Genomic DNA, 55146 nt, shown 5'->3' with positions numbered 1-55146 from the left:
CTTCTTCACCTGCCTGCTGCTGCTGGCCTTCTGCCTGACCGTCTACCTGTTCGGCGCCACCGTGCCTGGCTGGACCTCGCTCTTCGTCGGCCTGCTGTTCATCGGCGGGGTGCAGCTGATCTGCGTCGGCCTGCTCGGCGAGTACGTGGCCCGGATCTACACCGCGGTGCAGCGCCGGCCCGCCTACTTCGTCGCCGAGGACACCGCGGGCCCGGCCGCCCCCGCCGCCCGGGCCGCCGCCGGCCGCGACCCCGCCGGGCGCCCCGGGGCCTGAGGACACCCGCCGGGGCGGGACGGGCGGGCGCCGGGGATACTCGTCGCATGGCCGATCACCCCGCGCGCGCCGCCTACACCGTCGAATCGCTGCTCGCCGTCACCGTGCGGGTCTTCAACGAACGCGGCTACGACGGCACTTCGATGGAGGACCTGTCCAGGGCCGCCGGGATCTCCAAGTCCTCGATCTACCACCACGTGCGCGGCAAGGAGGAACTGCTGCGCCTCGCCGTCGGCCGGGCCCTGGACGCGCTGTTCACGATCCTCGAGGAGCCGGACGCCACCGCGGGCCGCCCGGTGGACCGGCTGGAGCACGTGGTGCGCCGCACCGCCGAGGTGCTGCTGGCCGAACTGCCGTACGTGACGCTGCTGCTGCGGGTGCGCGGCAACACCGCCACCGAGCAGTGGGCGCTGGAGCGGCGGCGCGACTTCGACCACCGGGTCGCCGAACTGGTCCAGGACGCCGTCACCGCCGGGCAGTTGCGCGCCGACGTCGAACCCCGGCTGGCCACCCGGCTGCTGTTCGGCACGGTCAACTCGCTGGTCGAGTGGTACCGGCCCGGCCAGCGCGGCGCCGAGCACCTGCCCGACGCGGTCGCCCGGTTCGCCTTCGAGGGGCTGCGCGCCCGGTGAGCGGGCCCGGGGAACCGGAGGAGCTGCGCCGGAGGCTGGCCTGGTGGGCCCGGGAGAACGGCCGGGTGGCCGTGCTCGGCGCGGACCGCGGACTCGACCACGGGCGGCTGTGCTGGGACGCGCTGGAGCCGACCGGACTGCTGCACCCGCACTGCGGGCACTGCCGCGACCACGGCGGCCCGCGCACCGACCGGGAGCTGCACGAGCGGCTGGAGGTGCGCGTCCCGGCGGCGCGGGCGGCGGACTGGGTGGCCGCCACGCTCTGGCAGGACCTGGTGTTCCGCTCCGACGCCGGGCCGGACCCGAGGGCGGTGGCGGACGCCGGGGCGCTGGCCGCGCTGCTCGGCCCGGACGCCGACTGGCGGGCCAACGGCCACGCCGCGCACCCCGCGCCCGGCGGGGCCCACCGCGGCTGGCGGTCCGTCACCGAGTGCACCTTCGACGCGGCGCTGGTCGGCATCGGCGGCGGGTACGCCGTGGTGGTGGTCGCGGTCGGCGAGGACTGAGCGGCCGGATCCGGAAGGGCGGCCCTACAGCCCCTCGGCCGGGATCTGGTCGGTCTCCTCGAACACCAGCATGGTGCGGGTGCCCAGCACCTCCGGGATGGACTGGATGCTGCCCAGCACCAGCTCGCGCAGCGCCCGGTTGTCGTCGGTGTGGACCAGCATCAGCACGTCGTAGTCGCCGCCGACCAGCGCGATGTGCGCCACCCCGGGCAGCCGCAGCAGCTGCTCGCGCACGGTGCGCCAGGAGTTCTGCACGATCCGCAGCGTGACGTACGCGGACGCGGCCTGGCCGGCCTTCTCGTGGTCGACCCGGGCGGTGAAGCCGCGGATCACCCCGTCCTCGACCATCCTGGAGATCCGGGCGTACGCGTTCGCCCGGGACACGTGCACCCGCTCGGCCACCGAGCGGATCGAGGCGCGGCCGTCCTGCCGCAGCAGCCGCAGGATCGACCGGTCGACGCGGTCGAGTCTGGACACCTGTTCAGCCGACATGGCCCCCCATCCCTCGTGATTGGACGTGCTGGCCCCAGCAGACCTCCCTTTCGGCCGACTGTCCACCGTCTTGACGGGGATATGGTCAAGATGAACAGGCGACCGAACAATCGGTAGGGAGCCCCCACCACCCCGGAGGTGCCCGAGATGACCGTCCTGGACCACAGGAACCAGCCCGCCGAGGCCGACACCGTCCCCGGCTGGCGCCCCGGCGCCACCGCGCCCCGCACCGACCCCGCCCCGCTGCTGCCCGACGCCGAGCCGCACCGGGTCCTGGGCACCCCCGCCGCCGACGCGGCCGACCCCGAGCTGCTGCGCGAGCTGTACCGGCGGCTGGTCGCCGGACGCCGCTACAACCAGCAGGCCACCACCCTCACCAAGCAGGGCCGGCTCGCCGTCTACCCGGCGTCCACCGGCCAGGAGGGCTGCCAGGTGGCCGCCGCGCTCGCGCTGCGCCCCCAGGACTGGCTGTTCCCGTCCTACCGGGACACCCTCGCCGTGGTCGCCCGTGGCGTCGACCCGCTGCAGGCGCTCACCCTGCTGCGCGGCGACGCGCACACCGGCTACGACCCGCGCGCCACCCGCACCGCCCCGCTGTGCACCCCGCTGGCCACCCAGGTCCCGCACGCCGTCGGCCTGGCGCACGCCGCCCGGCTGGCCGGCGACGACACGGTCGCGCTGGCCCTGCTCGGCGACGGCGGCACCAGCGAGGGCGACTTCCACGAGGGCCTGAACTTCGCCGCCGTGCTGCACGCCCCCGTGGTGTTCCTGGTGCAGAACAACGGCTACGCGATCTCCGTCCCGCTGACCCGGCAGTCCGCCGCGCCGACCCTGGCCCACAAGGCGGTCGGCTACGGCATGCCCGGCCGACTGGTCGACGGCAACGACGCGCTCGCCGTGCACCAGGTGCTCACCGAGGCCGTCGAGCGGGCCCGCTCCGGCGGCGGCCCCACCCTGGTCGAGGCGCTCACCTACCGGATCGAGGCGCACACCAACGCCGACGACGCCACCCGCTACCGGCAGGCCGAGGAGGTCGAGGCCTGGCAGCAGCACGACCCGGTCCGGCTGCTGGAGGACGCCCTGCGCGGGCGCGGCCTGCTGGACGAGCAGCTGGTCGCCGGTGCCGCCGAACAGGCCGAGCAACTGGCCGCCCGGATGCGCGCCGAGTTCCACGCCGACCCCGAACCGGACCCGATGTCGCTGTTCGCGCACGTCTACGCCGAACCCACCCAGCAGCTGCGCGAGCAGGCCGACCGGCTCGCCGCCGAACTCGCCGCGGAGGCCGAGGTGCAGGGCCGATGAGCACCGTCGTCCGCGAACAGCACGGCCTGCGCACCGGCACCATGGCGCAGGCCCTGAACCTCGCGCTGCGGGACGCCATGCACGCCGACAAGACCGTGCACGTGCTCGGCGAGGACGTCGGCGCGCTCGGCGGCGTCTTCCGGATCACCGACGGCCTGACCGCCGAGTTCGGCTCGGACCGCTGCCTGGACACCCCGCTGGCCGAGGCCGGCATCCTCGGCACCGCCGTCGGCATGGCCATGTACGGGCTGCGCCCGGTGGTCGAGATGCAGTTCGACGCCTTCGCCTACCCGGCCATGGAGCAGCTGTTCTCGCACGTCGCCAAGATGCGCAACCGCACCGCCGGGAAGCTCCCGCTGCCGATCACCGTCCGGATCCCGTACGGCGGCGGCATCGGCGGCGTCGAGCACCACAGCGACGCCTCCGAGGCGTACTACGCGCACACCCCCGGCCTGCACGTGGTCACCCCCGGCACCGTCGCCGACGCGTACGGGCTGCTGCGGGAGGCGATCGCCTCGGACGACCCGGTGGTGTTCCTGGAGCCCAAGCGGCTCTACTGGGGCAAGGCCGAGTGGGACCCGGCGGCGGCCGTCGCGCCGATCGGGAAGGCCGTGCTGCGCCGCCCCGGGACCTCGGCGGTGCTGGTCACCTACGGGCCCTCGCTGCCGGTCTGCCTGGAGGCCGCCGAGGCCGCGAAGGCCGAGGGCTGGGACCTGGCGGTGCTCGACCTGCGCTCGCTGGTGCCGTTCGACGAGGCCACCGCCTGCGAGGTGGTCCGCTCGCTGGGCCGGGCCGTGGTGGTGCACGAGGCGGCCGGCTTCGGCGGGGCCGGGGCGGAGATCGCCGCCCGGCTGACCGAGAAGTGCTTCCACCACCTGGCCGCGCCGGTGCTGCGGGTCACCGGCTTCGACATCCCGTACCCGCCGCCGATGCTGGAGCACCACCACCTGCCCGGGGTGGACCGGATCCTGGACGCGGTCGCGCGGCTGCAGTGGGAGGAGTGATGGCGGTGGCGGTGGTCCGCGAGTTCACGCTGCCCGACCTCGGTGAGGGACTCACCGGGGCGGAAGTGGTGCGCTGGATGGTCGAGGTCGGCGAGGTGATCGCCGTCGACCAGCCGGTGGTGGAGGTGGAGACCGCCAAGGCGGTGGTCGAGGTGCCCTGCCCGTACGGCGGGGTGGTGACCGCGCGGTACGGCGAGGTCGGGCAGGAGGTGCCGGTCGGCGCCCCGCTGGTGACCGTCGCGGTGGCGCCCGGGCCCGGGGACTCCGGGGGCGGCGGCGAGCCCGCGGTGGAGCGGCCGCTGGTCGGGTACGGCGTCGCCGAGGCCCGGCGGGCCGGACGGCGGCGGGTGCTGCCCGGGGGCGCTCCGGCGGCCCCGGCCGTCCCCGCCGCGGCCCCGGCTCCGGCTCCGGCCGCCCCGGTGGCTCCGGCTCCGGCCGTGGTGGCGGTGATCTCGCCGCTGGTGCGCCGGATCGCCCGGGAGCACGGGCTGGACCTGGCCGCGGTGGCCGGCAGCGGCCCGGACGGGCTGGTCACCCGACGGGACGTGGAGCGGGCGATCGAGGCAACCGCGGCCCCCGAGGCGGTCGTTGTTCCACGTGGAACCGGACCGGACGAGGAACTGGTGCCGCTGCGCGGGCTGCGCCGGGCGGTGGCCGAGAAGCTCACCCGCAGCCACCGGGAGATCCCGGCCGCGACCTGCTGGGTGGACGCGGACGCCACCGAACTGATGGCGCTGCGCGCCCAGTTGAACCAGGTGCCGGGCCCGAAGGTGAGCGTGCTGGCGCTGCTGGCCCGGATCTGCCTGGCCGGGCTGGAGCGCTTCCCCGAGCTGAACGCGAGCGTCGAGGGCGAGGCGGTGCGCCGGCACCGCGCCGTGCACCTGGGCTTCGCGGCGCAGGGCCCGCGCGGCCTGCTGGTGCCGGTGGTCCGGGACGCCCGGCAGTTCGGCACCGAGCGGCTCTCGGCGGAGCTGGCCCGGCTGACCGAGGGGGCCCGGTCGGGCAGCCTGGGCCCGGCGGAGCTGACGGGCGGGACGTTCACGCTGAACAACTACGGCGTGTTCGGGGTGGACGGCTCGACGCCGCTGCTCAACCACCCGGAGGCGGCGATGCTCGGGGTGGGCCGGATCACCCCCAAACCCTGGGTGCACGAGGGGGAGTTGGCGGTCCGCCAGGTCACCCAGCTGTCCTTCACCTTCGACCACCGGGTCTGCGACGGCGGCACGGCGGGCGGATTCCTGCGGTTCGTCGCGGACTGCGTGGAGCGCCCGGGGACGCTGCTGCGGGCGCTGTAGGAGCGCTGTGGGAGCGCGGTAGGACGCGGTGGGGGGCCGGGCGGCGCCGGGAGGTGCCGCCCGGCGGGCGAGGGTAGCGGGTGGACGGCCCGGGTGTCCGGGGTTCGACGGATTCTTCGGACGATCTGTCCGGTCGGTGTCACTGTGCTGGTGCGTCAGTACACAGGCCGATCGGAAGCGAAACGATTCTCTTGAGCACTCGTCAGCTCGTCCTGGGGAGCCGGCCGTCGAAGGACGGGGTCGGCCGGGGCACCGCGGCCGGCCCCGTGCTGCCCGGTGCCGGGTCCGCTGCCGCCACCCCGTCGTCCGCCCCGGACGCCCCGGACGCCCAGGACGCCCCGGCGGACGGACCCTCGACCGCCCCGGAGCAGCCGGAGCCGGCCCCGGGGCCCGGGCCCGTCCCGGCCGCGGCGGCGTTCCCGGCCGTCTCGCCGTCCGCGCTCCCGTTCCCGGTGGGGCCGGTGGCACCGGTGGTGCCGGTGGGCGCGGCGGGGCTGGTGCCGGTGCCGGCCGTCCCGGCGAAGCCGACCTGGGCGCCGACGGTGCCCGCGACGGCTGCTCCGGTGCCGTCCGCGCCGCCGCCCCGGCAGGCCCCGGCGCTGAACCGGGTCGGCCCGGACGACCGGTGGAGCCGGGCCTGGGGGGTGCCGGCGGCCGTCGAGCCGCCGCCCGCGCTGGAGCCGGCCGGGGCGGCCGGGCCGGTGCCGGAGCCGCCGGGGGCCGAGGACCTGGTGCTGGTGCGGGCCGCCCTGGCCGCGGTGGCGGCGGACGCGGACCGGGCGATGGCGCACTTCCACGCGCTGGTGTTCCTGCGCCACCCGGAACTGCGAGCGATGTTCCCGGCGGCGATGGACGAGCAGCGCACCCGGCTGTTCCGGGCGCTGCGGCTGTGCGCGTCCCGGGCGGGCGACCCGGTGGCGCTGCGGGAGTACCTGGGCCCGCTGGGGCGGCGGCACCGCAAGTACGGGGCGCTGCCCCGGCACTACGCCTCGGTGGCGGACTGCCTGGTGGCGGCGCTGGCCCGGTACGGCGGCAGCGGCTGGGACGGGCGGACCGAGGCGGCCTGGCGGCGGCTGCTGGCGCTGGTGGTCCGGCTGATGGCGGAGGGCGCGGACGAGGAGGCCCGTTCGACCCCGCCGTGGTGGCAGGCCGAGGTGGTGGAGCACCGCCAGGCCACCCGGGACGTCGCGGTGCTGACGCTCCGTCCGGACCAGGCGTACCCGTTCCGGGCCGGGCAGTGGGCGGCGGTGGAGACGCCGTGGTGGCCGCGGGTGTGGCGGCCGTACTCGTTCGGTTCGGCGCCGCGGGCGGACGGGCTGCTGACGCTGCACGTGAAGGCGGTGCAGGCGGGCTGGGTGAGCAACGCGCTGGTGCACCGGGCGCGGCCGGGCGACGTGCTGCGGCTGGGGGCGGCGGAGGGCGCGATGACGGTGGACCACGCGGCGGGGGAGGACCTGCTCTGCCTGGGCGGCGGCACCGGGATCGGGCCGGTCGCGGCGCTGGTCGAGGAGGTCGCCGAGCGGGGGGCGGCCGGGCGGCGGGTGGAGGTGTTCTACGGGGTGCGGCGGGCCGCGGAGCTGTACCGGCTGGAGGAGCTGCGCGAACTGGCGTCCCGGCACTCCTGGTTGACGGTGCGTCCGGTGGTGTCGGAGTCGGCGGGCGCACCGGCCGGGGCGCTGGTCGGGGACCTGCCGGAGGCGGTGGCCCGGTACGCGCCCTGGCACGGCTTCGCGGCGTACCTGAGCGGCCCGGCGGCGATGGTGCGGGCCGGGGCGGCGGTGCTGCGGCGCTGCGGGGTGCCGGAGGGGAGCGTCCGGCACGACCTGGCGGCGCGGGCGGACTGAGGGCGGTCAGCCCAGGTCGGGGGCGAGCAGGGCGCGGACGCCCTCGATGTTGGCGGCGAGGTAGGCGCGCAGGCTGGGAGGGACGACGTTGACCGAGGTGACGCCCTCGCGGGTGAAGGGGACCCGGACGATCGCGTACTCGCCGTTGGGCTGCTCGACCTCGGGGCCGTGCCGGCGGGACTCGTCCAGCGCGGCGAGCCGGCAGACGAAGAAGTGCTGCACCTTGACGCCGTGCGGGTGCGCGGGGGTGCCGTCCTCGTGGTGGGAGTGCGCGACGGTGTCGACGAAGGCGGGCACCACGTCGGTGACCTTGCCGCCCAACTCCTCGTCCACCTCGCGGTGCAGGGCGGCGACCACCGTCGGGTCGGTGGGCTCGACGCCGCCGCCGGGGGTGATCCAGTACGGGTGCGGGGAGCCGGGGCGGACCCGGCGGATCAGCACCAGCGAGGCGGGCGCGTGCGGGTCGTCCGGGTCGACCTCCAGCAGGATCGCGCGGGCGGTGCGTTTGACGACAGGACGGACCGGGCCCGACATGGCTGCCACCTCCGGGGCGCGAGCGTTGTGCGGGAGTCTCCCGCGCGGCGGCGGGCGCGAAACTCGCACACGGGGACGAATCGGAGGTACCTGTTCCGCCGGACGGGTGGAACGGCGGGCCCGGGAGTGTCAGGAGGTGGCGGGGGGTGCGGCCGCTGTGGATCTTCGATTCGACCGGTCGGGCGGGCTGACGCCTCGCAAGGCACCGATTCGGTCGATCGTTCACCTTCGAATAGAAGGCGAATTGCCCGATGTGTGGGGCATTGTCATTGCAGCGGTGCCCGCCCTGTGCTCAAATGTCCGCCTGCCGGGCGGACTCGGAGCACCCTCCTCCGAGCGCCATTCGACGCCCGGGGGACGGGGATGAGCATGCACCGGACCGGGCGACCGGCAGGGCGGACCACGGCCCCCGCGGCCGACGGCGCGATACGCGCGCCGCGGGCGCCCACCCTGATCACCTCGGTGCAGCGCGCCCTGCGCCTGTTGGAGGAGGTCGGCTCGCACGTCCACGGCGCCACCGCCAAGCAGCTCGCCCGCTCCGCCGGACTGCCCCTCGGCACCACCTACCACCTGCTGCGCACCCTCGCCCACGAGGGCTACCTGCGGCGCGAGGACGGCCGGTTCTACTACGGCGACTCGGTCGGCGGGATCAGCCGCGCCGACACCCGGCAGTCCGAACGCGTCCGCCTGCACGGGCGGATGGAGGAGCTGCGCGACGAACTCGGCGCCGCCGTCTACTACGCGGTCTACCAGGACGGCGAGGTGCGGCTGGTCGACGTGGTCTCCGGCACCGGGCAGCCGCAGGTCGAGGAGTGGGCGGACTTCCGCGCCACCGCGCACGCGCACGCCATCGGGCTCTGCCTGCTCTCCCAACTCGGCGCCGAGGAACGGCTCGACCACCTCTCCCGGTACCGCCCCGCCGCCCTCACCCCCTCCACCTCCGGCGACGTCCGCACCGTGCTGCGCCGGCTGGAGCGGGTCCGGCCGACCATGCCGGTGCTGGAGCGCCAGGAGTACGCGCTCGGCACGGTCTGCGCGGCCGTGCCGATCACCGTCGGCTCGGTGGTCGCCACCATGGCCATCTCGCTCCCGCTGGAGCAGGGCGACCGGCTCGGCCCCGCCGCGGCCCGGCTGCGCTGCCTGGTCGGCGCGATGTTCCCGGCGTTCGTCCGGGGCGGCGGGGGCGGGGCGGTGGGGTGATTCCGTGTGCGGTTCGTTCACCATTTGAAAAAGCGGACCTTGTCCGCATCGGCCGCAAACGTGGACGATGGGCGTCGAACAGGGAATCAGGGGACAAAGAACCACAGACGCAGCCACCCGTCCGCAGGTACCCGCACGACCCTCGGCGCACCGTGCGGGCAGAACGAGAGGTACTGGCGCATGCACAACACGGTCCGAGCCCGGATGGCGATGCACCTCGTGGTGTCGAGCGAGCTCTCCTTCCGCATCGCGGTCGACCTGGACTACGACGGCGACGACCCGTTCGCCGTCCGCCTCACCTTCCACCTGCCCGGCGACGAGCCGGTCGGCTGGGTCTTCGCCCGGGAGCTGCTGGTGGACGGGACCGGCCGGCCCACCGGGGAGGGCGACGTGCACGTCCACCCGGCGGACGAGGACCTCGGCGAGACCTGCGTCGTGCTGCGCTCCCCCGCCGGCGACGCCCTGCTGCGGGCGGCCACCGCGCCGCTGCTGGCCTTCCTGGCCCGCACCGACCGGCTGGTGCCGATGGGCCAGGAGCTGTCCGGCGGGGAGCTGGACGAGGAACTGGCCTCGATCCTCTCCACCACCGGGCACGAGAACGCGGGCTGACCCCGGGTGCGTTCCGCGGGCGGCCCGGCGGTGGGCCGCCCGCGGGCGGTCAGTCCTCGTTGAGGGCCAGGTTGAGGCCCCAGGACACCAGGCTGATGATCAGCGCGCCGAGCAGCGCCGACCAGAAGCCCTCGACGTGGAAGTCCAGGCTCAGCTTGTCCGAGGCCCAGGAGGTCAGCCAGAGCATCAGGGCGTTGATCACGAAGGTGATCAGACCCAGTGTGAGGAAGAACAGCGGCAGCGAGAACAGCTTCACCAGCGGCTTGATCAGGAAGTTGATCACCCCGAAGACCAGGGCGACCCCGATCACGGTGAGCGCCTTGTGCTGCCAGTCGTCCCCCGAGAGCGTGATCCCGGTGACGATCCAGGCGGCGACCCAGATGGCCGCCGCGTTGACGAGCGTTTTGATCACGAAATTCTTCATGCTGCGGATGGTGGCAGGCCCGGACGGCCGCGCGGAAGCTCCCCGGGACGGTGTTGTTGAATGGGGCCGACCCGGGAGAGGAGCCGAGCCCCGATGAAACTGTTCCGGCTGGACGAACTCGACGCCGAGCGCGCCGGGAGCGACGGCGCGTACCTGCGCTTCCTGAAGCAGCCGACGATGTCCGCCGGCCTGTACGCGCTCTCCCCCGGCGACACCGACCCGCAGACCCCGCACGCCCAGGACGAGATCTACCTGGTGGTCAGCGGCCGGGCCGAGCTCACCGTCGGACGGGAGACCGCCACGGTCGGGCGCGGCAGCGTGGTGTTCGTCCCCGCCGGGACGGAGCACCGCTTCCACCACATCACCGAGGAACTGCGGGTGCTGGTGGTCTTCTCCCCGCCGGAGGACTGACCCGTGCCGAGGCCGCACCCGCGCAGGAGGACGAACCCGTGAAGCTCACCGACGAACTGTGGGCGGCCGCCGAGCCGACCTACCGCCGGATCCTCGACCACCCCTTCCTGCTCGGCCTCGCCGACGGCACCCTCCCGCGCGCCGCGTTCCGGCACTTCGTCGTCCAGGACTCCCACTACCTGCGCGACTACGCCCGGGCGCTGGCCGTCTGCGCCGCCAAGGCGCCCGGCGAGGACGAGGTACTGGCCTTCTGCAACGACGCGGTCGGCGCGATCGCCGCCGAGCAGGAGATGCACGGCGAGTTCACGGCCGCGCTCGGCGGCCCGGCCGACGGCGACGAGGCGGTGCTGCCCACCACCCGGGCCTACACCTCCTACCTGCTGGCCACCGCGTACGGCGGCTCCTTCGCCGAGGCGCTCGGCGCCGTCCTGCCCTGCTACTGGATCTACGCCCGGGTCGGCGAGGAGCTGGCCCGCCGCTCCTCCCCCGAGCCGCTCTACGCCAAGTGGATCGCCGCCTACGGCGACGAGGGCTTCCAGAGCGTGGTGCGCCGCGTCCTGGACCTCACCGACCGGATCGGCGCGGAGCTGTCCGCGGCCGAACGGCGGCGCGTGGTCGAGCACTTCACCACCACCTCGCGCTACGAGTGGATGTTCTGGGACGCCGCCTGGCGCGGCGAGACCTGGCCGGTCTGAGGGTTCTCCCGGGGCCGCGCCCGGCCGGGACTCAGGGAAGGATCTCCGGGTTCTCTCCGGGCCGCTCCCCCTCGATTTCGGCTCCCGGCGCCGCCTACGATCGAAGTGTCGAGATCGAGGGAGCGGGAACGCAGCCGGAACCACCGGCACCGACCCCGAGGGGAGAAGGTACGGACATGGCCGAGCTCTGGAAGTCGCTGCCCTCGTGGGTGCGCAACATCGTGGTCCCGATCCTGCTGCTGGTGATCGCCTGGAAGATCTTCTGGACCATCGTCGGCGTGGTCGCCGGCATCGTGGGCTTCGCCATCAACGTGCTGGTCCTGGTCGGCATCGCCGCGGCCGTGGTGATCCTGATCAAGAAGGCCGCCAAGAACTAGGCACCACGGCTGCCGAGGGCAGCGAGGTAGTCGTCGAGGTCCCGGCCCGGGGTGAAGCCCCGGGACCGGGACTTCCGCGTGTCCAGCACCACCCGGTGCGCGAGCTGGTCCAGCGCGTACCGGGTCAGCTGCGGGCGCCGGCCGACCGCGAGCGCCGCCAGCCCGGGCGGCACGTGCAGCAGCCGGGCCCGGCGGCCGTGCGCCGCCAGCACCCGGCGCAGCGCCGCGTCCCGCCGGTACGGGGCCCGGTCGGCGACGTTGTACGCGCCCGGCGGCCAGCCCACCGCCGCCAGGCACGCCTCGGCCAGGTTCTCCACCGCGGTCAGGCTCAGCTCGACGTCCCCGCCCGGCAGCGCCAGCACCCCGTACCGGACCGACGCCAGCAGCCGCGGCACCAGGTGCGGGTCCCCCGGTCCGTACACCGCGCGCGGGCGCAGCACGACGGCGCCGGCGGCGAGCGCGAGGGCGTCCGCGCGGGCCTTCGTCCGGCCGTAGGCGTTCAAGTGCCCTGCGGCGGTGGGGTGCTGCTCGCCGACCAGGGACCGGTCCGGGCGGGGGTCGTAGACGCTGGCGCTGCTCACGAACACGAAGGGCGTGCCGGCGGCGGCCGCCAGCAGGCGTTCGGTGGCCCGTACGTTGACGGTGTGCTGGTGCCGTTCGGCGGGGGAGCCCGGCGGGTGGTCGCCGACGGCCGCGGCGCAGTGCACCACGAGGTCCGCCGCGCGCAGTTCGGGCGGGGCGGGGGCGTCGGCGGCGGCGTCCCACGGCACGTGCACGCCGTGCCGGGCGGGGCGGCGGCCGAGCGCGAGCACCCGGTGGCCGCGGGCGGTGGCGAGGGCGGCGAGGTGTCCGCCGCAGAAGCCGGTGGCGCCGGTCAGGGCGAGGGTCAGCGGGGGCACGGGGGCTCCTCCGGGCGGCCGGGTTCCGGGCGGACGGGGGCTCGGGTCTCCGCCGCGGGCGCCGCGAGGACGCAGCTGCGGTAGGAGGGGAGGGCGCTGCCGGGGTGCGGGGCGGTGCGCAGGACCCGGGGGGCGTACGGGGCCAGGGTGCCGAGCAGCAGGGCGAGTTGGGCGCGGGCCAGGCCGGCGCCCGGGCAGGTGTGCGGGCCGAAGCCGAACGGGGCCCGGACGGCGTGGGGGTGGGCGGGGGCGTCGCGGTGGGCCTCGGCGGCGTGCCGGGCGACCAGCAGGAGGCGGTCGCCGCGGCGGATCCGGTGGCCGAGGACGGTGGCGTCGGCGGCCGCGGCCCGGGGCAGGACCGGGGAGGCGGCGGTGCGGCGGAGCAGCTCGGCGGCCAGCGCCGGGGCGTCCTCGCGGGCGCGGTCCCAGAGCTGCTCGCGGGCGCACCAGGCGGCGGCCCGGGGCAGCGCGGCGAGGGTGGTGTTGACGGCGGCGACGGCGAGCATCGCGTCGCGCGGGTCGGGCAGCAGCAGCCGGAGCCGCTCGGCGGCCGCCCGGGCCCGGCGGGCGCCGCCCGGACGGGGCAGCAGGGCGGGCAGGTGCGCGCGGGCGGTGGCGGCCGCGGCGCGTTCGGCGGCGCGGGCGAGGCGGACCGGGTCGGCGTCGCTGCCGGTGAGCGCGGCGGCCGTCGCCCCGGCCAGTTCGCGGACGGCGGGGACCAGGTCGACCGGCGCGGTGAGGCCGGCCAGGTGCCGGTCCAGGATCCGCTGCCAGCCCGGTTCCAGCGCGGCCGCCCCCGCCGGGCCCAGCAGGGCGGCCAACTCCCTCCGGGCGGCTCGGTGTTCGGCTCCCTGCTGGTCGAAGAGCAGGCTGCCGCCGGTGAGCCGGGCGGCGGTGCCGCCGGTGGTGTGCTCGGCCGTCCGGTCGAGCGGCACCCGGGTGAGCACCTCGCGGTAGGCGTCCGGGTGGTGCACCAGCACGGTGCGGCCGAGCCGGAGCACCGGCCGGTGCCGGGTCGCGGCGAGCAGGGCGAACAGCAGCGGGTGGCTGCGCAGGTACACCGCGCGGTCGGCGCGGCGGGCTGGGGTCAACGGGCGTTCCGGGGAAGGGACTTGGTGGGTTGGCACGGGGCGGGGGTCAACGGGCGGTCCGGGCGGGGGACTTGATGGGGGTGGCACGGGGCGGGTGCGGAGGCGCGGCGGGCGGGGGTCAACGGGTGCTCCGGGCGGGGGACTTGGCGAGGTGGGCGGCGCAGTAGTGGGCGGCGGCGGGGCGGTCGGGTTTGCGGGAGCGGCCGGTCAGCGGGACGGGGCCGAGCAGCAGGGCGTCGGGGCGGGCGGTGCCCATCCGGTCGAGCGGGGCGCGCAGGGCGGCGCGCAGCCGGTGGCGGTCGGCGCCGGGGCGGGGCTGGACCAGGGCGACCAGCTGTTCGTCGCCGTCCGGGCCGGGGACGCCGACCAGGACGGCGAGTTCGACGTCCGGCAGGTGCAGGGACGGCTCGTACAGGCCCGGGTAGATGTTCTCGGCGCGGCGCAGCACCATGTCCTTGAGCCGGCCCGCCAGCACGATCCGCCCGTCCGGGTCGAGGCGGGCCCGGTCGCCGGTGCGCACCCACGGGTCCGGGTCCTCGCCGAGGTAGCGGTCGCGGGCGGACGGGGCGGCGAGCAGGAGTTCGCCGTCCGCGCCGAGCCGGGTGCGGACGCCCGGCAGCGGGTGGCCGAGCAGGTCGCCCGGGCCGTCGTGGGCGCTCTTGTCGCGCTCCTCGACGGCCGCGGCCGGGAACAGTTCGGTCAGCGCGTACACCCCCCACGCCTCGCTCGCCCCCGCCTGCTTCGCCCGGCGCAGCAGCGCGGCGTCGGCGGGCGCGGAGCCGGTCCAGACCCGGCCGGTGAGCCGGCGCAGCGGCCGGAGCCGGGGCGGCGTCAGGTAGGTCTCGTCCGGGGCGAGCCGGTCGAGTTGGCGCTGCAGGACGGCGGTGCGCCGGGCCGGCAGGGCGGCGATGGCGCCCGCGGCCAGCGCCGGGACCAGGACGAACGTCGTCCCGCCCAGCACCGTCCGCCCGGGGCGGGGGCGCACCAGTGCGTCGACGGCCCGCATCCCGGCGGCCAGCGAGGCCCGCGAGTGCACCACCGCGCGCGGCGCGGAGGTGGTGCCGGAGGTGAACACGATCACCGCGTCACCGTCCCCCTCGTACGGGGCCGGGGCGGGCGCCGGGTGCGCGGCCAGCGACCGGGCGCACCACGGGTGCCGGGGGCCGACGGTCGCCACCGGTGCCAGCGCCTCCAGCGGCGGCAGCTCCAGGTGGGCCCGGCGGGCCAGCGGACGGGCCCACCCCGCGACGGCCTGTGCGGCGGCGTCGGCCAGGACCAGCGCGGGCGGGGCCAGCGCGAGCCGGGCCCGCAGCACCTCCGGGCCGGCGCCCGGGTCGAGCACCGCGCTGCGCAGGCCCAGCCGGTGCGCGGCCAGCAGCACCGCGAGGGCCCGCGGGCCGGGACGCACCGCCACGCCCAGGGTGTCGCCCGGACGCAGGCCGTGGACGTGGTGCAGGGCGGCGGCGTACTGCTCGGCGAGGGCGGAGAGTTCGCCGCAGCGGGCGAGGACGCGGGGGCTGCCGCCGCGGGTGGTGCCGAGCAGGGCCGGACGCGAGGCGCCTTCGCGCAGGGTGCGGGCGAGCTGGTCGAGCACGGCGGGGTCCTTCCGGCGGGTGGGTGCTTCGAGGGGCGTTGTTCCGGGGTGCTGTTCCGACCGGCCCTCTGCAGCGTGGGCTCTTCGGTGGGATCCGGCCTCCGGCGGCATCGACCCGCCTCTCCCCGGGCCCCTGACGGGGCTCTGCGACGGGGTTCTCCGGCGGGGCCTCCGGTCATCTGACGTCGGCGCTGCGGTGGCCGGGGCCGCGTTCGAGGTACCAGCGGGCGGTGCCGCGCAGGCCGTAGGCGCGGATGCGGCGGGTGGAGTTCTGGACGACCATGTCGGGGCGGTGGACGATCGCGGTGGTGTGGCGGCGGATCCGGTTGATGAAGGCGCGGTCGGTGGGGGAGGGGCGGCGGGGCATGCCGTCGGTGGCGAGGTAGAGGTCGGCGGTGATGGCCATGTTGTTGCCGGCGTGCATGCGGTAGGGGGTGAGGTAGCCGTGGCGGCGGCGGTGGGCGGGGCGGATCCGGCCGAAGAGGGCGCCGAGGGCGACCAGGGCGCGGAAGACGGCCCGGCCGAGCGGGCCGTGCTCGTCCCGGCGGGCGGTGACGCGGCCGCAGACCAGCCCGCCGGAGGCCAGCATCCCGGCGCGGGCGGCGCCGGCCCAGCCGGGTTCGGGGAGGCAGTCGGCGTCGGTGCGGGCGAGCAGGGTGGCGCCGTGGTCGATGGCGTGGCGGAAGCCGGTGTCGACGGCGCAGCCGACGCCCTTCTCGGGTTCGACCAGCAGGTGGACCGGGAAGGGGGCGGTGCGTGCGAAGGCGAGCACCTGGTCGGGGGTGGTGTCGGTGGAGCCGTTGTCGACGACCAGCAGGGTGAAGTCGCGGTCGTGCTGGGCGGCGAGGGCGCGCAGGGTGGCGTCGATCCGGGCGGCCTCCTGGTAGGCGGGGACGATCACCCACAGCTCGGTCACGACTTCTCCCAGACCATCGTCATCAGGCTGACGCCGCCGCCGAGGCCGACCATCAGGACGCGGTCGCCGGTCTCCAACTCCGGCATGATGCGGTCGAGTTGGACGCCGATGGTGGCGGAGGCCAGGTTGCCGAGTTCGGGGACGGTGACGACCAGCCTGTCGGCGGGGACGCCGGTGAGCTCCACGAAGCGCTCCAGGTAGGGCAGCGTGACCTGGTGGACCAGGACCCGGGCGTAGGCGTCCCAGCCGAGGCCGGTGCGGGCGGCGACCCGGGTGAGGATGTCGGCGCCGATCTGCTCGAAGACGCCGCGCAGTTCCTTGCCGCCGCCGCGGAAGTAGCTCCACTCGTCGCCGCGCGGGTGGCGGGAGCCGCCGCCGGGGATGCCGCCGACCTCCCAGTGCTCGGAGGCGGTCTGGGTCTCGACGTCGAGGATGCCGCCGCGGTCGACCCGTTCGACCAGGACGGCGGCGGCGCCGTCGCCGAAGGTGTAGCCGGCGAAGCCCGCGCGGAACTCGGCGAGCCCGGACGGGTCGCGGCGCATGGCCCGGCTGGGGGTCTCGCCGGTGACCACCAGGGCGCGGGTGGCGCGGCCGGCCAGGATCATCGCGCGGGCGGTGTCGATGCCGTTGAGGAAGCTGTTGCAGGCGTTGGATATGTCCAACGCGTGGGCGCGGGAGCCGAGTTCGGCCTGGACGAGGTGGGCGGTGGCGGGTTCGCAGACGTCCCGGGAGGCGGAGGCGAACAGCAGCAGGTCGAGGTCGGCGGGTTCCAGTCCGCGGGCGGCCAGGGCCCGGCGGGCGGCGCCGAGGGCGAGCGTGGAGGGGTGCTCGTCGGGCCCGGCGAAGCGGCGGGTGCGGATGCCGGTGGCCTTCTCGAACATGCCGTCGGGCAGCGGCAGGCGGGCGCCGGCCGCCACCTCATCCTGCAACTGCCGTGAGGTGACGGCCCGTTGCGGGAGGTGGGAGCCGACGGCGGTGATTCCGACACGGGGCAGCAGGTCCATGCTCCGATGCTGGCGCGGGGGCGGTGGAGGGGGCGTGAGTACGGGTACTCAGCTGCTGCCCGGGATTGCGGAGACGATGCGTCGGTACGCGGAAGCGCCGGGCGGGAACGGCGCGGCCCGTACGGCGGTGGTGCTGCCGTACGGGCCGGGTGCTGCCGGTGTCCCGGCGGTGCGTCAGTTGCCGCTGTCGGCCTGCACCGGGATGACCTGGGTGGCCGGGGCGGGCTCCGCCGGGGCCTCGGCGGGGGCGCCGGTGTTCATCGAGGTGAGCAGCTGGCGGGCCAGGCCGAGGCCGGTGCCGCCCATGGTGAGCGCCTTGGCGAACATCTCGGACATGCCCTCGGCGCCGTTCAGCAGCACCATGTGCTCGACGTTGCCGAAGGCGTCCGCGCCGGCCCGGACGATGGCGGGCCAGTTCTCGGCCAACTGCTGGGCGACGACGGCCTCCTGGTTCTCGGCGAGGGCCGCGGCGCGGGCCTTGATGCCCTCGGCCTCGGCCAGGCCCTGGGCCCGGGTGGCCTCGGCCTCGGCGAGGCCCTTGGCGCGGGCGGCCTCCGCCTCGGCCAGGCCCTTGGCGGCCTCGGCGGCGGCCTGGGCCTCACCGGTGGCGCGGGTGGCCTCGGCGGCGGCCAGGCCGCGGGCCCGGGTGGCCTCGGCCTCGGCGGCCGCGGCGACCTTGACCCGGTTGGCCTCGGCGGCGGTCTTCAGGTCGGTCTCCCGGGAGAGCGCCTCGGCGGCGGAGATCCGGGCGTCGCGGTCGGCCTCGGCCTTGGTGCGGGTCTCGTACGCGCGGGCGTCGGCGGGCTTGCGGACGTCGGCCTGGAGCTGCTGCTCCTTGCGGTGCGCCTCCAGCTCGGCGACCTTGGTCTCCTGGACCACGACCTCCTGCCGGGCGGCGGCCTGGGCGAGCGGGCCGGCCTGCAGCGCGCGGGCCGCGGCGGTGTCCATCTCGGCCTGGTAACCGGCCTGCTGGATGCCGGAGTTGCGCGTCGCCTCGGCCTTGCGGGCGAACGCCTCCTGCTCGGCCTCGGTGGCCCGGCGGTCGGCCTCGGCGGCCGCGATCCGGGCGTCGCGCTGGACGGCGGCGGCGTGCGGGGCGGCCAGGTTGGTGATGTAGCCGGTCGGGTCCAGGATCTCCTGGATCTGCAGCGAGTCGATGATCAGGCCGAGCTTCTCCATCTCGATCCCCGAGGCGGAGCGGGTCTCCCCGGTGAGCCGCTCGCGGTCGCGGATCATGTCCTCGACGGTCAGCCCGCCGACGATGGAGCGCAGGTGGCCGGCGAACACGTTGTGCACCCGCTGGCCCATCATCTTCTGCTGGTCCAGGAAGCGGCGGGCGGCGTTGGCGATGGACGACGGGTCGTCGCCGACCTTGAAGATGACCACGCCCTTGACGTGGACCGGAATGCCCTGCGAGGTCACGCACTCGACGTCCAGCGCGGCCTCGTTGAGGTCCAGCGACAGCCGCCGGACCACCTGGACGCCGGGCACCACGAGGGTGCCCCGTCCGGTGATGATGCGGAAGCCGAGGCCCTCGCCGTGCTTGGAACCCGAGATGACCAGTGCCTCGTTCGGTTCCGCCACCCGCCACATCAACTTGAACAGCAGGACCAGCAGAACGATGCCGGCGACGACTCCCCCGGCGATGCCGATGAGCATCGGGAACTCCCCCTTCGTGGCACACCGGTCCGTGGCTGCGCAGGGTGGTGCAGTTGTGGGCGCGGAATCCGGTGGCAGCGGCATTCTCCGCCGCCCGGCGGCGGGGTGGAAGGCCCCGCACCCGTGGGAACTGTCACTGTCTCGAAACAGTGGTAAAGGGTTTGCAAAGCCCTGCTGAGGTGTAGTCAGAAGGGCTCGACGTACACCGTGCGCGGTGGCTGGTAATCGACCACGACCACCATGGAGCCCGGCTCCAGCGGCTCACCCGGAACGGCCCGGTACGCCAGGAACGCCTCGCTGCCCGGGCGTTCGGGAACGCTCACCATCACCTCGCCGACCAGGCCCGCGCCGATCCGCCCCGTCACCCGCCCCACCAGTCCGATCACCCCGGCGATTCTTCCACCCCGCACGCCGCCCGCACAGGCCGGGCGCACGCCCCGCACCGGGGGTGCGCCCTGGACCGTCCGCGCCCGGTGCCCTACGGTGAGCGGCGGACACAGGCGCAAACGCCTGTGCGGAACGGGAGCTCGGAGCACCGGGCTGAGAGGGCGCTGACGGTACGCGGGCCCGCGTACCACCTGCTGCGCCGACCGCAGGAACCTGACCGGGTAATGCCGGCGTAGGGAGTTGAAGGTCGCATGACCACGTTCGCCGAAGACACGTCCGCCCAGCAGCCGACCGCCACCGGGTACCCGACCCCGGCCTGGCGCAAGGCCCACCGCCAGGGCAGCCGCCCCGACCTGCGGGTCCCCTACCGCGAGGTCCACCTCACCGACGGGAAGACCGTCCCGCTGTACGACACCTCCGGTCCGTACACCGACCCCGCCCAGCCCACCGACGTCCGGCGCGGCCTGGCCCCGCTGCGCGACCCCTGGATCCGCCAGCGCGGCGACGTCGAGGAGTACGAGGGCCGCGCGGCCCGGCCCGAGGACGACGGCATCCGGCACACCGCCCCGCGCGGCGGCGACCTGCGCACCCTGGACGCCGTCTTCCCGGGCCGCCCGCGCCGCCCGCTGCGCGCCCGCGACGGCGTCGCCGTCACCCAACTCGCTTACGCCAAGCGCGGGTTGATCACCCCCGAGATGGAGTTCGTCGCGCTCCGGGAGGGCCTGGAGCCGGAGTTCGTCCGCGAGCAGGTGGCCCGCGGACGGGCCGTCATCCCGGTCAACGTGAACCACCCCGAGAGCGAACCGTCCATCATCGGCACCGACTTCCTGGTGAAGATCAACGCCAACATCGGCAACTCCGCCGTCACCTCCTCGATCGAGGAGGAGGTGGAGAAGATGACCTGGGCCACCCGCTGGGGCGCCGACACCGTCATGGACCTCTCCACCGGCCGCAACATCCACACCACCCGCGAGTGGATCCTGCGCAACTCCCCCGTCCCGATCGGCACCGTCCCGCTCTACCAGGCGCTGGAGAAGGTCGACGGCCGGGCCGAGGAACTCAGCTGGGAGGTCTACCGCGACACCGTGCTCGAACAGTGCGAGCAGGGCGTCGACTACATGACCGTGCACGCCGGCGTCCTGCTGCGGTACGTCCCGCTGACCGCCCGCCGCAAGACCGGCATCGTCTCGCGCGGCGGCTCGATCATGGCCGCCTGGTGCCTGGCGCACCACCAGGAGAACTTCCTCTACACGCACTTCGAGGAACTCTGCGACCTGCTGCGCGCCTACGACGTCACCTTCTCGCTCGGCGACGGCCTGCGCCCCGGCTCGATCGCCGACGCCAACGACGAGGCCCAGTTCGCCGAACTCACCACCCTCGGCGAACTCGGCCGGATCGCCCGCGCCAAGGACGTCCAGGTGATGATCGAAGGCCCCGGGCACGTCCCGATGCACAAGATCCGCGAGAACATGGACCTGCAGAAGGAGATCTGCGACGAGGCCCCGTTCTACACCCTCGGCCCGCTGACCACCGACGTCGCACCCGGCTACGACCACATCACCTCCGGCATCGGCGCCGCGATGATCGCCTGGTGGGGCACCGCGATGCTCTGCTACGTCACCCCCAAGGAACACCTCGGCCTGCCCGACCGCGACGACGTCAAGACCGGCGTCATCACCTACAAGATCGCCGCCCACGCCGCCGACCTCGCCAAGGGCCACCCCGGCGCCCAGGCCTGGGACGACGCCCTCTCCGACGCCCGCTTCGAGTTCCGTTGGGAGGACCAGTTCAACCTGGCCCTCGACCCGGAGACCGCCCGCGCCTTCCACGACGAGACCCTCCCCGCCGAACCGGCCAAGACCGCGCACTTCTGCTCCATGTGCGGACCCAAGTTCTGTTCGATGAAGATCAGCCACCAGATCCGCGACGAGCACGGCGGCGAGGCCGAACAGGCCGCGATCGCCGGAATGGCCGAGAAGTCCGCCGAGTTCGCCGCCCAGGGCAACCGGGTCTACCTGCCGCTGGCCGACTGACCGGGCCCGTCGGCCGCCAGGCCCGGGAGCACCGTCCTGCTCCCGGGCCCTGCCGGCGGTGGCCGCCCCGGGAGGCGGGAGGGGACTTCCCGGGGCGGCACGGGCCCACTGGTATGCATTCCGCCATGACTCAGCAGAACCAGGCCGCCCCGGACGTCGCCGGATGGACGACTGACTGCCGCACCATCACCCACGACGTGCTGGCGGCCCTCGGTCTGCCCCGGGACCTCGTGCGGACCGATCCGGGCAGGGCGATCCGCCTCGTCGGGGAACAACTCGACGAGCGGGCGGCCGATCCCGCTCTTCAGACCGAGCAGGACCGGATGTTCAACTCCCAGGTGATCATGGGGTTCACCGCCGAGTTCCTGATCAGCGTGCACGGGGCCCGGTGGGACTGGGTGATCGACGCATCGTCCCCCTTGGGCGGCCGCTGGGTCATCACGGACTTCGTTCACCCGATGGGCCAGGAGACGGCTCCGGTGGATGTTCCCGGACTCGCGTACGAGGCTGCGGCCGGCGGGGACCCGGGCCTTGTGGACGTGATCAATCGGGCAGAACGGCTCTCCATGATCCGGGTGTTCCGTTGATCGGCACCTGACCTTGGACGACAAGTGGGTGACGCGCCCTGCCGGAGGGACTTGTCGTCCTGCTTTCGGGCTGAAGCGGTCGCCGACGAAGACCGGCCGCCAGCTCCGCGACGAGCACGGCGGTGAGGCCGAACGGGCCGCGATCGCCGACATGGCCGAGAAGTCCGCGGCCGCCCTCCCACCGCGGCAGCGGTCCACGTGGACGCGCGTGTCGACCTCGCCCACCGTCGGCTCGTCGCCGCCGCGCGCGAGGCGATCATCGAGGAGGGTCCGGCAGCCGGGCAGCTCTGCGGGCTGGCCGCGCTGCGCCCCCGGCCCGCCCGCGCCCTGCGCCGGGCGCCATGAGCCGGGCGGTCGGGCGGCGGACCCGGGGCGGGGGACGCCGCTGCCCCGGCCGGGGGGACCGGTCGGGGCAGCGGACGGGGTGCGGCGGGGCGGGTCAGCCGGCCGGGGTGCCGTCGAGGTCGAGGTAGTACTTCACGGAGTTCTCGACCGGGCCGCGGTCGGTGGTGGAGGTGAGGCTGAGCCGGTCGCTGAAGTAGGAGCTGCTGCTGCGGTCGAAGTCGACGAGGGAGAGGCGCAGCCGGTACTGGTGGCTCGCGCCACTGGCCAGGCCGCCGGGGACCGGGGGGAGGCGCCAGGTGTTGTCGGTGCCGGGGACGGTGACCCAGGCGCCGTCGCCCCAGACCTCCAGCGCGAGGGTGGCGGGGCTCTGCCGGGTGCCGTCGCCGAAGCGGAGGGTCGGGTGGACGGTGCTGGTGCTCGCGCCGTTGTTGAGCAGGTTGAGGGTGGTCTCCATCGGCTGCTGGAAGCGGACGGTGCCGGAGAAGCCGTCGAAGGTCTGGTAGAAGGCGCCGGTGGGGGCGGTGACCGGCAGGTTCAGCGGGTCGCTGACGGTGCTGTCGCCGAGGTCGTTGCGCAGCGCGACGTTCACGGCGGTGTCGTCCGCCGGGAGCGCGGCGGTGAGCTTGAACGAGACCTTCCAGCTGTAGGTGGTGTGGGCCGGCACCGTGAAGGGCGTGCTGGCCATGGAGTTCAGGGGGAGGACGGCGCCGGCGAACTCGTTGGTGCCGCTCCAGGTCCGCAGGCCGTAGGTGTCCGGGGCGGAGACCGCGGTGGCGCTGAAGTCGATCCACTGCCAGTTGGCCGGGGCGGAGCCGACCGGGGTGACGGCCACCGACGGGTGGAACGGCTGCGCCTGGTCGGAGTTGTTGGTGACGGTCATGGTCAGGTCGGCGCCGTCGCCGCTGCGGGTCAGCGGGCCCTGGTCGGGGGCCTGGGCCAGGGTGGCGACCAGGGGCTTGGCGGCGGGGTCGCCGGACGGGGCGTCGGCGGCGGAGGCGGCGGTGGGCGCGAGGGCGGCGGCGGTCGCGGCCACCGCGACGGCGGTGGCGAGCAGGCGGGAACGGCGGACGGACGGACGTGCGGACATGAGTGGTCTCCCCCCGGAGAACTGCTGGACGCGGCGGTCGTGCGCTGTGGATCGGTCCGGGTTCCTTCGCGGACCCAGCGGCTGCGTCGGACAGATCTTCGCAGGCGGACCGTTCGTGCGCGGTCCTGGAACCGTCACCTTCGTGTAACAGGCCGTCAGGAGAGCTGCTCGGGGCCGCTCCGTACCGCGTACGAGTCGGCGGCGGCCGGGTGCAGGGCTGCCTGGTTCAGGGTGCCGGGGTGACGGGGTGGAGGTCGGCGGGCAGGGTGGGGGTGGCGAGTTGGGCTGCGAGCTGCTTGGCCTCGTCGGCGTCGAAGGAGCCGGTGATGACGGCCGAGCCGCCGGTGATGGCCTGCTGGACGGCGGGGTGGGAGACGACCGCGCCGTCCAGGACGACGGCGAGCTGGTTGGCGGGGGAGTCGAGGACGGCGATCCGGCCGGTGAGGTCGGCGAAGGCGGTCGTCCCGGCGGGGGTGAAGTTCAGCCGCACCTGCCAGCCGGAGCCGTTCGGGTCGAGCGCGGCGCTGCTGTCGGTGATGTCGGGGCCCCGGAGCGCGACCGGGCCCAGGACGAACTTCGAACGGCCTTGCGGCTGCGGGGTGCTGTCGCAGGCCAGGACCTGCTCGCCGGGGTCGGCGGCGGCGGGGGCCGTGGCGCAGTCCAGGGCGGCGAAGCGGTCCTGCAACGGCGCCGGGACGCCCGCCGCCGGTGCGGCGGGGGTGGCGCCGTCCGCCGCGGCGGCGAGCACCGGGCGGAACTCCAGGGCGGGCCGGTGGGTGAGGGCGGTGAGCCGGTCGCCGATCGGGCCGGCCACCGAGAGCGAGAGGACGCCGCCGTCGGTGGTCACCTTCGGATCCGCCAGGCCCAGCAACTCGGCGCGCCGGCGCAGCTGTTCGGCCGCCCGGCCGAGCGCGTCGGCGTTCAGCGGCTGGTCGGTGGTGAAGGCGGCCACCGTCCGGGGCCGGGTGTCGGCCGGGGCGCCGGAGGCGCAGGCGGCGGCGCCGAGGGCGCAGGCGAGCAGCAGGGCGGCGGTGGCGCCGCCGGTGGTTCGACGCGGGTGCCTCATGCCGTCCATGGTGGCAGCCGGAGGTCCGGGCGCGGGCCGAATCCGCTTGATGCGCAAGGGAGTTCGAGGCGGGGCGGGAAGCGCCGGGACCGCTTAGCCTGGGAGGCATGGCCACCCATGCCCGTGCCCGTCTGCTCGACACCGCCGAGGCGCTGTTCTACGCCGAGGGCATCCGCGCGGTCGGGGTCGAGCGGATCCTCGCCGCTTCCGGTGTCGGCCGGGCCTCCTTCTACCGGCACTTCGCCGGGAAGGACGCGCTGGCCGTCGCCGTGCTCACCCGCCACGACCGGGACTGGCGGGACTGGCTGGCCGCCCGGGTGGCCGAGCTCGGCGGCCACCCGCTCGCGGTGTTCGACGCGCTCGCCGAACGCTTCGCCCGGGAGGGCTTCCGCGGCTGCGCCTTCCTCAACACCATGCTGGAGACCGCCGACCGGGACAGCCCCGCGCACCGGGTCGCCGCCGCCCACAAGCGGCGGGTCGCCGGCTACCTGGCCGGGCTGCTGGCCGCCGCCGGGCACCCGCCCGCCCTGGCCCGGCAGCTGCTCCTGCTGATGGACGGCGCGACCGTCACCGCGCTGCGCGAGGGCGCCCCCGCGCCCGCCGCCGAGGCCCGGGCGATCGCCGCCGCCCTGCTGGCCGCCGCGCCGCCCGGGCCGCCGCCGGAAGATTCGTGCGCGTCACCCGTCCGTCCCGCCTGATCCGTGCACCGGGGCCGGGCCGGGCCGCCGCGGGGTGAGGATGCCGGGGAACCGTCCGCTCCCCGTCCACCCAGGAGGCGCACCCATGTCGGCCGACGTTCACCCCCCGCTCGACGAACTCCGCCGCGCCGCCGCCGCGCTGCAGCCCGGCCTCGTCGACCTGCGGCGCGCCCTGCACCGCGACCCCGAGCTCGGGCTCCACCTGCCCCGCACCAGGGACCGGATCCTCGCCGCCCTGGACGGCCTCCCGCTGGAGGTCACCCTCGGCGAGCGGCTCTCCTCGGTCACCGCCGTGCTGCGCGGCGCCCGCCCCGGCCCGGCCGTGCTGCTCCGCGCCGACCTCGACGGCCTGCCCGTGCAGGAGGACACCGGTCTGCCGTACGCCTCCGAGAACCCCGGCACGATGCACGCCTGCGGCCACGACCTGCACACCGCGGCGCTGGTCGGCGCGGCCCGGCTGCTCGCCGCCCGCCGCGAACGGCTGGCGGGCAGCGTGGTGTTCATGTTCCAGCCCGGCGAGGAGGGCGGCGGCGGCGCGGCCCTGATGGTCGAGGACGGCGTCCTGGACGCGGCCGGCGAGCGGGTCCGGGCCGCGTACGCCCTGCACGTCGGCGCCGCCCTGCTGCCGGCCGGCTACGTGGCCGGCCGGCCCGGGCCGATCATGGCGGCCTCCGACACCCTGCGGGTGGTGGTCCGCGGCCGCGGCGGCCACGGTTCCAGCCCGCACCTGGCCACCGACCCGGTGCCCGCCGCCTGCGAGGCCGTCCTGGCCCTGCAGACCATGGTCACCCGGCGCTTCGACGCCTTCGACCCGGTGGTGCTGACCGTCGGCACCCTCCACGCGGGCACCGCGGCGAACGTCATCCCCGACGAGGCGGTCTTCGAGGCGACCGTCCGCTCCTTCTCCCCCGCCGCCCGGGAACGGGTGCTCGCCGAGGCGGTCCGGGTGGTCCGCGGCGTCGGCGAGGCGCACGGCTGCCGGGTCGACGCGGTGGTCGAGCACGGCTACCCGGTGACGGTCAACGACCCCGCCGAGGCCGCCCACGCGGAGCGGACGGTGCGTCAACTGCTGGGCGAGGACCGTTACATCGAGATGCCGCGCCCGCTGGCCGGCTCCGAGGACTTCGGCGTGCTGGCCGAGCACGTCCCCGCCGCGTACGTCATGGTCGGCGCCTGCCCGCCGGACACCGACCCGTTCACCGCCCCGTACAACCACTCCGCCGGGGCCCGCTTCGACGACGGCGTCCTCGGCGACGCGGCGGCCCTGCTGGCGGCGCTGGCGCTCGGCCGGCTGGGCTGAGGCCCCGGCGGGGCGCGGTCAGGGCTCGATCGGGACGTAGTCGGTCCGGCGGCCGTCCGGGGTGAGCAGGTGGCCGACCAGTTTGAGGGTGCGCAGCGTGACGTGGCGGTCGTGCACCCGGATCGCCGGGTGGTGCTGGGCGAGGTCCTGCTCGATCCGGCGCAGGTCGGGCAGTTGCGGGGCGACCAGGTAGAGGGCGAGGTTCGCCGGGCCGACGGTGACCGCGCACATCCGGGTCTGCGGGAGGGCGGTGAGGCGGCGGGCGGTGTCGGGCAGCGCGGCGGGCGGGACGTCGAGCCAGAGCATCGCGCCGACCGGGTGCCCGGTGACCCGCGGGGAGGCGTCGCAGCGCAGCACCGCCCGGCCGGAGTCGCGCAGTTCGGCGAGGCGGCGGCGGACGGTGGTGGCGGGCAGGCCGGTGCGGGCGGCGAGTTCGGCGTAGGGCATCCGGCCGTCCGCGCCGAGCGCCCGGATCAGCGCGAGGTCCTCCTCGACCCGGCGGTCGGCGACCGGGCGGGCCGTGCCGGGCGGGGGCGCGGCGATCGCGCGGCGCTGCTCGGCGTCCAGCGCCCCGTTGCTGAACCGGCTGCCCTCGGCCACGGTGCGCTCGACCAGCGTGGTGCGGGTGCGCAGCACGCCGGGGACGGTGCCGAGCCGGTCCAGCAGGTAGGCGGTGAGGGCGGCGTGGTCGTAGGCGGCGACGGTGAGCAGCAGGTCGGCGTCGCCGGTGACGAGTTCGATGCTGGCGGCCTGCGGGTGCCGGGCCAGGGCCGCGGCGACGCCGGTGACCCGGTCGGCGGGGCAGTCGACCCGGACCAGCGCGGTGAGGCCGCGGCCGATCCGGTCGGCGGAGGGGTAGCAGGTGACCCAGGCGTCGCCGTTCGCGGTGAGCCGGGCCCAGCGGCGGGACAGGGTGGCCGGGTCGACGCCCAGCGGGGCGGCCAGCCGGGACCAGGGCGCGCGCGGGTCGACCCGGAGGGCGTCGACGAGCGCCAGGTCGAGTTCGTCGATCATGGCTGATCCTTGCGCGGGGTCGGCCGCAGGAACGGATTCGTGCGTGGGCGGTGCGGTGGCCTCCAGGTTAGCCATCCTTGCCGCCACCCCCACCGCCCTCCGCACCCCCACGGAACCGCCGATGACCGTCGCCGTCGAACCCCGACCGTCCCGCCTCCCCCGCGCCGCCGCCTCCGCCGTCCCGCTGCTGGCGCTGGTGGAGTTCGCCAGCGGGGTGCTGCAGGGCGGGTTCCCGATCCTGCTGCCCCGGCTCGGCGAGCACCTGGACCTGAGGGCCTCCGACCTGAGCCTGGCGCTGGGCGTCGAGTTCCTGGTGTCGGGCGTCGCGGTGCCGCTGACCTCCCGGCTGGGCGACCTGTACGGGCACCGCCGGCTGCTGCGGGCCACCGTGCTGCTGACCCTGCTGGGCTTCGCGGTCACCGCGCTGGCCCCGGACCTGCCGGTGCTGCTGGCCGGGCGGGCGCTGTCCGGGTTCCTGGCGTGCTGGCTGCCGCTGGAGTTCGCCGTGCTGCGCGACCGCCTCGGCGAGGAGCGCGGCGGCCGGGCGGTCGGGCTGCTGGTCGGCGCGCTGACGGTGGGCTCCACGCTGGGCGCGCTCGCGGTCGGCGGCCTGGGCGCGGACCCGGCGGCCACCCGCCCGCTGCTGTGGGCGCTGGCCGTCCTGCCGGTGCTGGCGCTGCCGGTGGTGTGGTGGCTGGTCCCGGAGTCGGAGACCCGGGCGGCGGGCCGGACCGACTGGGCGGGCGCGGTCCTGCTCTCGCTGGGCCTGACCCTGCTGCTGTCCGGCCTGGGCGCGAGCGGGGTGCTGCCGGGCGCGGTGACGCTGCCGCTGCTGGCGGCGGGGGCGCTGCTGCTGGCGCTGTTCGTCCGGCAGGAACTGCGGGCGGCCGAGCCGATGGTGGACGTCCGGCTGCTGGCCCGCCGGGCCACCGCGCCGGTGTTCGGGCTGAGCTTCCTGCTGGGCTGCGCGCTGTACGGGGCGCAGGGGCCGACGCTGGCGTTCGAGGCGGCGAAGCCCGCGGAGACCGGCTACGGGCTGGGCGCGGTGCCGCTGGTGCTGGGGCTGCTGGTGCTGCCGCAGACCGCGGCGGCGACGCTGGGCGCGGTGACGGCGCACCGGCTGACCCGGCGCCACGACGTCTCGGCGGTGCTCGGGGCCGGGTTCGCGCTGTGCGCGGCGGGCTACGGGACGATCGCGCTCGGGCACGCGGCGGCCTGGCAGTTCGCCCTGGGCGGCGCGCTGGCCGGGTACGGGGCCGGGCTGGGGCTGAGCCTGCTGCCGGCCCTGCTGATGCGGCGGCTGCCCGCCGACCAGACCGGCATCGGGACGGGCGTCTACAACACCCTGAAGTCGCTGGCGGGCGCGGCGGCGGGCGTGGTCGCGGCCGCCGTGCTGGACCACCTGCTGCTGCGGCCCGACGTCCCCTCCGCCGCCGCGTACACCCTGGTCTGGGCGGGCTGCGCGGTGCTGTGCGCGCTGGGCGTGCCGGTGGCGCTGGCGCTGCGGCCGCGCCGCTGAGCGGCCCCGGGGCGGCCGTCCGTCCGGGCGGGCCTCGGCGGTGTCCCGACGGTACGTCAACTTCCCGGACAGTACCGGGTGGATGCGGTGCGGTCGGCTGTGGCGCGGTGGTGACGGACCGGGCGCGGGTGCGGGATGTCCGCCTGGTGTGAGTCCCGTACGCCTCCCCGGCGGGGCCCGCGGCCGGCCGCTCCGGCGCCGGCCTGCTCCGCCCTGGCGGCCGTCGCTGCCTCCGGGGCGGAGCGTGTTCCGGCCCCGGGGTTCAGACCTCGTTGGGGCCGGTGAAGCCCGGGCCCTCGGGACGGGGGTGGCCCCGGTCGTCGGTGAGGCCCTCGGGGCCGGGGCTGGTGAAGTCGGGGGAGGAGTAGCCGGGGCCGGTGAACTCGGCCGGGCGGGAGTTCCCCTGACCGTCGGTCAGGCCCTCGGCGCCGGGGCTGCTGAAGCCGGGGGAGGAGTACGCGGCGCGGCTGTAGCCGGGGCTGTGCAGGTCGGGCGGGGCGGTGCGGGCGGCCGGCAGCGGGGCGGCCGCGGGGGCGGCGGCCAGGTTGGCGTGCAGCCAGGGCAGCAGGGCGCGTTCGCGCAGCGCGGTGCGCCAGGCGTCGCGGGCCTCGGCGAGGTCGGCGTGCTGCTGCGGGTCGGCGTGGCCGGGGGTGGTGGCGGCGTCGCGCAGCGCGGTGAGGACGAGTCCGGCGCCGCCGACCAGCAGGGCGGCGGCGGCGACGGCCAGCGCCAGCACGCCGGCGGTGACGGTGGAGCGGCCGAGCGCGAGGTCGGGCGCGGCGGCCCGCAGCAGCCAGCCGAGCAGCAGCAGGACGAGTCCGGCGGCGCCGGCCAGGACGGGGGTGAGCACGGTGAGGACGGGGAACAGCCCGGCCCCGGCGGCCGGGGCACTGCCCGGGTGCTCGGCGAGCGCGGTGCGCAGCGCCAGGTAGTGCGCGTACTCGGGGGCGGCCGGTGCGGCCACGGTGTCGGCGTCGGCGAGCGCCTTGGTGTGGAGCTGTTCGGCGGTGAGGTGGGCGCCGGGTTCGGCGAGGGCCTGTCGGACGCCGGTGTCGCGCAGTGTTTCGCCGAGCAGGCGCGCGAAGTCGGCGCGGTCCTCGGCGAGCAGGCGCGGGGGGTTGCTCATGGGTGCCCCGTTCCGCGAGGTCGACGGAGGGTCTGTGGCCTCGATGGTAGGGGCGGCCGGGAGCGGGCCGACAGTCTCTTTCCGGAACTTCCGGGCGCTCAGTTCCCTTGCGCCGCGGTGCAGTTGCCGTTCGGTTGTTCAGTGCGGGGGTGTTCCGGCGGGGGTCAGTTCAGCGGCAGCCGGGCGACCAGCAGGCGGCCGTCCATGGTCACGCCGCCGTCCATGGCGATGGCCAGCTCGTCGGCGTAGATGTACGGGCCGGGGACGTGCGGCGGGGAGCCGTCCTCGGGCTGGTCGCCGGTGAGGTACGGGATCGGGCTGTGGCCGTGGACGACCCGGTAGCCGCCGTACACGGCGAGCAGTTCCTGGGCGGCCATGGTGCCGGCCTGGCCGCGGAAGGCGAAGCGCTTGGTGAACTTGCGGAAGGCGTCCCACCACTCGTCGATGCCCTCGTCGGCGAGCAGGGCGTGCACGGCGTCGTTGACGTCGGCGATGGTCTCGCCGTACTCGAGGTACGCGGTGGTGTCGGAGTGCAGCAGCAGGTGGCCGTCCTCCAGGGCCATCGCGGGCAGCCGGGACAGCCAGCTGATGTGGTGCGGCTGCAGGCGCTCCAGGTCGTGCTGCTGGCCGCCGTTGAGCCGCCAGGCGGCGAGGAAGGAGGCGGTGCCGGCGGTGGACTGGACGGCCTCGTCGCCGTAGCGGGAGGCGCCGAGGAAGAGCAGTTCGTGGTTGCCCATCAGGGCGCGGCAGTAGCCGCCGGCCGCGGCGGCCTCGGCGGCGAGCTGCATGACCAGGTCGATCACGCCGATGCCGTCGGGGCCGCGGTCGGTGAAGTCGCCGAGGAACCAGACCCGGGAGCGGCCGGCCGACCAGTGGCCGTCGGTGTCGATCAGGCCCTGCTGGTGGAGGGCGGCGAGCAGTTCGTCGAGGTAGCCGTGCACGTCGCCGATGACGAACAGCGGGCCGGGGCCCTCGCCGGGCTCGGGCTGCGGGTACGGGAAGTGCACCTCGACCGGCTGGGTCTCGATCGGCGGGCCGAGCTCGATGGTCGGCGGGTCCTCGTGCGGGGCCTGCCCGGTGGGCGCGTAGTGCCCGGGGACGGGGGCCGCCCCGGTGCCGAACTGGCTTGCGGGGGCCCAGTGCTGTTCCAGGTAGCGGGCGCCGCCGAAGGTGCTGTGGGTCTCCTCGTACGGGTAGCCGACGGGTGCGGCCGGTTCGAAGTAGGAGCCTTGCGGGAGCACGTCGAGGTCCTGGCGGGGGCGGGGACCCGAGTGCGGGTGCTCGGGTTCGCGGAAGAGGTCCTCGGGTGTCATTCGCCCATCATAGGAAGCGCAGTCTCCCGTCGTCCTCACCTGGTCGGTATCCGATTTCCGCCGCACCGCCCGGCCCGCCCCGCGCGGGCCGCCGCACCGTCCGGTCTGCACCGTTTCGCGGTGGTCTCGACCAGTGGTGGGGCGGGCCGGCGGCGGGCGGGGCGGCTACACCTCGCCGGGCGGCCGGGGCGGGCTGACGGTGGTGCGCGGGCTGCGGCGCTGCGAGGAGGCCCGGACGATCAGCTCGGTGGGCATCAGGGTGCCGGGCGGCGGGCCGGTGCCGGCCGTGCGGTAGCGCGGCGGGAAGAGCCGGCCGGGGGCGGTGCCGGTGCCGGCGTCGACCCCCTCGATCGCGTCGATCAGCAGGTTGACCACGGTGGTGCCGATCCGACGGGGTTTCAGCGACAGCGTGGTGATGGGCGGTTCGGTGTTGGCGTACACGTCGGACTCGCTGCAGCACACCAGCAGCAGGTCGTCCGGCACCCGCAGCCCGTACCGGCGGGCGGCGGCCAGCAGGTCGGTGCCGTTCGGGTCGAACAGGCCGTAGACCGCGTCCGGGCGGTCCGGGCGGGCCAGCAGCCGGTCGGCGGCCACCGCCCCGGCGGCCGGGTCGTGCGCCGGGTACGCCTCGTAGACCGGCTCCTGGCCGACCCGGTCGCACCAGGCCAGGTACGCCTCGGTGGAGAGCCGGGTGTAGGTGTCGGTGGAGGTGCCGGTGAGCAGGCCGATCCGGCGGGCGCCGGCCTCGCTCAGGTGCTCCAGGATGCCCAGCACGGCGGCCTCGTGGTCGTTGTCGACCCAGGCGGTGACCGGGCAGTTGCCCGGTTTCCCGTCGGAGACCACCGGCACCCCGGACCGGTACAGCTCGGTGACCAGCGGGTCCTGGTCGGGCGGGTCGATCACCACCGTGCCGTCGAGCGCGATGTTGCTCCACACGTCGTGCCGGGAGGAGGCGGGCAGCACCACCAGGGCGTAGCCGCGGCCCAGCGCGGCACTGGTGGCGGCCCGGGCCATCTCGGCGAAGTAGGCGAACTCGGTGAAGGTGAACGGCTCTTCGCCGTACGTGGTGACGGTCAGTCCGATCAGGCCGGACCGCCCGGTGCGCAGGGTGCGGGCGGCCGCGGACGGCCGGTAGCCGAGGCGCTCGGCGACCTCGCGGACCCGGCTGCGGGTCTCGTCGGGGAGCCGGCCCTTGCCGTTCAGGGCGTCCGAGACGGTGGTGATGGACACGCCGGCGGCCGCCGCGACGTCCCGGATGCCGGCCCGCTCCAGGCGCCGGGACGCGGTGGCCCGTCGACCGTTCTGGTTGGCTGCTGCTGTCATGGCGGACCGATCGTATGGCGCACGGCGGCGGTCCGTGACCGGTTCGCTACAGGACGTCGGAGATACGTTTCTCCATGAACGGCTCCGGCGGCCCCCCTTCGAACCCCGCCGTTTTCCGGCCCCGATACCTCTGACATGTGCCAAAGGAACCCGGCAGAATGGCCGAACTGCACCCGTAACCCGGACGAGCATCTCACCCGCACGGGTGAGGGCGGTCGGTATCGTTCACGGCACCCGACCGGGGGCGGAACGGCGCCACCGCCGAGTAACGAGAAACGGAGAACCCCGTGGTTCAGCGCGAACACGGCCCCCGCCTGCGGCCCAGCCTGGACGGCATCCCCAGCTACAAGCCGGGCAAGCCCGCCGGAGCCGACGCCTTCAAGCTCTCCTCCAACGAGAACCCCTACCCGCCGCTGCCCGGCGTGCTGGAAGCCGCGATCGCCGCCGCGGGCGCCTTCAACCGCTACCCCGACATGGCGGTCAGCGGCCTGACCGCCGAACTCGCCGCCCGCTTCGGCGTCCCCGCCGAGCACGTCGCCACCGGCACCGGCTCGGTCGGCGTCGCGCAGTCCCTGGTGCTCTCCGCGGCCGGCCCCGGCGAGGAGGTGATCTTCGCCTGGCGCTCCTTCGAGGCGTACCCGATCATCACCCAGGTCGCCGGCGCCACCCCCGTGCCCGTCCCGCTGACCGCCGACGAGGCCCACGACCTCGACGCGATGCTCGCCGCGATCACCGACCGCACCCGGCTGATCTTCGTCTGCAACCCCAACAACCCGACCGGCGCGGCCCTGCACCGCGAGGAACTGGTCCGCTTCCTGGACGCCGTCCCCGCGCACGTCCTGGTCGTGCTGGACGAGGCGTACCGCGAGTTCATCCGCGACGCCGACGTCCCCGACGGCATCGAGCTCTACCGCGACCGCCCCAACGTCTGCGTGCTGCGCACCTTCTCCAAGGCGTACGGCCTGGCCGGCCTGCGGGTCGGCTTCGCGATCGCCCACGAGCCGGTCGCCGACGCGCTGCGCAAGACCGCCGTCCCGTTCGGCGTCAGCCAGCTCGCCCAGGACGCCGCGGTCGCCTCGCTGCGCGCCGAACAGGCCCTGCTGGAGCGGGTCGAGGCCCTGGTCGCCGAACGCACCCGGGTCACCGCCGCCCTGCGCGCCCAGGGCTGGACGGTCGTCGACTCCGAGGCCAACTTCGTCTGGCTGCGCCTGGGCGAGCGCACCCTGGACTTCGCCGCCGCCTGCGCCGAGGCCGGCGTGGTGGTCCGCCCGTTCGCCGGCGAGGGCGTCCGGGTCTCGATCGGCGAGGTCCGGGGCAACGACCTGTTCCTGGCCGCCGCGGAGGCGTTCCGCAAGGAGCTCTGAGGCGCCGTCGGGTGCCGGGGGCGGGCGGCGCGGTCGCCCGCCCCCGGCGGGGGCGCAACGGACCGGGCCGGCCAGGGCCTTCGGTCGTGCTCGGGCGGTGGTCGGCGACGGGCTCCGGGTGAAGCGGTGACGGGACTTCGCTGGGAGGTTTCTGGGAGCAGGGTCAAGGGCTGGTGGTCGGCCGGTAGGGGGCCGGTCCGGGGGCGGCCGGTGCGCGGGGATTTGTCCGGATCGCTGGTCCCAGCGGGCGTCCAGGATCCGCACAGAGCGGAGCAAGAGCGCCCGGCGATGCTTCTGCGCCATGAAGGTGCTTCCGCGACGGCGTGGGGCCGTCCTCGTCAACTCCGCGCTCGGCGTGGCCCTGCTCGGCGGGGCCGCGCTGGCGTACACCACGCTGGACAGCGGCACCAGCAAGGCCGCCACCAGTTCCAAGGTCAGGACCGCCACGGTCGCCAAGGGGACGGTCCAGGCCACCGTGTCCGGATCGGGCACGCTGTTCTCGCCGTCCGACGCCGCGCAGGACTTCACCACCGGCGGCCGGCTCACCGCGGTGAAGGTCGCGGTCGGCGACGCGGTGAAGAAGGGCCAGGTGCTCGCCACCGTCGACACCGCCGCCACCCAGCAGCAGGTCGACCAGGCGCAGGCCGCGCTCAACACGGCCGAGGCCAACCTGACCAAGGCCGAGGCGGGCGAGACGGTCACCACCACGGTGCCCGGCACGGTCGGCTCCGGCTCCTCGAACTCCGGCCGCAGCGGCGGCAGCGGCAGCAGCAGCGGCGCGGGCGCCCAGAGCACCCCGCAGCCGACCACCACGACCACCGTCAAGGTCGACCAGGCCCAGGTGGCCTCCGCCCAGCAGCAGGTCGACAACGCCGAGGCGACGCTCGCCAACGCCAAGGACGCGCTGGCCGGCACCACGCTCACCGCCACCACCGACGGCACCGTCGCCTCGGTCACCGGCAAGGTCGGCGAGACCGTCTCCGGCACCGGATCCGCCGGCTCGTCCTCCTCCGGCGGCAGCTCCTCCGGCTCGTCCGGCACCAAGACCGGCACCGGCAGCGGCAGTTCGAGCAGCACCCCGACCGGTTTCATCGTGCTGACCAACCCGGCCGGGATGGAGGTCACCGCGAACTTCTCCGAGCTGGACTCGCTCAAGCTGAAGAAGGGCCAGAGCGCGACCGTCACCCTGAACGCGCAGTCCGACACCAGGCTGGACGCCACCGTGCTGTCGGTCTCCTCGCTGCCCTCCAGCTCCACCAACGGCGCCGTGCAGTACGGCGCGACGCTGCAGATCGGCGGCGACACCTCCGCCCTGCGCACCGGCCTGAGCGCCACCATCTCGGTGACCACCGGCTCCGCCGAGAACGCCCTCTCGGTGCCCACCTCGGCCCTCCAGGGCACCGGCAGCACCCGCACCGCCACCGTGGTGCACGACGACGGCTCCACCGAGCGGGTGCAGGTCGCCGTCGGCATCGAGGGCGACAGCACCGTGCAGGTCACCGACGGCCTGACCGAGGGCGAGAAGGTCGAGCTGACCTCCACCACCGCGGGCACCGGCAACGGCTTCCCGTCCGGCCAGTTCCCCGGCCTGAACGGCGGCGCCGGCGGCTTCGGCGGCGGCACGGGCGGCTTCGGCGGCGGGACCGGCGGCTCCCGCAGCGGCGGCGGCGCCGGAGGCACCCGCTGATGCGCACCGCCAAGCCCCCGGTGATCCAGATCCGCAAGGTCACCAAGTCGTACGGCCACGGCGACGCCGTCGTGCACGCCCTGCGCGGGCCGACGACCGGCGGCGGCGAGCCGCTCGGCGTCGACCTGGACATCGCGGAGGGCGACTACGTCGCGGTGATGGGCTCCTCCGGCTCCGGCAAGTCGACCCTGATGAACATCCTGGGCTGCCTGGACGTGCCCACCTCCGGCCGCTACCTGCTGGACGGCACCGACGTCGGCCACCTGGACGAGGGCCAGCTCGCACTGGTCCGCAACCGCAAGATCGGCTTCGTGTTCCAGTCCTTCAACCTGGTGCCCCGCACCACCGCACTGGCCCAGGTCGAACTGCCGCTCGCCTACGCGGGCGTGCGGGCCGCCGAGCGGCGCCGCCGGGCGCTGGCCGCGCTCGGCCTGGTCGGCCTGGCCGACCGGGCCGGGCACAAGCCCAACCAGCTCTCCGGCGGCCAGCAGCAGCGCGTCGCGGTGGCCCGGGCGCTGGTCACCGCGCCCGCGATGCTGCTCGCCGACGAGCCCACCGGCAACCTCGACAGCCGCTCCACCGAGGAGGTGCTGGGCATCATCGACCGACTCAACGCGCGCGGCCGCACCGTGGTGGTGATCACCCACGAGGACGAGGTCGCGCTGCACGCCAAGCGGGTGGTCCGGCTGGTCGACGGCGCGGTCGTCTCCGACGTCCGGCAGGCCCCGGCCGACGGGCCGCCGCCCGCGCTGGCCGCCGCCGCGGGGGTGGTCGCGTGATCGCCTGGCAGATGATCCGCTTCGCGGTCGGCGGCCTGGCCGCCAACAAGGTCCGCTCCGCGCTGACCATGCTCGGCGTGCTGATCGGCGTGGCCTCGGTGATCCTGCTGCTCGCGGTCGGCAACGGCTCCTCGGTGGCGGTCAAGGAGTCGATCACCTCGCTCGGCACCAACTCGCTGACCGTCTCCTCCTCCGCCTCGCGCGGCTCGGCCACCGCCGCCAAGAAGCTCACCGTCGAGGACGCCAAGGCGCTCGCCTCGGCCACCGACGCCCCGGCCGTCAAGTCGGTCGCCCCGGTGGTCACCACCAGCGGCACCGCGCTGTACGGGAACATCTCGTACCAGCCCGGGCAGATCGTCGGCACCTACCCCGCCTACTTCGAGACCGCCAACCTGAAGGTCGACAGGGGCGACTACTTCTCCGCCGACGACGTGCTCAACTCCCGCAAGGTCGCGGTGCTCGGCGCGACCACCGCCAAGGAGCTGTTCGCCGCCGAGGACCCGGTCGGCAAGAAGATCACCATCGGCGGCACCCCGTTCACCGTGACCGGCGTGCTGAGGACCAAGGGCTCCACCGGCTTCAACGACCCCGACGACGTGGTGATCGCCCCGCTGCCGACCGTGCAGAACGCGTTCACCGGCTTCGGCTCGGTCAACCAGATCCTGGTGCAGGCGTCCTCCGCCGAGGCCACCACCGAGGCGCAGGCCGACATCACCCGGATCCTGATGGGCACCCACGCCATCAAGGACGCCACCAAGGTCGACTTCCGGATCAGCAACCAGACCTCGCTGCTGACCGCCCGCGAGTCCACCACCAAGACCTTCACCGTCCTGCTCGGCGCGGTCGCCGCGATCTCGCTGCTGGTCGGCGGCATCGGCATCACCAACATCATGCTGGTCACCGTCACCGAGCGGACCAGGGAGATCGGCATCCGCAAGGCGCTCGGCGCGCCCCGCGCCGTCATCCTCGGCCAGTTCCTCGCCGAGTCCACCCTGCTGTCGGTGGTCGGCGCCGGGCTCGGCGTGCTGGCCGGCATCGTCGGCTCGCACTTCTCGGTGGTCGGCATCAAGCCGGTGGTCATCCCCGAGTCGGTGCTCGGCGCGTTCGCCATCGCCGTCGCCATCGGCCTGTTCTTCGGCAGCTACCCCGCCAACCGGGCCGCCTCGCTGCGCCCGATCGACGCCCTCCGGCACGAGTAGAAGGAGACCCCCGTGTCTGACGACCAGGAGCTGCTGGCCACCGCGCCGGACGCCCGCGACATCACCGCCGAGCTGGCCGCGCCACCGCGCCGCAAGCTCCCCTGGCCGACCCTGGCGCTGGCCGGCTGCGTCGTCGCGGTGCTCTCGTTCGCGGGCGGTGTCTGGTACCAGAAGGACAACGGAACCAGCACCGGCGGCGGCAACCGGGCGAGTGCCACGAACGGGCGGTTCCCCGGCGGCACCGGCACCGGCGGCACCGGCCGCGGCGGCTACGGCGGCTTCGGCGGCGGCCAGAACGGCGGCACCGGCAACGGCCAGGCCCCCGGCGGCGCGGCGGGCGGCTTCACCCGCGGCACCGTGAAGTCGGTGGACGGCAGCACCGTCTACCTGACCGAGGCCAACGGCACCACCGTCAAGATCACCACCGGCGACTCCACCAAGGTCACCACCACCAAGGAGGGCAAGGTCGGCGACCTGCAGCCCGGCCAGAGCGTCACCGTGCTGGGCAGCAAGGCCGAGGACGGCTCCTACAACGCCACCCAGCTCACCGAGGGCGGCGCCGCGGGCGGCTTCGGCGGCCGCGGCGGCACCGGCGGCGGCACCGGGGCGGGCGCGGGTACCGGTTCGGGTACGAGCGGATGACTAATCCAATCTTCATTCACTTTGCGTAGTCTGGTCGGGCTAGGGTCTGTCTGACGGTGTCCGGTCGGGTCAGCCCGGCGGGCACCGCGGACAGGCCCCGTGGTGTCCGGGGTGGCCCATTCGTCCGGCCGGGAGGCGGAGCAATCGTGTCAGGCGCAGTGCAGTCGAACCCGGCCGCGGCGACCCAGGTCGGCGGCGAGCCGTTCCTGCTGGTGGTGGACGACGAACCGAACATCCGCGAGCTGCTCTCGGCCAGCCTGCGGTTCTCCGGCTTCCGGGTGGCCTCCGCCGCCACCGGCCAGGAGGCCCTGGACGCGGTCGCCGCCGAGCGGCCCGACCTGGTCGTGCTGGACGTCATGCTGCCCGACCTGGACGGCTTCACCGTGGTGCAGCGGCTGCGCGACCAGACCCAGTGGCCGCAGAGCCCCGAGCACGTCCCGGTGCTGTTCCTGACCGCCAAGGACGGCACCGGCGACAAGGTGCAGGGCCTGGCGGTCGGCGCCGACGACTACGTCACCAAGCCGTTCAGCCTGGAGGAGCTGATCGCCCGGATCCGGGCGATCCTGCGCCGGGCCGGCGGCCCCGCCGACGACGGCCGCCTGGTGGTGGCCGACCTCACCCTGGACCCGACCGCGCACGAGGTCACCCGCGGCGGCGTCCCGGTCTCGCTCTCCCCCACCGAGTTCAAGCTGCTGCACTACCTGATGGCCAACGTCGGCCGGGTGGTCTCCAAGGCGCAGATCCTCGACCACGTGTGGGCGTACGACTTCGGCGGCGACCTCTCCATCGTCGAGTCGTACATCTCCTACCTGCGCCGCAAGCTCGACTCCGGCCCGATGCACGGCCCCAAGCTGATCCACACGGTGCGCGGCATCGGCTACGCGCTGCGCCGCCCGCCGAACAGCTGAGATGGCCCGCTTCTCGCTGCGGGTGCGCCTGCTGGTGCTCGCGCTGCTGCTGGTCACCACCGGGCTGGTGGTGAGCGACACCCTGGTGCTGGGCACCGTCCGCGGCCAGCTGGTGGACCGGGCCGACGAGCAGCTCGACCGGTTCGCCGAACCGCTCTCCCGCCGCCCGCCGACCCGGCAGACCACCAGCTCGGTGTTCAGCGCGCAGAACGTCGGCCGCCGCTCCGGGCAGAGCCTGCCCAGCGAGTACGTGGTGCGCTACCTGGCCGAGGACGGCTCGGTGCTGTCGGTGATCCGGCAGCCGCTGAGCGACTCCGACCCGGCCCCGCAGCTGCCCGCGCTGGACCGCAAGGGCCTGACCGATCGGCTGGACGACCCGTTCACCGCCTCGGGGCCGAAGGCCGGCGAGTGGCGCTCGATGGTGCTGCCGCTGCAGCGCGCCACCGCGGGCGGCGACCTCGCGGTGCCCCGGTACGTGCAGGTCGCGGTGCCGCTGGCGGACGTCGAGTCCACCATCTCGCACCTGCGCACCACCTTCCTGACCATCGGCGGCGCGGTGCTGGTCGGCCTCGCGGGCCTCGGCGCGCTCGCGGTGCGGGCCGGGCTGCGGCCGCTGCGCCAGCTGGAGGCGGGCGCCCAGCGGATCGCCGACGGCGACCTGTCGTACCGGATGCCGGAGCTGCCGGTGCGCACCGAGGCGGGCCGGCTGTCCGCCGCGCTGAACGGGATGCTCACCCACATCGAGACGGCGTTCGCCGCCCGGGCCGCCTCCGAGCAGCGGATGCGCCGCTTCGTCGCGGACGCCTCGCACGAGCTGCGCACCCCGCTGGCGGGCATCCGGGGCTTCGCCGAGCTGCACCGGATGGGCGCGCTGCAGGACGTGGACCGGGCGATGGACCGGATCGAGTCGGAGGCGGTGCGCCTGGGCGCACTGGTCGAGGACCTGCTGATGCTGGCCCGGCTCGACGAGGAGCGCCCGCTCAACCTGGCCCCGATGGACCTGCGCACGCTGGCCGCCGACGCCCTGCACGACCTGACCGCGCTGGACCCGGGCCGCCCGGTCGCGCTGACCGGCCCGAACGGCCTGGGCTCCCCGCAGGCCGCGCCGGTGCTGGGCGACGAGGCCCGGCTGCGCCAGGTGGTGACCAACCTGGTGGGCAACGCGGTCAAGCACACCCCGTCCGGCACCGCGGTGCGGATCGGCGTGGGCCGGGCGTCCGGCGGCTGCCTGCTGGAGGTCGCCGACCAGGGGCCGGGGCTGACGCAGGAGCAGGCCGCCCTGGTCTTCGAGCGCTTCTACCGGGCGGACGCCGCCCGCACCCGGCTGCCCGGCCAGAGCGGCGGGTCGGGCCTGGGCCTGGCCATCGCCAGCGCCCTGGTCTCGGCGCACGACGGGGAGCTGTCGCTGCGCACCTCCCCGGGCGAGGGCGCGGTGTTCCGGCTCTCGCTGCCGCTGCAGCGCTGAGGCCCGCGCCGGTCTGACGCCAGGTCAGGGCGGGCGGTGTCAAGCGCCGTTCGGTACAGCCGGGCTGCCCCGGTGCCGCTTGTGGGGGGTCGGCCGGACGTCGGATCATCGGCGTGTCCGAGAACACCCCACCCCCGTGCATCCGCACCGATAAGCATCATGGATACTTCCCTTGTGAACGTGTTCACGTTCACAAGCGGACAAGCTTGGGCGGGTATGTCGCACCTGAGTGCTACATATGCGTTCCGTCCGTTATGTGCGAAACCTGTGAGAGAGGGCGCAGTGGACCTAGCAGTCGCTCACGAGACCATCTCGCGATGGCAGTTCGGCATCACCACCGTCTACCACTTCCTCTTCGTGCCCCTCACCATCAGCCTGGCCTCGATCGTGGCCGGACTGCAGACCGCCTGGGTGCGCACGGGCAAGGAGAAGTACTTCCACGCCACCAAGTTCTGGGGCAGGCTCTTCCTGATCAACATCGCCATGGGCGTGGTCACCGGCATCGTCCAGGAGTTCCAGTTCGGCATGAACTGGTCCGACTACTCCCGCTTCGTCGGCGACGTGTTCGGGGCCCCGCTGGCGATGGAGGCGCTGATCGCCTTCTTCTTCGAGTCCACCTTCATCGGCCTGTGGATCTTCGGCTGGGACCGCCTCCCGAAGAAGATCCACCTGGCCTGCATCTGGCTGGTGGCGATCGGCACCGCCCTCTCCGCCTACTTCATCCTGGCCGCCAACTCCTGGATGCAGCACCCGGTCGGCTACAAGGTCGACCCGGCCACCGGCAAGGCCCAGCTCACCGACATCGTCCGGGTGCTGACCCAGAACACCACCGTGGTGCAGGTCTTCCACACCCTCACCGCCGCCTTCCTCACCGGCGCCGCCTTCGTGGTCGGCATCGCCAGCTACCACCTGTGGCGGGCCAAGCGCGGCAAGCAGACCGACGGCCGGAAGACCGCCGCGATGCGCACCTCGCTGCGGGTCGGCCTGGCCATCGCCGTGGTCGCCGGCCTGGGCACCGCGATCAGCGGCGACACCCTCGGCAAGGTGATGTTCGAGCAGCAGCCGATGAAGATGGCCGCCGCCGAGGCCCTGTGGGACACCCAGGCACCCGCCCCGTTCTCGGTCTTCGCGGTCGGCGACGTCTCCAAGGGCCACAACTCGGTCGAGCTGGAGATCCCCGGGATACTGTCCTTCCTCGCCCACAACGACTTCTCGTCCTCGGTGCCCGGCATCAACGACACCGCCGCCGCCGAAGCCGCCGAGTACGGCGGGCAGCCCGACGACTACATCCCCAACATCTTCGTCACCTACTGGGGATTCCGGCTGATGATCGGCTTCGGCATGACGTCCTTCGCCGCCGCGCTGATCGGCCTGTGGACCACCCGCCGCAGGTTCTGGCTCGCCCCCGAGCACCGCACCGCCGAGGACGAGCCGCCGAAGCTGATGCTCACCAGGAACCGCGAGATGAACGTCTTCTTCACCCGGTGGAGCTGGCGGATCGGCATCCTCACCATGGGCTTCCCGCTGCTCGCCAACAGCTTCGGCTGGATCTTCACCGAGATGGGCCGCCAGCCCTGGGTGGTGTTCGGCCTGATGCGCACCCGCGACGCCGTCTCCCCCAACGTCACCGTCGGCACCCAGGCGGTCGGCCTCACCACGCTCACCGTGCTGTACGCCGTCCTCGCCGTCATCGAGGTCAGACTGCTCGCCAAGTACGCCGCCGCCGGGCCGGACACCGAGGAGAAGCCGCCCGCCAAGGACCCGACCCTGCGCGGCCCCTCCGACGACGAGGACGCCGACCAGCCCCTCGCCTTCGCGTACTGAGGACGGATCACATGCACCTGCACGACCTCTGGTTCGTCCTGATCGCCGTCCTGTGGATCGGCTACTTCTTCCTCGAGGGCTTCGACTTCGGCATCGGCGTCCTCACCCGGCTGCTGGCCCGCGACACCGCCGAGCGCCGCGTCCTGATCAACACCATCGGCCCGGTCTGGGACGGCAACGAGGTGTGGCTGCTCACCGCGGGCGGCGCCACCTTCGCGGCCTTCCCCGACTGGTACGCCACCCTGTTCAGCGGTTTCTTCATCCCGCTGCTGCTGATCCTGGTCTGCCTGATCGTCCGCGGCGTCTCCTTCGAGTACCGGCACCAGCGCAGCGGCGAACGCTGGCAGCGCAACTGGGAACTGGCGATCTTCTGGACCTCGCTGCTGCCCGCCTTCCTGTGGGGCGTCGCCTTCGCCAACATCGTGCACGGCGTCGACATCGACGCCGACAAGAACTACGTCGGCACCCTCTGGGACCTGCTCAACCCGTACGCGCTGCTCGGCGGACTCACCACCCTGGTGCTGTTCACCTTCCACGGCGCGGTGTTCGCCTCGCTCAAGACCAGCGGCGAGATCCGGATCCGGGCCCGCGCCCAGGCCACCGCGCTCGGCCTGGCCACCGCCGTGCTCGCCCTGGTCTTCCTGGTCTGGACCCAGGCCCACTCCGGCAACGGCTGGAGCCTGGCCGCCCTGGTCGTCGCCGTCCTCGCCCTGCTCGGCGCGCTCGGCGCCAACCGACTCGCCCGCGAGGGCTGGGCGTTCGCGCTCAGCGGCCTGACCGTCGTCGCCGCCGTCGGCATGCTCTTCCTGTCGCTGTTCCCCGACGTGATGCCCTCCACGCTGAACCCGGACTGGTCGCTGACCGTCACCAACGCCTCGTCCTCGCCCTACACGCTCAAGGTGATGACCGTCGTCGCCCTCGTCTTCACCCCGCTCGTGCTGCTCTACCAGGGCTGGACGTACTGGGTGTTCCGCCGCCGGATCGGCGTCCAGCACATCCCCGCCGCGCACCACTGACCGCAGGAGCCGAACAGATGGACCGCCAGCAGCGGATGCGCCCGATCGACCCCCGGCTGCTGGCGCACGCCCGCACCACCCGCGCCTTCCTCGCCGGATCCGTCCTCCTCGGCGGGGCGGGCGCGGCCCTGCTGGTGGCCCAGGCCGGACTGATCGCCACCCTCGTGGTCCGGGCCTTCCAGCACGGCGATTCCCCGCTGCGGGGCCCGCTGCTCGGCCTGGCCGCCGTCACCCTCGGCCGGGCCCTGGTCGCCTGGCTCACCGAACTCACCGCCCACCGCTCGGTCGCCGCCGTCAAGTCCACCCTGCGCCGCCGACTGCTCGACCACGCCACCGCGCTCGGCCCCGCCCACCTCACCGGCCGCCGCACCGGCGACCTCGCCACCCTCGCCACCCGCGGCGTCGACGCCCTCGACGACTACTTCGCCCGCTACCTCCCGCAACTGGCCCTCGCCGTGGTCGTCCCGCTGGTCGTGCTGGCCCGGATCCTCGGCGCCGACTGGGAGTCCGCCGCGATCGTCTGCGTCACCCTGCCGCTGATCCCGCTCTTCATGGTCCTGATCGGCCACGCCACCCAGGCCCGCACCGACCGCCAGTTCGCCGGACTCGCCCGGCTCTCCCACCACTTCCTCGACGTGGTCGCCGGACTGCCCACCCTCAAGGTCTTCGGCCGGGCCCGCGCCCAGGCCGCCGCGATCGGCCGGATCACCGAGGACTACCGGCGCGCCACCCTGCGCACCCTGCGCCTCGCCTTCGTCTCCTCCTTCGCCCTGGAACTGCTCTCCACCCTCTCGGTCGCCCTGGTCGCCGTCTCGATCGGCTTCCGGCTGGTCAACGGCACCCTCGACCTGGAGACCGGCCTGCTGGTGCTCGTCCTCGCCCCCGAGGTCTACCTGCCGATCCGCCAGGTCGGCGCCCTCTACCACTCCAGCGCCGAGGGCCTGGCCGCCGCCGGGAAGATCTTCGAAGTCCTGGAGACCCCGCTCCCCGCGGGCGGCACCCGCCCCGCCCCCACCGGCACCGACCTGCGGGTCGAACACCTGACGGTCCGCCACCCCGGCCGCGCCGGCGACACGCTGTCCGGGTTCTCGATGACCGTCCCGGCCGGCCGCACCACCGTCCTCACCGGCCCCAGCGGCGCCGGCAAGTCCACCCTGGTCAGCGTCCTGCTCGGCTTCACCCGCCCCGACGGCGGACGCGTCCTGCTCGGTGATCAGGACCTCGCCGACACCGACCGAGCCGGCTGGCACGCCCAGGTCGCCTGGGTCCCGCAGCACCCCCAGCTGTTCGCCGGCACGGTCGCCGAGAACGTCCGCCTCGCCCGCCCCGACGCGAGCGAGGACCGGCTCGCCGCCGCCCTCGCCGCCGCCCACGTCGACTTCACCACCCCCGACACCCTCCTCGCCGAGAACGGCCACGGCCTCTCCGCCGGCCAGCGCCAGCGCCTCGCCCTGGCCCGCGCCCTGCTCGCCGACCGCCCCGTCCTGATCCTCGACGAACCCACCGCCCACCTCGACCCCGTCACCGAGGCCGCCCTCCTCGACACCCTGCGCACCCTCGACCGCACCGTCCTGCTCATCACCCACCGCCCCGCCCTCACCGCCCTCGCCGACCACCACGTCCACCTGCCGGGCCCGGCGCAGGCTCCCGCGAAGGTGTGCGAGCAAGTGCGAAACCAGGGGCGCGAGGAACTGCGCGAAGCGGAAGGCACCGTCCCGCAGACCCGGCACGAAGAGGAGCCGCTCCCCGAGGGGGCCGTCCGGCAGCGGGTTCCAGGGCCGGCGGTCGCCACCCGCGTCCCCCGCTTCTGGCTCGCCGTCCTGCTCGGCGCCCTCGCGCTGGGCTGCGCCGTCGCGCTGATGGGCACGTCCGGGTGGCTGATCTCGCGGGCCTCGCAGATGCCGCCGGTGCTGTACCTGATGGTCGCGGTGACCTCGGTGCGGGCGTTCGGGATCGGGCGGAGCGTGTTCCGGTACGCGGAGCGGCTGGTGGCGCACGACGCGGTGCTGAGGGCGCTGGGCGGGGTGCGGACGGCCGTGTACCGGCGGCTGGAGCGGCTGGCCCCGGCCGGGCTGCCGCAGTTCCGGCGCGGCGACCTGCTGTCCCGGCTGGTCGCGGACGTGGACGCGGTGCAGGACTTCCACCTGCGCTGGCGGCTGCCGGCCGCCGTCGCCGTGCTGGTCTCGCTGGGGGCCTCGGCGGCGCTGGCCGCGTTCCTGCCGGCGGCCGGCCTGGTGCTGGCGCTCGGGCTGCTGCTGGCGGGCGCGGCCGTCCCGGCGCTGGAGCGGTGGATCTCCGGCCGGACCGAGCGCCGGCACGCGCCCGCCCGCGGCGACCTGGCGAGCGCCGTGCTGGACACCCTGACCGGCACCGCCGAGCTGACCGTCGCGGGCGCGCTGCCGCGCCGCCTGGGCGCCGCCCGGGACGCGGACCGGGCGCTGACCCGGCTGGCGGCCCGTTCGGCCGCCGCGAGCGGCCTCTCGGCGGGGCTGGTGGCACTGGTCTCGGGGCTGACGGTGGTCGCCGCGGCGGCGGTCGGGGTGCGCGCGGTGGCGTCGGGGTCGCTGCCCGGGGTGTGCCTGGCGGTGGTGGTGCTGACGCCGCTGGCCGCGTTCGAGGCGGTGGCGGGGATGCCGACCGCGGTGCGCCACCGGGAGCGGGCCCGGGCCGCCCGGGAGCGGCTGGACCAGGTGCTGGCGGCGCCGCTCCCGGTCCGCGAACCGGACGCGCCGCGGCCGCTGCCGGAGGTCCGGCTGCCGGTGCTGGTGCGCGACCTGACGGTGCGTTGGCCGGGCGCGGAGCGCGACGCGCTGCACGGCGCCGGCCTGGAACTGGCGGCCGGGCGGCGGATCGCGGTGGTCGGGGCGTCCGGGTCGGGCAAGACCACGCTGGCGCAGGCCCTGCTGCGCTTCGTCGAGCCGTCGGCCGGGGCGGTGCTGCTGGGAGGCCGCACCGACACCCGGGAGCTGGCGGGCGAGGACGTCCGCCGGGTGGTCGGGCTGTGCGCGCAGGACGCGCACGTCTTCGACAGCTCGGTGCGGGAGAACCTGCGGCTGGCCCGGCCGGACGCCGACGAGGCCGCGCTGCGGGCGGTGCTGGACCGGGCCCGGCTGCTGGAGTGGGCGGACGGCCTGCCGGAGGGCCTGGACACCATGGTCGGCGAGCACGGCGCCCGGCTGTCGGGCGGCCAGCGCCAGCGCCTGGCGCTGGCCCGGGCGCTGCTCGCGGACTTCCCGGTGCTGGTGCTGGACGAGCCCGCCGAGCACCTGGACACGGCCACCGCGGACGCCCTGACCACCGACCTGCTGGCCGCCACCGCGGACCGCGCCACCCTGCTGATCACCCACCGGCTGGCGGGCCTGGACGACGACAGCGTGGACGAGGTGCTGGTGCTGGACGCCGGCCGGGTGGTCGAACGCGGCCGCTGGTCCGAGCTGGCCGACCGGCCGGACGGACGGCTGGCCGCGCTGCTGGAACGGGAGCGCGCGGGGGAGCGGGCCCCGGCCCGCGCCTGAGCCCGCGCCGGAACGCGGTGCCCCGAGCCTGGGCCCGGGCCGGAACGCGGTGCCCCGCGCCTGGGCCCGGGCCGGAACGCGGTGCCCCGCGTCGATCGAGTGTCGCCGTCCGGAGAAAGCGGGCAAACCGTGACAGACAGGCACACTGGTGGCATGCAGACGCCGGAGGAGCCGACCGCCACGGGCGGTCGGCCGCGCATCCCCGAGATCTCCTCGCTCGGGCTGGACACCCTGGTCACCGAGGTCTCCGAACGGCTCCAGTCGGCCGCCGCGGTCACCGACCGGATGCAGCGGCTGCTGGAGGCGGTGGTGTCGGTCGGCGCGGGCCTGGACCCGCACGCCACGCTGCAGCGGATCGCGGCCGGCGCCGCCGAGCTGGTGGACGCCGACTACGCGGCGATGGGCGTGGTGAACCCGAACGGCAGCGGCCTGTCGGACTTCATCCACATCGGCATCGACGGCGCGACCGCCGCCGAGATCGGCCACCTGCCGACCGGCCGGGGCATCCTCGGCGCGCTGATCGACGACCCGCGGCCGCTGCGGCTGACCGACCTGTCCACCGACCCGCGCTCGGTCGGCTTCCCGCCGCACCACCCGCCGATGGTGTCCTTCCTGGGGGTGCCGATCCGGGTCCGCGGCGAGGTGTTCGGCAACCTGTACCTGACCGGGAAGAAGGGCGGCGGCTCGTTCACGCCCGAGGACGAGCAGGTGGTGCTGGCGCTGGGCGCGGCGGCCGGCGTGGCGATCGAGAACTCCCGGCTGTACGAGCAGGGCCGCCGCCGCGAGCGCTGGATCACCGGCGCCGCCGCGGTCACCACCTCGCTGCTGTCCACCGACGAGGCGCAGATCGCGCTGACGGTGGCCGCCGAGCAGGTCCGCGAACTCGCCGGGGGCGCGCTGGGGATGATCCTGCTGCCGGCCGGCGAGGACCGGATGCGGGTGGCGCACGCCTCCGGCGAACGGGCCGACCACCTGACCGGCGAACTGCTGCCCGAACACGGCTTCGCGCCCCGCCTGCTGGCCGGCGAGGCGGTCTACCTGGACGACCTGGCGACCGCGCCCGAGACCGCCTCCGGCGCCCAGTTCGACCGGCTGGCACGGGAGTTCGGACCGTCGATGGCGGTGCCGATGGTCTCCGCGGGCCGGGTGCTGGGCGCGCTGTGCGTGTGGCGCGAGGCCGGCACCACCCCGTTCACCGACACCGAGCGGCAGCTCTCCGAGACCTTCGCCTCGCAGGCGGCGCTGGCCCTGCGGCTGGCCGAGTACCAGCGCAACCAGCAGCGGCTGGCGGTCTTCCAGGACCGCGACCGGATCGCCCGCGACCTGCACGACCTGGTCATCCAGCGGCTGTTCGCCACCGGCATGATGCTGGAGTCCGCCGCCCGCCGGGCCGTCGTCCCCGAGGTGCAGGAGCGGATCGGCCGGGCCGTCGACGAGCTGGACGCCACCATCCAGGAGGTCCGCACCACCATCTACGCCCTCCAGCACGGCGACACCGACGACCGGCCGGACACCCTGCGCACCCGGGTGCTGCGCGAGGGCAGCCAGGCCGCGGCGGCGCTCGGCTTCAAGCCCGCCGTCACCTTCACCGGCCCGGTGGAGAGCCTGGTCGGCGAGAAGACCTCCCGCCAACTGCTGGCCGCGCTGCGCGAGATGCTCTCCAACACGGCCCGGCACGCCCGCGCCTCCCGGGTCGCCGTCGAACTCGACGCCACCGTCCACCTCGGCGAGGACGGCCGCCCGCTCTCCCCGTCCCCCACCCGCACCGGCCCGCCCGGCGTCCTGCTCACCGTCACCGACGACGGCGTCGGCATCCCCGACGGCGGCCGCCGCTCCGGCCTGCGCAACCTCACCCGCCGCGCCGAGGCGCTCGGCGGCGACGCCTGGCACGAGGCCGGACCGCACGGCAAGGGCACCCGGGTCCGCTGGACCGCCCGGCTCTGACGACGGCGTCCCGGCCGTTACGCCGGGCCGGGACGGGGAAGGCGCGTTCGCATGGGAGAGATCAGGGTCGGTGCGTGCTCCTGGACGGACAAGGAGCTGGTGGCCGGCGGCTGGTACCCGGCCGGCCACCGGGACGCCGAGGGCAGGCTGCGCCACTACGCGTCGAGGTTCCCGGTCGTCGAGGTCGACGCCACCTACTACGCGCTGCCCAGCACCCGCAACAGCACCCTGTGGGCCGAGCGCACGCCCGCCGGGTTCCGCTTCGACGTGAAGGCGTTCTCGCTGCTCACCGGCCACCCCACCCGGACCGCCGCGCTCCCCGCCGACCTGCGGACGGCCCGCCGGGACGACCCCGGGCTGCTGGACGAGGCGTGGGCCCGGTTCAGCGGCGCCCTCGAACCCCTGCGCGCGGCCGACCGCCTCGGCACCCTGCTCTTCCAGTTCCCGCCGCGACTGGCTCCGGGAGCCCCCGCCCGGGCGGTGCTGCGGGCCTGCCGGGAGCGCACCGCGGGCTGGCCGCTGGCGGTGGAGTTCCGCCACCCCGACTGGTGGCGCCCCGACCTCGCCGCCGACACCCGCGCCCTGCTGACCGAGCTGGACGCGGCCGCGGTGGCCGTGGACACCGCCCAGAACCTGCCCACCTCCGTCCCCCCGGTCGCCCCGGTCACCTCCCCGCGCCTCGCGGTGGTCCGCCTCCACGGCCGCAGCCCGGCCTGGGGCACCGGCTCGAAGGAGGACCGCTTCCGCCACGACTACACCCCCGGGGAGCTGACCCCCTGGGTCGAGCGGATCCGGACGATGGCCGACCGGGCCCGGGAGGTCCACGTCCTGTTCAACAACTGCTGCGGCGACGCCGCGGTCCGGGCCGCCGAGACGATGACCGGCCTGCTGACCTGCTCCTGAACCCCGTAGCGGGCCGCCGCTTCCGGGACACTGGCCGTAACTCCCGGAAGCGGCGGACGGAAGGCACGATGGGCATCACACCACTCACGGCGGAGAACAGCGCCGCGTTCCTGGCCCGGTTCGGGCACTTCGAGGACGGGGTGATCACCGGCATCCGGCTGCACCTGCCCCGCGGCCCGATCACCGGGCGGGAGGCCGCGTTCGACATCCAGGCCGTGGACACGGACCGGGGCGACGTGTGGCGGCTCGTCCGGCTCACGCTCGGCGGCGTCCACGAGTACCTCTTCCCGTGCAGCGACGGGTTCAGCTACTTCGTCCTCTCCGACGGCCTGAACCTGGACGTCACCGGCGGACGCTGCGTCCTCGACCTGGACCCGGGGCCGGACGCGTGGTCGCCGGAGCAGGTGGGCCGCCCGGGCGCGTACGCGAAGCAGTACGCCGTCGGGGAGCGGATCGGCTACGAGGTCCTGGACGGGCCGTTCATCTGACGCCGGCGACGTTCCGGCGGCCGGCGTCAGGCGGACGTCAGAGCAGGGTCTCGATGACCGCGGCGACGCCGTCCTGCTCGTTGCTGACGGTGTGGTGGGCGACCGCGGCCAGCACCAGCGGGTGGGCGTTGGCGACGGCGTAGGAGCGGCCGGCCCAGGCGAGCATCTCCAGGTCGTTGGGCATGTCGCCGAAGGCGACCACCTCGTCGGCGCCGATGCCCTGCTGGGCGCACCAGCGGGCCAGGCTGCTGGCCTTGGTGACGCCGGGGGCGCTGATCTCGATCAGCGGTATCGGGCTGGAGCGGGTGACCTCGGCGAGCGGGCCGACCGCCGCCCGGGCCCGGTCCAGGAACTCGTCCGGGCCGAGGTCGGGGTGCTTGCCGAGCAGCTTGAACAGGCCGTCGACCCGCCCGTCGGCGAACAGCTCCGCGGCGGTGCCGACCGGGTGCTCCTTGTCGGACTCCCACATCGCCACGTTGTACTCCGGCTCCCGGGCGAAGCCGCCGGGGAACTCGAACGCGAAGGCGGTGCCGGGCAGTTCGGCCCGCAGCAGGTCCACCACGGTGAGCGTCCCGGCCGGGTCGAGCGGGTGGGTCTCCAGCAGCTCGCCGCGCCGGACGTCGACCACCGCGCCGCCGTTGGAGCAGATCGCCACGCCGTGGCCGCCGATGTGCGGGCCGAGGTGCTGCATCCAGCGCGGCGGCCGCCCGGTGACGAACACCACCTGCACCCCGGCGGCCTCGGCGGCGGCCAGCGCGGCGGCCGTCCGGGAGGTCACCGTGCCGCCGGAGCACAGCAGGGTGCCGTCGAGGTCGGTGGCGATCAGGCGGGGGCGCGGGGAGGCGGTCATCCGTCCATCTTCGCGCACTCGTCCGGCAACCGGACCCGCCCGTCGGCGGGGAAGCACCGGAGCGCGGGGCGAGTGCCGGGCGAGCGCGCGGGGAGGCTGCGGGGAGTGCGGCCGGACCCGCCGGGCGGGCGGGTCCGGCCGGGGGGCGGGTCAGGCCGCGACGTTCAGGGTGAGCGCCGCGGTGTGCAGCGTGCCGCCGGTCTGGAACTGCAGGAACAGCCGCCAGTCGCCGGCCTTCGGCAGCTCGGCGTGGAACGCCAGGGTCGGCCCGCCGCCCGTGCCCTCGGCGGCCTTCGCCTGCGGGTGCAGGTGCGCGAACGCCCGGTCGCCGGCGTGGAAGGCGGTCAGGTGCGCGTACGTCTCCAGGTACGGCTGCAGGTCGGTGACCGGCCGCCCGTCCTTGCTGACGGTGACGGTCAGCTCCCCGGCCGCCCCGGCCTCCGGGGTGCCCGCCACGGTCACCGTGTAGCCGTCCGCGGTGGTGCTCGCGGCGGCGGCCGGCAGCGGCACCGGCGCGGCCTGCCCGGGCACCGCCGCGGTGCGGCTGAGCACCAGGCCGGTGCCCGCGCCGCTGCCCGCGCCCGGTACGAACGAGGCGTACATCCGCCAGTCTCCGGGCTGCAGGTCGGCCAGCGGGGCGGTCCAGGTGCCGTCCGGGGACATCACCGGGTGCAGGTGCCGGAAGCCGGACAGGTCGGAGCGGATCGCGTAGAAGTGCATCTCCTTGGTCTGCTCCGGCCGGTACGAGGTCAGCGCCCTGCCGTCCGGGCCGGTCACGGTGAACCGGTACTCGCTGCCGGACAGCGCGCCGTCCAGCCGGTAGCCGCCCTGCTCGGCGGCCAGGCCGTCGGCGGCCGCCCCGCCGGTGCCGGGCATGCCGCTCGTGCCGTCCATGCCGCTCGTGCCGCTCGTGCCGCCGTCCGGGCCGTGGCTCATCCCGGCCATGTCGTGCCCGGCCGCGGAGCCGGTGCCGGTGGCGGTGGCGGACGGGGAGGCGGCGTGGTCCATGCCGCCCGTGCCGCCCGTGCCGTCGCTGCCGCAGGCGGCCAGGCCCAGGGCGAGGACGGTGGCCGCGGCGGCGGCGAGCAGGGTGCGGCGGGTCGGGGTGGTACGGGTCATCGGGGGTTCGCTCCATGGGTGCGCGCGCGGGTGCGCGGTCGCGGACAGGACGCGGCGCCCGGCCGTCCGCCTGCACGGAACCGGCCGGGTGGCGCCCTCACCTGCGGGCGACGCAGACCCGGATCAGCAACTCCCGCCCGCCGTCCGGCGGCGCCCGCCCGCCCCGCTCCGCCCCGACCGGGCCGGGCCCGGTGAGCGGCAGCAGCGGCGGGTGCGGCGGAAGGGCCGCGCCCGGCGCGGGCACCGGCGCCCGGTCACGGGCCTGGGTGGAGACGCACGCGGCCGCCGAACTCCCGTTCCGCATGGGCGCGTTGACGCTCGGCCGACCCTCCCCGGGCCGGGTGTGCCCGGTCGCCGCGTGTGACGCGGGCGGCGAAGCGGACGCGGGCGGCAGCGGCAGCGGCAGCGGCGGGGGCGCGGACGGCGGCGCGGACGGCGCCGGGTGGCAGCCGGTGGCGCTCGCCGGGCTGCCGTGCATCAGGAACAGCCCGAGCAGCAGCGCGCACAGCACCGCCCACCGGGCGGCCGCCCGCCCGGCCGCTGCCGGGTCCGTAGCCCGTCCCGTCCGCTCCGTCATCCCGCTCAGCATACCCCCGCCCCGTATCGAACAGGCGTGGCCGCGGGCGGCGGGCGGCACCCCGGCCGAAAGCCGACGGCCCGGCGGCCCCCGCTCGGGACGGGGTGCCGCCGGGCCGTCAACTACCTTCTCAGCCGAGGCCGTTGACCTTCTTGTACTCCAGCGCGTAGGCCAGCTTGCCCGGCTTGGCGTCCGTGTACGGCTTGCTCAGCTTGTCGAACTCGCCCTTGCCGGCGGCCTTCCCGGCGTTCCACTGGTCCAGCGCGCCCAGGTCCGCCGCGGTGAAGCCGTTGTTCACCGGGGCGGTCTTCGGCAGCGCGACCATCGCCTCGGTGGTGCCCTTGACCGCGGCCAGGTATCCGGTCAGGTCGTTCCGGTTCCAGGCGGTCAGGTCGACCGGGGCGGCGTCGCGGATCCAGCTGCCCCAGTAGAACTCCTGGAACGGCACCGAGTTCTGGGTGTAGCCGATGTCGCGGCCGAAGTAGAGCAGGCTGCGGTACTTGTCGTCCTGGAAGTTCGCCAGCCCGACCGAGGTCGGCAGCTTGTTGGTCTTGACCGGGCGCCCCTCGGGGTCGCTCAGGTACACCCACTTGTTGGCCTGCATCCGCGCCCAGAAGTCCTTCTGGGTCAGGGTGCTCAGGTTGGCCAGCACCCGCAGCCGCACGTGCAGGTCCGCGCCGCCGTCCGGGGTCTCGTAGAACGAGGTCAGGGTGTGGTGGCCGTCCGTCAGGAACGGCTCGCCGCCGGGGCCGATCACCACGGTCTTCATCGCGGCGGTGCTGTCCGCGGTCTCGCCGCCCACCGGCAGCGTGCAGGTGAACGAGGACGGGTCGTCCAGGCGGGCGTTCGGCTGCACCGCGACCGCCTCGATCCGGCCGTCGGCCTCGCACCAGTCGCTGAACTTCTTGTTGACCGCGTCCTTGCCCAGCGTGTACCGGCCGAGCTTGTAGTACACCTCGTCGTAGCCGAGCGACGGCTGGGTCGGGTGCACGTCGCCGATCCGGACGTCCAGCAGCTGGCCCGGCCGGGCGCACAGGTACGGGGCGAACGGCGTCCGGCGGTTGTCGTGGCCGCAGAACGACGGCCGCTCACCCGGCGCACCGGGCGCGGCGAACGCGGTCGGGGCGGTGGCGGCAACGGTGGCCAGGGCCGCGCCGACCGCCAGCAGCGGCGCGGCGGACGGGACTCGGAAACGCATGACACTCCCTGCGAACGGCTTGTTGTGGTCCGCGAGCGTGCCAGCGGCCGGCCAACACCCGGGATCGGCGGCGTGGACTCCCGGAGAACGCGCCCGGACGATCCACCCGCCCCGCGCCCGTCCTCAACCCAGCTGCGCGAGGCCCTCGGTGGCGATCCGCTCGAAGACCGCAAGGTCGCCGGCGAAGACCGAGTCCGGCACCGGCCAGTGCACCACCAGCTCGGTGATCCCCAGCTCGCGGTACGTCCCGGCCCAGTCGACGAACGCGCCCACCGACTCCAGCGGCCGCTCCGCCGTCGACCCCTGCAGCAGCACCTTCTCCAACTCGCCGACGTCCCGCCCCGCCGCCTCGCACGCGGCCGCCAGCTGCCCGACCTGCCGGGCGATCACCTCCGGCGCCTGCTGCACCGGCACGTCCGCCGGCCCGCGCGGGTCCCCGTACGTCACCCAGCCCTGCCCCTGCTCCGCCGCCAGCCGCAGCCCCTTCGGCCCGGTCGCCGCCACGTAGAACGGCACCCGCGGCACCTGCACGCACCCCGGCACGTTCCGCGCCTCCACCGCCGAGTAGTACACCCCCTCCCGGGTCACCGCGTCGTTGCGCAGCAACTCGTCCAACAGCCCCACGAACTCCCCGAACCGCGCCGCCCGCTCCCGCCCCGACCACGCCTCCTGCCCCAGCGCCGTCGCATCGAACCCGGCCCCACCGGCCCCGATCCCCAACGTCAACCGCCCGCCCGACACGTCGTCCAGCGTGATCAGCTCCTTCGCCAACGTCACCGGATGCCGGAAGTTCGGCGAGGTCACCAGCGTCCCCAACCGGATCCGCTCGGTCGCCGTCGCCGCCGCCGTCAACGTCGGCACCGACCCGAACCAGGGCTCGTCCCGGAAGGACCGCCAGCTCAGGTGGTCGTACGTGTAGGCCGCGTGGAAGCCGAGTTCCTCGGCCCGCCGCCAGACCTTCTGCCCCTCGGCCCACCGGTGGACGGGGAGGATCACCGTGCTCAGTCGCATGGCCTGACCCTATGCCGCCGAAGACCGGCCGGAATGTGCATACCGGCGGTATGCTTGCTTCATGGCGGCTACCACGCGCATCACGGTCACCCTGCCC

53 protein-coding genes (2 of these 53 running past the window's edge) are annotated in these 55146 nt (G+C 75.0%); 32 read left to right on the top strand and 21 right to left on the bottom strand.

From position 1 onward, the window contains the following. The 3 genes in view from EDD39_RS06445 to EDD39_RS06435 are tightly spaced (at most 47 nt apart) and all read left to right on the top strand, a layout consistent with a single transcriptional unit that may run on beyond the window. On the top strand, positions 1-274 hold the end of the coding sequence (locus EDD39_RS06445; RefSeq protein ID WP_123553909.1) for a glycosyltransferase family 2 protein. Its footprint begins 734 nt before the window's first position; 274 of the gene's 1008 nt are visible here — the last part of the coding sequence; its start codon lies off the left edge, out of view; its stop codon occupies positions 272-274. A gap of 47 nt (positions 275-321) precedes the next feature. Then, positions 322-906, top strand: coding sequence for a TetR/AcrR family transcriptional regulator (locus EDD39_RS06440; RefSeq protein WP_123553907.1), 585 nt, complete (start codon positions 322-324; stop codon positions 904-906). Continuing rightward, positions 903-1412, top strand: a complete 510-nt coding sequence (locus tag EDD39_RS06435; RefSeq protein ID WP_123553905.1) for a hypothetical protein — start codon at positions 903-905, stop codon at positions 1410-1412. The genes EDD39_RS06440 and EDD39_RS06435 overlap by 4 nt, the downstream gene beginning before the upstream one ends. 24 nt (positions 1413-1436) lie before the next feature. Here EDD39_RS06435 and EDD39_RS06430 read toward each other — a convergent pair whose 3' ends face one another. After that, on the bottom strand, positions 1437-1904 hold the full coding sequence (locus EDD39_RS06430; RefSeq protein ID WP_030906020.1) for an Lrp/AsnC family transcriptional regulator: 468 nt from the start codon (positions 1902-1904) through the stop codon (positions 1437-1439). Between the two features lie 147 nt (positions 1905-2051). Here EDD39_RS06430 and pdhA point away from each other — a divergent pair, with 147 nt between their 5' ends. The 4 genes from pdhA to EDD39_RS41930 all read left to right on the top strand — a co-directional run bounded on the left by pdhA (position 2052) and on the right by EDD39_RS41930 (position 7349). Then, positions 2052-3206, top strand: coding sequence for a pyruvate dehydrogenase (acetyl-transferring) E1 component subunit alpha (gene pdhA / locus EDD39_RS06425; RefSeq protein WP_425269650.1), 1155 nt, complete (start codon positions 2052-2054; stop codon positions 3204-3206). Further along, positions 3203-4210: an alpha-ketoacid dehydrogenase subunit beta gene (locus EDD39_RS06420; RefSeq protein ID WP_123553901.1), complete on the top strand. Its 1008-nt coding sequence runs from the start codon at positions 3203-3205 to the stop codon at positions 4208-4210. Before pdhA ends, EDD39_RS06420 begins: the two co-directional genes overlap by 4 nt. Then, on the top strand, positions 4210-5505 hold the full coding sequence (locus EDD39_RS06415; RefSeq protein WP_123553899.1) for a dihydrolipoamide acetyltransferase family protein: 1296 nt from the start codon (positions 4210-4212) through the stop codon (positions 5503-5505). Before EDD39_RS06420 ends, EDD39_RS06415 begins: the two co-directional genes overlap by 1 nt. A 191-nt stretch (positions 5506-5696) precedes the next feature. Beyond that, positions 5697-7349, top strand: coding sequence for a globin domain-containing protein (locus tag EDD39_RS41930; RefSeq protein ID WP_148089399.1), 1653 nt, complete (start codon positions 5697-5699; stop codon positions 7347-7349). Between the two features lie 6 nt (positions 7350-7355). Here the strand turns inward: EDD39_RS41930 and EDD39_RS06405 are convergent, their stop codons facing one another. Beyond that, on the bottom strand, positions 7356-7883 hold the full coding sequence (locus tag EDD39_RS06405) for an NUDIX domain-containing protein (RefSeq protein WP_030462997.1): 528 nt from the start codon (positions 7881-7883) through the stop codon (positions 7356-7358). Between the two features lie 363 nt (positions 7884-8246). Here EDD39_RS06405 and EDD39_RS06395 point away from each other — a divergent pair, with 363 nt between their 5' ends. After that, entirely contained in the window at positions 8247-9083 is an 837-nt protein-coding gene (locus tag EDD39_RS06395) for an IclR family transcriptional regulator (RefSeq protein ID WP_208765457.1), read from the top strand. A gap of 180 nt (positions 9084-9263) precedes the next feature. Further along, on the top strand, positions 9264-9692 hold the full coding sequence (locus EDD39_RS06390) for an SsgA family sporulation/cell division regulator (RefSeq protein ID WP_123553893.1): 429 nt from the start codon (positions 9264-9266) through the stop codon (positions 9690-9692). A gap of 49 nt (positions 9693-9741) precedes the next feature. Here EDD39_RS06390 and EDD39_RS06385 read toward each other — a convergent pair whose 3' ends face one another. Next, positions 9742-10116: a phage holin family protein gene (locus EDD39_RS06385; RefSeq protein ID WP_123553891.1), complete on the bottom strand. Its 375-nt coding sequence runs from the start codon at positions 10114-10116 to the stop codon at positions 9742-9744. A 93-nt stretch (positions 10117-10209) separates the two neighbouring features. On the opposite strand from EDD39_RS06385, the gene EDD39_RS06380 reads away from it, so the two are divergent. The 3 genes from EDD39_RS06380 to EDD39_RS06370 all read left to right on the top strand — a co-directional run bounded on the left by EDD39_RS06380 (position 10210) and on the right by EDD39_RS06370 (position 11599). Further along, positions 10210-10527 (top strand): cupin domain-containing protein, encoded by a 318-nt coding sequence (locus EDD39_RS06380; RefSeq protein WP_030463001.1) that lies wholly within the window; start codon positions 10210-10212, stop codon positions 10525-10527. A gap of 38 nt (positions 10528-10565) precedes the next feature. Continuing rightward, the gene (gene tenA, locus EDD39_RS06375; RefSeq protein ID WP_123553888.1) at positions 10566-11222 is read left to right on the top strand and encodes a thiaminase II; all 657 of its coding nucleotides are present in this window, start codon (positions 10566-10568) and stop codon (positions 11220-11222) included. A 176-nt stretch (positions 11223-11398) separates the two neighbouring features. Continuing rightward, positions 11399-11599, top strand: a complete 201-nt coding sequence (locus EDD39_RS06370) for a DUF5326 family protein (protein WP_030463003.1) — start codon at positions 11399-11401, stop codon at positions 11597-11599. On the opposite strand, the gene EDD39_RS06365 is transcribed toward EDD39_RS06370, so the two are convergent. The 7 genes from EDD39_RS06365 to EDD39_RS06335 all read right to left on the bottom strand — a co-directional run bounded on the left by EDD39_RS06365 (position 11596) and on the right by EDD39_RS06335 (position 19148). Beyond that, positions 11596-12498: an NAD-dependent epimerase/dehydratase family protein gene (locus EDD39_RS06365; RefSeq protein ID WP_123553886.1), complete on the bottom strand. Its 903-nt coding sequence runs from the start codon at positions 12496-12498 to the stop codon at positions 11596-11598. The genes EDD39_RS06370 and EDD39_RS06365 overlap by 4 nt on opposite strands. Then, entirely contained in the window at positions 12486-13589 is a 1104-nt protein-coding gene (locus EDD39_RS06360) for a cytochrome P450 family protein (RefSeq protein WP_123553884.1), read from the bottom strand. The genes EDD39_RS06365 and EDD39_RS06360 overlap by 13 nt, the downstream gene beginning before the upstream one ends. A 118-nt stretch (positions 13590-13707) precedes the next feature. Further along, positions 13708-15183, bottom strand: a complete 1476-nt coding sequence (locus tag EDD39_RS06355; protein ID WP_123553882.1) for an AMP-binding protein — start codon at positions 15181-15183, stop codon at positions 13708-13710. 175 nt (positions 15184-15358) lie between these two features. After that, positions 15359-16099, bottom strand: coding sequence for a glycosyltransferase family A protein (locus tag EDD39_RS06350; RefSeq protein WP_244256620.1), 741 nt, complete (start codon positions 16097-16099; stop codon positions 15359-15361). Further along, positions 16096-17103, bottom strand: coding sequence for a 3-oxoacyl-ACP synthase III family protein (locus EDD39_RS06345; RefSeq protein ID WP_123553880.1), 1008 nt, complete (start codon positions 17101-17103; stop codon positions 16096-16098). The genes EDD39_RS06350 and EDD39_RS06345 overlap by 4 nt, the downstream gene beginning before the upstream one ends. A gap of 174 nt (positions 17104-17277) precedes the next feature. Continuing rightward, a complete protein-coding gene (locus EDD39_RS06340) occupies positions 17278-18762 on the bottom strand; it encodes a flotillin family protein (protein WP_123553878.1) in 1485 nt (494 codons plus the stop codon). Positions 18763-18947: 185 nt separating this feature from the next. Then, positions 18948-19148 (bottom strand): hypothetical protein, encoded by a 201-nt coding sequence (locus tag EDD39_RS06335; RefSeq protein ID WP_123553876.1) that lies wholly within the window; start codon positions 19146-19148, stop codon positions 18948-18950. 252 nt (positions 19149-19400) lie between these two features. Between EDD39_RS06335 and thiC the strand changes: the two genes are divergently transcribed. The 3 genes from thiC (at position 19401) to EDD39_RS39360 (ending at position 22114) form a co-directional block, all read left to right on the top strand. Further along, the gene (thiC, locus tag EDD39_RS06330) at positions 19401-21182 is read left to right on the top strand and encodes a phosphomethylpyrimidine synthase ThiC (protein WP_123553874.1); all 1782 of its coding nucleotides are present in this window, start codon (positions 19401-19403) and stop codon (positions 21180-21182) included. A 125-nt stretch (positions 21183-21307) separates the two neighbouring features. After that, positions 21308-21769, top strand: a complete 462-nt coding sequence (locus tag EDD39_RS06325; protein WP_148089398.1) for a hypothetical protein — start codon at positions 21308-21310, stop codon at positions 21767-21769. A 198-nt stretch (positions 21770-21967) separates the two neighbouring features. Continuing rightward, positions 21968-22114 carry a hypothetical protein gene (locus EDD39_RS39360; RefSeq protein ID WP_162869954.1) on the top strand — a complete coding sequence of 49 codons (147 nt, stop codon included), beginning with the start codon at positions 21968-21970 and terminating at the stop codon, positions 22112-22114. A gap of 94 nt (positions 22115-22208) precedes the next feature. On the opposite strand, the gene EDD39_RS39355 is transcribed toward EDD39_RS39360, so the two are convergent. Together EDD39_RS39355 and EDD39_RS06315 are read right to left on the bottom strand one after the other, a co-directional pair. Further along, positions 22209-23201 (bottom strand): hypothetical protein, encoded by a 993-nt coding sequence (locus tag EDD39_RS39355; RefSeq protein ID WP_162869953.1) that lies wholly within the window; start codon positions 23199-23201, stop codon positions 22209-22211. Positions 23202-23427: 226 nt separating this feature from the next. Continuing rightward, positions 23428-24267 (bottom strand): SecDF P1 head subdomain-containing protein, encoded by an 840-nt coding sequence (locus EDD39_RS06315; protein ID WP_148089397.1) that lies wholly within the window; start codon positions 24265-24267, stop codon positions 23428-23430. Positions 24268-24374: 107 nt separating this feature from the next. Here EDD39_RS06315 and EDD39_RS06310 point away from each other — a divergent pair, with 107 nt between their 5' ends. Both EDD39_RS06310 and EDD39_RS06305 read left to right on the top strand, forming a co-directional pair. Continuing rightward, positions 24375-24965 (top strand): TetR/AcrR family transcriptional regulator, encoded by a 591-nt coding sequence (locus EDD39_RS06310; protein ID WP_123553868.1) that lies wholly within the window; start codon positions 24375-24377, stop codon positions 24963-24965. A gap of 85 nt (positions 24966-25050) precedes the next feature. Further along, entirely contained in the window at positions 25051-26265 is a 1215-nt protein-coding gene (locus tag EDD39_RS06305) for a M20 metallopeptidase family protein (protein ID WP_123553866.1), read from the top strand. Between the two features lie 18 nt (positions 26266-26283). On the opposite strand, the gene EDD39_RS41925 is transcribed toward EDD39_RS06305, so the two are convergent. Continuing rightward, positions 26284-27279 carry an Lrp/AsnC family transcriptional regulator gene (locus EDD39_RS41925; RefSeq protein WP_123553864.1) on the bottom strand — a complete coding sequence of 332 codons (996 nt, stop codon included), beginning with the start codon at positions 27277-27279 and terminating at the stop codon, positions 26284-26286. A gap of 121 nt (positions 27280-27400) precedes the next feature. Between EDD39_RS41925 and EDD39_RS06295 the strand changes: the two genes are divergently transcribed. Continuing rightward, a complete protein-coding gene (locus EDD39_RS06295; protein ID WP_162869952.1) occupies positions 27401-28798 on the top strand; it encodes an MFS transporter in 1398 nt (465 codons plus the stop codon). Between the two features lie 262 nt (positions 28799-29060). Here EDD39_RS06295 and EDD39_RS06290 read toward each other — a convergent pair whose 3' ends face one another. From EDD39_RS06290 to EDD39_RS06280, 3 genes are all read right to left on the bottom strand, one after another. Beyond that, positions 29061-29924, bottom strand: a complete 864-nt coding sequence (locus EDD39_RS06290; RefSeq protein WP_123553860.1) for a hypothetical protein — start codon at positions 29922-29924, stop codon at positions 29061-29063. 164 nt (positions 29925-30088) lie between these two features. Continuing rightward, on the bottom strand, positions 30089-31237 hold the full coding sequence (locus EDD39_RS06285; RefSeq protein WP_123553857.1) for a metallophosphoesterase: 1149 nt from the start codon (positions 31235-31237) through the stop codon (positions 30089-30091). Between the two features lie 165 nt (positions 31238-31402). Continuing rightward, entirely contained in the window at positions 31403-32560 is a 1158-nt protein-coding gene (locus EDD39_RS06280) for a LacI family DNA-binding transcriptional regulator (protein ID WP_030459554.1), read from the bottom strand. A 287-nt stretch (positions 32561-32847) separates the two neighbouring features. Between EDD39_RS06280 and hisC the strand changes: the two genes are divergently transcribed. The 13 genes from hisC (at position 32848) to EDD39_RS06215 (ending at position 50294) form a co-directional block, all read left to right on the top strand. Continuing rightward, on the top strand, positions 32848-33924 hold the full coding sequence (gene hisC / locus EDD39_RS06275) for a histidinol-phosphate transaminase (RefSeq protein WP_123553855.1): 1077 nt from the start codon (positions 32848-32850) through the stop codon (positions 33922-33924). A 301-nt stretch (positions 33925-34225) separates the two neighbouring features. Next, positions 34226-35611 carry an efflux RND transporter periplasmic adaptor subunit gene (locus EDD39_RS06270; RefSeq protein ID WP_123553853.1) on the top strand — a complete coding sequence of 462 codons (1386 nt, stop codon included), beginning with the start codon at positions 34226-34228 and terminating at the stop codon, positions 35609-35611. Beyond that, complete coding sequence (locus EDD39_RS06265) at positions 35611-36390, top strand: ABC transporter ATP-binding protein (RefSeq protein ID WP_123553851.1); 780 nt, start codon at positions 35611-35613, stop codon at positions 36388-36390. The genes EDD39_RS06270 and EDD39_RS06265 overlap by 1 nt, the downstream gene beginning before the upstream one ends. After that, positions 36387-37589, top strand: coding sequence for an ABC transporter permease (locus EDD39_RS06260; RefSeq protein WP_123553849.1), 1203 nt, complete (start codon positions 36387-36389; stop codon positions 37587-37589). The genes EDD39_RS06265 and EDD39_RS06260 overlap by 4 nt, the downstream gene beginning before the upstream one ends. A 12-nt stretch (positions 37590-37601) precedes the next feature. Further along, positions 37602-38231 carry a DUF5666 domain-containing protein gene (locus EDD39_RS06255; RefSeq protein ID WP_123553847.1) on the top strand — a complete coding sequence of 210 codons (630 nt, stop codon included), beginning with the start codon at positions 37602-37604 and terminating at the stop codon, positions 38229-38231. Positions 38232-38377: 146 nt separating this feature from the next. Beyond that, positions 38378-39139 carry a response regulator transcription factor gene (locus EDD39_RS06250; protein WP_279633957.1) on the top strand — a complete coding sequence of 254 codons (762 nt, stop codon included), beginning with the start codon at positions 38378-38380 and terminating at the stop codon, positions 39137-39139. A gap of 1 nt (position 39140) precedes the next feature. Continuing rightward, positions 39141-40604: a sensor histidine kinase gene (locus tag EDD39_RS06245; protein ID WP_123553842.1), complete on the top strand. Its 1464-nt coding sequence runs from the start codon at positions 39141-39143 to the stop codon at positions 40602-40604. Between the two features lie 282 nt (positions 40605-40886). After that, on the top strand, positions 40887-42428 hold the full coding sequence (locus EDD39_RS06240; RefSeq protein WP_123553840.1) for a cytochrome ubiquinol oxidase subunit I: 1542 nt from the start codon (positions 40887-40889) through the stop codon (positions 42426-42428). Positions 42429-42439: 11 nt separating this feature from the next. After that, positions 42440-43444 (top strand): cytochrome d ubiquinol oxidase subunit II, encoded by a 1005-nt coding sequence (cydB, locus tag EDD39_RS06235; protein ID WP_123553838.1) that lies wholly within the window; start codon positions 42440-42442, stop codon positions 43442-43444. Positions 43445-43479: 35 nt separating this feature from the next. Next, on the top strand, positions 43480-46959 hold the full coding sequence (gene cydD / locus EDD39_RS06230; RefSeq protein WP_123560160.1) for a thiol reductant ABC exporter subunit CydD: 3480 nt from the start codon (positions 43480-43482) through the stop codon (positions 46957-46959). 153 nt (positions 46960-47112) lie between these two features. Next, positions 47113-48903, top strand: coding sequence for a sensor histidine kinase (locus tag EDD39_RS06225; RefSeq protein WP_123553836.1), 1791 nt, complete (start codon positions 47113-47115; stop codon positions 48901-48903). A gap of 51 nt (positions 48904-48954) precedes the next feature. Then, positions 48955-49806: a DUF72 domain-containing protein gene (locus EDD39_RS06220; RefSeq protein WP_123553834.1), complete on the top strand. Its 852-nt coding sequence runs from the start codon at positions 48955-48957 to the stop codon at positions 49804-49806. Positions 49807-49874: 68 nt separating this feature from the next. After that, positions 49875-50294, top strand: a complete 420-nt coding sequence (locus EDD39_RS06215) for a hypothetical protein (protein WP_123553832.1) — start codon at positions 49875-49877, stop codon at positions 50292-50294. A gap of 37 nt (positions 50295-50331) precedes the next feature. Here EDD39_RS06215 and EDD39_RS06210 read toward each other — a convergent pair whose 3' ends face one another. The 5 genes from EDD39_RS06210 to EDD39_RS06190 all read right to left on the bottom strand — a co-directional run bounded on the left by EDD39_RS06210 (position 50332) and on the right by EDD39_RS06190 (position 55049). Continuing rightward, on the bottom strand, positions 50332-51144 hold the full coding sequence (locus EDD39_RS06210) for an HAD family hydrolase (RefSeq protein ID WP_123553830.1): 813 nt from the start codon (positions 51142-51144) through the stop codon (positions 50332-50334). 150 nt (positions 51145-51294) lie between these two features. Next, entirely contained in the window at positions 51295-52263 is a 969-nt protein-coding gene (locus tag EDD39_RS06205; protein ID WP_123553828.1) for a hypothetical protein, read from the bottom strand. A 97-nt stretch (positions 52264-52360) separates the two neighbouring features. Next, positions 52361-52840, bottom strand: a complete 480-nt coding sequence (locus tag EDD39_RS39350; RefSeq protein ID WP_162869951.1) for a hypothetical protein — start codon at positions 52838-52840, stop codon at positions 52361-52363. Positions 52841-52970: 130 nt separating this feature from the next. Next, a complete protein-coding gene (locus EDD39_RS06195; RefSeq protein ID WP_123553826.1) occupies positions 52971-54038 on the bottom strand; it encodes a ParB/Srx family N-terminal domain-containing protein in 1068 nt (355 codons plus the stop codon). Positions 54039-54161: 123 nt separating this feature from the next. Beyond that, complete coding sequence (locus tag EDD39_RS06190; RefSeq protein ID WP_123553824.1) at positions 54162-55049, bottom strand: LLM class flavin-dependent oxidoreductase; 888 nt, start codon at positions 55047-55049, stop codon at positions 54162-54164. A 61-nt stretch (positions 55050-55110) separates the two neighbouring features. Here EDD39_RS06190 and EDD39_RS06185 point away from each other — a divergent pair, with 61 nt between their 5' ends. Further along, positions 55111-55146, top strand: the start of a protein-coding gene (locus EDD39_RS06185; protein ID WP_123553822.1) for a type II toxin-antitoxin system CcdA family antitoxin. Its footprint extends 213 nt past the window's final position; only the first 36 of its 249 coding nucleotides appear in the window; it begins with the start codon at positions 55111-55113; its stop codon lies off the right edge, out of view.

Source organism: Kitasatospora cineracea, from assembly GCF_003751605.1.
In the GTDB taxonomy this organism is placed as follows: Bacteria; Actinomycetota; Actinomycetes; order Streptomycetales; family Streptomycetaceae; genus Kitasatospora; species Kitasatospora cineracea.
The sequence above is the reverse complement of the archived record's forward strand: the minus strand, read 5'-3'. Positions and strand labels throughout refer to the sequence as shown.

Bases quoted from the DNA above. Each gene is read 5' to 3' on its own strand.
- EDD39_RS06440 (WP_123553907.1), top strand. From the start codon at position 322: ATGGCCGATCACCCCGCGCGCGCCGCCTACACCGTCGAATCGCTGCTC.
- EDD39_RS06430 (WP_030906020.1), bottom strand. From the start codon at position 1,904: ATGTCGGCTGAACAGGTGTCCAGACTCGACCGCGTCGACCGGTCGATC.
- pdhA (WP_425269650.1), top strand. From the start codon at position 2,052: ATGACCGTCCTGGACCACAGGAACCAGCCCGCCGAGGCCGACACCGTC.
- EDD39_RS06420 (WP_123553901.1), top strand. From the start codon at position 3,203: ATGAGCACCGTCGTCCGCGAACAGCACGGCCTGCGCACCGGCACCATG.
- EDD39_RS06415 (WP_123553899.1), top strand. From the start codon at position 4,210: ATGGCGGTGGCGGTGGTCCGCGAGTTCACGCTGCCCGACCTCGGTGAG.
- EDD39_RS06405 (WP_030462997.1), bottom strand. From the start codon at position 7,883: ATGTCGGGCCCGGTCCGTCCTGTCGTCAAACGCACCGCCCGCGCGATC.
- EDD39_RS06395 (WP_208765457.1), top strand. From the start codon at position 8,247: ATGAGCATGCACCGGACCGGGCGACCGGCAGGGCGGACCACGGCCCCC.
- EDD39_RS06390 (WP_123553893.1), top strand. From the start codon at position 9,264: ATGCACAACACGGTCCGAGCCCGGATGGCGATGCACCTCGTGGTGTCG.
- EDD39_RS06385 (WP_123553891.1), bottom strand. From the start codon at position 10,116: ATGAAGAATTTCGTGATCAAAACGCTCGTCAACGCGGCGGCCATCTGG.
- EDD39_RS06380 (WP_030463001.1), top strand. From the start codon at position 10,210: ATGAAACTGTTCCGGCTGGACGAACTCGACGCCGAGCGCGCCGGGAGC.
- EDD39_RS06370 (WP_030463003.1), top strand. From the start codon at position 11,399: ATGGCCGAGCTCTGGAAGTCGCTGCCCTCGTGGGTGCGCAACATCGTG.
- EDD39_RS06345 (WP_123553880.1), bottom strand. From the start codon at position 17,103: ATGGACCTGCTGCCCCGTGTCGGAATCACCGCCGTCGGCTCCCACCTC.
- EDD39_RS06340 (WP_123553878.1), bottom strand. From the start codon at position 18,762: ATGCTCATCGGCATCGCCGGGGGAGTCGTCGCCGGCATCGTTCTGCTG.
- thiC (WP_123553874.1), top strand. From the start codon at position 19,401: ATGACCACGTTCGCCGAAGACACGTCCGCCCAGCAGCCGACCGCCACC.
- EDD39_RS06325 (WP_148089398.1), top strand. From the start codon at position 21,308: ATGACTCAGCAGAACCAGGCCGCCCCGGACGTCGCCGGATGGACGACT.
- EDD39_RS39355 (WP_162869953.1), bottom strand. From the start codon at position 23,201: ATGTCCGCACGTCCGTCCGTCCGCCGTTCCCGCCTGCTCGCCACCGCC.
- EDD39_RS06315 (WP_148089397.1), bottom strand. From the start codon at position 24,267: ATGAGGCACCCGCGTCGAACCACCGGCGGCGCCACCGCCGCCCTGCTG.
- EDD39_RS06310 (WP_123553868.1), top strand. From the start codon at position 24,375: ATGGCCACCCATGCCCGTGCCCGTCTGCTCGACACCGCCGAGGCGCTG.
- EDD39_RS06305 (WP_123553866.1), top strand. From the start codon at position 25,051: ATGTCGGCCGACGTTCACCCCCCGCTCGACGAACTCCGCCGCGCCGCC.
- EDD39_RS41925 (WP_123553864.1), bottom strand. From the start codon at position 27,279: ATGATCGACGAACTCGACCTGGCGCTCGTCGACGCCCTCCGGGTCGAC.
- EDD39_RS06295 (WP_162869952.1), top strand. From the start codon at position 27,401: ATGACCGTCGCCGTCGAACCCCGACCGTCCCGCCTCCCCCGCGCCGCC.
- EDD39_RS06290 (WP_123553860.1), bottom strand. From the start codon at position 29,924: ATGAGCAACCCCCCGCGCCTGCTCGCCGAGGACCGCGCCGACTTCGCG.
- EDD39_RS06285 (WP_123553857.1), bottom strand. From the start codon at position 31,237: ATGACACCCGAGGACCTCTTCCGCGAACCCGAGCACCCGCACTCGGGT.
- EDD39_RS06280 (WP_030459554.1), bottom strand. From the start codon at position 32,560: ATGACAGCAGCAGCCAACCAGAACGGTCGACGGGCCACCGCGTCCCGG.
- EDD39_RS06270 (WP_123553853.1), top strand. From the start codon at position 34,226: ATGAAGGTGCTTCCGCGACGGCGTGGGGCCGTCCTCGTCAACTCCGCG.
- EDD39_RS06265 (WP_123553851.1), top strand. From the start codon at position 35,611: ATGCGCACCGCCAAGCCCCCGGTGATCCAGATCCGCAAGGTCACCAAG.
- EDD39_RS06245 (WP_123553842.1), top strand. From the start codon at position 39,141: ATGGCCCGCTTCTCGCTGCGGGTGCGCCTGCTGGTGCTCGCGCTGCTG.
- cydB (WP_123553838.1), top strand. From the start codon at position 42,440: ATGCACCTGCACGACCTCTGGTTCGTCCTGATCGCCGTCCTGTGGATC.
- cydD (WP_123560160.1), top strand. From the start codon at position 43,480: ATGCGCCCGATCGACCCCCGGCTGCTGGCGCACGCCCGCACCACCCGC.
- EDD39_RS06225 (WP_123553836.1), top strand. From the start codon at position 47,113: ATGCAGACGCCGGAGGAGCCGACCGCCACGGGCGGTCGGCCGCGCATC.
- EDD39_RS06220 (WP_123553834.1), top strand. From the start codon at position 48,955: ATGGGAGAGATCAGGGTCGGTGCGTGCTCCTGGACGGACAAGGAGCTG.
- EDD39_RS06215 (WP_123553832.1), top strand. From the start codon at position 49,875: ATGGGCATCACACCACTCACGGCGGAGAACAGCGCCGCGTTCCTGGCC.
- EDD39_RS06210 (WP_123553830.1), bottom strand. From the start codon at position 51,144: ATGACCGCCTCCCCGCGCCCCCGCCTGATCGCCACCGACCTCGACGGC.
- EDD39_RS06205 (WP_123553828.1), bottom strand. From the start codon at position 52,263: ATGACCCGTACCACCCCGACCCGCCGCACCCTGCTCGCCGCCGCCGCG.
- EDD39_RS39350 (WP_162869951.1), bottom strand. From the start codon at position 52,840: ATGACGGAGCGGACGGGACGGGCTACGGACCCGGCAGCGGCCGGGCGG.
- EDD39_RS06195 (WP_123553826.1), bottom strand. From the start codon at position 54,038: ATGCGTTTCCGAGTCCCGTCCGCCGCGCCGCTGCTGGCGGTCGGCGCG.
- EDD39_RS06190 (WP_123553824.1), bottom strand. From the start codon at position 55,049: ATGCGACTGAGCACGGTGATCCTCCCCGTCCACCGGTGGGCCGAGGGG.